Annotated in this window: 45 protein-coding genes and 2 pseudogenes (1 of these 47 cut by a window edge); 22 read left to right on the forward strand and 25 right to left on the reverse strand. The window is 66.5% G+C overall.

Annotation, left to right across the window (positions count from 1 at the left end; all coding sequences use genetic code 11):
• The 5 genes from OEJ36_RS10215 to OEJ36_RS10235 all read left to right on the forward strand — a co-directional run.
• A protein-coding gene (locus tag OEJ36_RS10215; RefSeq protein ID WP_263401430.1) for a paraquat-inducible protein A crosses the window boundary here: on the forward strand, positions 1 to 169 show its final stretch. It extends 479 nt beyond the left edge of the window; 169 of the gene's 648 nt are visible here — the last part of the coding sequence; its start codon lies off the left edge, out of view; it ends in the stop codon at positions 167 to 169.
• Positions 150 to 1,799, forward strand: coding sequence for an intermembrane transport protein PqiB (locus OEJ36_RS10220; protein WP_263401431.1), 1,650 nt, complete (start codon positions 150 to 152; stop codon positions 1,797 to 1,799). The genes OEJ36_RS10215 and OEJ36_RS10220 overlap by 20 nt, the downstream gene beginning before the upstream one ends.
• Positions 1,800 to 1,816: 17 nt before the next feature.
• A complete protein-coding gene (locus tag OEJ36_RS10225; protein ID WP_263401432.1) occupies positions 1,817 to 2,374 on the forward strand; it encodes a membrane integrity-associated transporter subunit PqiC in 558 nt (185 codons plus the stop codon).
• A gap of 139 nt (positions 2,375 to 2,513) precedes the next feature.
• Complete coding sequence (locus OEJ36_RS10230; protein WP_263401433.1) at positions 2,514 to 2,900, forward strand: DUF3302 domain-containing protein; 387 nt, start codon at positions 2,514 to 2,516, stop codon at positions 2,898 to 2,900.
• Between the two features lie 3 nt (positions 2,901 to 2,903).
• Positions 2,904 to 3,863 carry an HlyD family secretion protein gene (locus tag OEJ36_RS10235; RefSeq protein WP_263401434.1) on the forward strand — a complete coding sequence of 320 codons (960 nt, stop codon included), beginning with the start codon at positions 2,904 to 2,906 and terminating at the stop codon, positions 3,861 to 3,863.
• A gap of 33 nt (positions 3,864 to 3,896) precedes the next feature.
• Here OEJ36_RS10235 and OEJ36_RS10240 read toward each other — a convergent pair whose 3' ends face one another.
• The 14 genes from OEJ36_RS10240 to OEJ36_RS10310 form a co-directional block, all read right to left on the reverse strand.
• Positions 3,897 to 4,343, reverse strand: a complete 447-nt coding sequence (locus tag OEJ36_RS10240) for a GNAT family N-acetyltransferase (protein ID WP_263401435.1) — start codon at positions 4,341 to 4,343, stop codon at positions 3,897 to 3,899.
• Positions 4,344 to 4,354: 11 nt separating this feature from the next.
• On the reverse strand, positions 4,355 to 4,981 hold the full coding sequence (locus tag OEJ36_RS10245; RefSeq protein WP_263401436.1) for a LysE family translocator: 627 nt from the start codon (positions 4,979 to 4,981) through the stop codon (positions 4,355 to 4,357).
• Between the two features lie 186 nt (positions 4,982 to 5,167).
• Positions 5,168 to 6,313, reverse strand: coding sequence for a hypothetical protein (locus tag OEJ36_RS10250; RefSeq protein WP_263401437.1), 1,146 nt, complete (start codon positions 6,311 to 6,313; stop codon positions 5,168 to 5,170).
• A gap of 156 nt (positions 6,314 to 6,469) precedes the next feature.
• On the reverse strand, positions 6,470 to 6,988 hold the full coding sequence (locus OEJ36_RS10255; RefSeq protein ID WP_263401438.1) for a hypothetical protein: 519 nt from the start codon (positions 6,986 to 6,988) through the stop codon (positions 6,470 to 6,472).
• Positions 6,989 to 7,049: 61 nt separating this feature from the next.
• Complete coding sequence (locus OEJ36_RS30445) at positions 7,050 to 7,679, reverse strand: c-type cytochrome (protein WP_317891571.1); 630 nt, start codon at positions 7,677 to 7,679, stop codon at positions 7,050 to 7,052.
• A gap of 4 nt (positions 7,680 to 7,683) precedes the next feature.
• Positions 7,684 to 8,127, reverse strand: a complete 444-nt coding sequence (locus OEJ36_RS10270; RefSeq protein ID WP_263401439.1) for a c-type cytochrome — start codon at positions 8,125 to 8,127, stop codon at positions 7,684 to 7,686.
• 2 nt (positions 8,128 to 8,129) lie between these two features.
• Positions 8,130 to 8,648, reverse strand: a complete 519-nt coding sequence (locus OEJ36_RS10275; protein WP_411860990.1) for a methylamine dehydrogenase light chain — start codon at positions 8,646 to 8,648, stop codon at positions 8,130 to 8,132.
• A gap of 8 nt (positions 8,649 to 8,656) precedes the next feature.
• Positions 8,657 to 9,280 (reverse strand): methylamine dehydrogenase accessory protein MauD, encoded by a 624-nt coding sequence (gene mauD, locus OEJ36_RS10280; protein ID WP_263401441.1) that lies wholly within the window; start codon positions 9,278 to 9,280, stop codon positions 8,657 to 8,659.
• On the reverse strand, positions 9,280 to 9,831 hold the full coding sequence (locus tag OEJ36_RS10285; RefSeq protein WP_263401442.1) for a MauE/DoxX family redox-associated membrane protein: 552 nt from the start codon (positions 9,829 to 9,831) through the stop codon (positions 9,280 to 9,282). Before OEJ36_RS10285 ends, mauD begins: the two co-directional genes overlap by 1 nt.
• Positions 9,825 to 11,045 (reverse strand): amine dehydrogenase large subunit, encoded by a 1,221-nt coding sequence (locus OEJ36_RS10290; RefSeq protein WP_263401443.1) that lies wholly within the window; start codon positions 11,043 to 11,045, stop codon positions 9,825 to 9,827. Before OEJ36_RS10290 ends, OEJ36_RS10285 begins: the two co-directional genes overlap by 7 nt.
• A gap of 122 nt (positions 11,046 to 11,167) precedes the next feature.
• On the reverse strand, positions 11,168 to 12,127 hold the full coding sequence (locus OEJ36_RS10295; RefSeq protein ID WP_263401444.1) for a WD40/YVTN/BNR-like repeat-containing protein: 960 nt from the start codon (positions 12,125 to 12,127) through the stop codon (positions 11,168 to 11,170).
• Positions 12,128 to 12,141: 14 nt separating this feature from the next.
• Positions 12,142 to 14,502, reverse strand: coding sequence for an efflux RND transporter permease subunit (locus OEJ36_RS10300; protein ID WP_263401445.1), 2,361 nt, complete (start codon positions 14,500 to 14,502; stop codon positions 12,142 to 12,144).
• Between the two features lie 68 nt (positions 14,503 to 14,570).
• Entirely contained in the window at positions 14,571 to 16,415 is a 1,845-nt protein-coding gene (locus OEJ36_RS10305) for a DUF1302 domain-containing protein (RefSeq protein ID WP_263401446.1), read from the reverse strand.
• A 19-nt stretch (positions 16,416 to 16,434) separates the two neighbouring features.
• Positions 16,435 to 17,796, reverse strand: a complete 1,362-nt coding sequence (locus OEJ36_RS10310) for a DUF1329 domain-containing protein (RefSeq protein WP_263401447.1) — start codon at positions 17,794 to 17,796, stop codon at positions 16,435 to 16,437.
• A gap of 514 nt (positions 17,797 to 18,310) precedes the next feature.
• Between OEJ36_RS10310 and OEJ36_RS10315 the strand changes: the two genes are divergently transcribed.
• The 3 genes from OEJ36_RS10315 to OEJ36_RS10325 all read left to right on the forward strand — a co-directional run bounded on the left by OEJ36_RS10315 (position 18,311) and on the right by OEJ36_RS10325 (position 22,533).
• Positions 18,311 to 19,306 (forward strand): AraC family transcriptional regulator, encoded by a 996-nt coding sequence (locus tag OEJ36_RS10315; protein ID WP_263401448.1) that lies wholly within the window; start codon positions 18,311 to 18,313, stop codon positions 19,304 to 19,306.
• A 208-nt stretch (positions 19,307 to 19,514) separates the two neighbouring features.
• Positions 19,515 to 20,876 (forward strand): NAD(P)/FAD-dependent oxidoreductase, encoded by a 1,362-nt coding sequence (locus tag OEJ36_RS10320; RefSeq protein ID WP_263401449.1) that lies wholly within the window; start codon positions 19,515 to 19,517, stop codon positions 20,874 to 20,876.
• A gap of 142 nt (positions 20,877 to 21,018) precedes the next feature.
• Positions 21,019 to 22,533, forward strand: a complete 1,515-nt coding sequence (locus OEJ36_RS10325) for a GGDEF domain-containing protein (protein WP_263401450.1) — start codon at positions 21,019 to 21,021, stop codon at positions 22,531 to 22,533.
• A gap of 410 nt (positions 22,534 to 22,943) precedes the next feature.
• Here the strand turns inward: OEJ36_RS10325 and sfnG are convergent, their stop codons facing one another.
• From sfnG to OEJ36_RS10350, 5 genes are all read right to left on the reverse strand, one after another.
• A complete protein-coding gene (sfnG, locus tag OEJ36_RS10330; RefSeq protein WP_263401451.1) occupies positions 22,944 to 24,038 on the reverse strand; it encodes a dimethylsulfone monooxygenase SfnG in 1,095 nt (364 codons plus the stop codon).
• 27 nt (positions 24,039 to 24,065) lie between these two features.
• The gene (gene msuE, locus OEJ36_RS10335) at positions 24,066 to 24,620 is read right to left on the reverse strand and encodes an FMN reductase (protein WP_263401452.1); all 555 of its coding nucleotides are present in this window, start codon (positions 24,618 to 24,620) and stop codon (positions 24,066 to 24,068) included.
• Positions 24,621 to 25,061: 441 nt separating this feature from the next.
• Positions 25,062 to 28,220 carry a CusA/CzcA family heavy metal efflux RND transporter gene (locus OEJ36_RS10340; RefSeq protein WP_263401453.1) on the reverse strand — a complete coding sequence of 1,053 codons (3,159 nt, stop codon included), beginning with the start codon at positions 28,218 to 28,220 and terminating at the stop codon, positions 25,062 to 25,064.
• Between the two features lie 21 nt (positions 28,221 to 28,241).
• Entirely contained in the window at positions 28,242 to 29,732 is a 1,491-nt protein-coding gene (locus OEJ36_RS10345; protein WP_317891573.1) for an efflux RND transporter periplasmic adaptor subunit, read from the reverse strand.
• A gap of 91 nt (positions 29,733 to 29,823) precedes the next feature.
• The gene (locus tag OEJ36_RS10350) at positions 29,824 to 31,089 is read right to left on the reverse strand and encodes a TolC family protein (RefSeq protein WP_411860987.1); all 1,266 of its coding nucleotides are present in this window, start codon (positions 31,087 to 31,089) and stop codon (positions 29,824 to 29,826) included.
• Positions 31,090 to 31,539: 450 nt separating this feature from the next.
• Between OEJ36_RS10350 and OEJ36_RS10355 the strand changes: the two genes are divergently transcribed.
• Both OEJ36_RS10355 and OEJ36_RS10360 read left to right on the forward strand, forming a co-directional pair.
• Positions 31,540 to 32,214 carry a heavy metal response regulator transcription factor gene (locus tag OEJ36_RS10355; RefSeq protein WP_021220206.1) on the forward strand — a complete coding sequence of 225 codons (675 nt, stop codon included), beginning with the start codon at positions 31,540 to 31,542 and terminating at the stop codon, positions 32,212 to 32,214.
• Positions 32,211 to 33,599: a heavy metal sensor histidine kinase gene (locus tag OEJ36_RS10360; protein ID WP_263401454.1), complete on the forward strand. Its 1,389-nt coding sequence runs from the start codon at positions 32,211 to 32,213 to the stop codon at positions 33,597 to 33,599. Before OEJ36_RS10355 ends, OEJ36_RS10360 begins: the two co-directional genes overlap by 4 nt.
• Before the next feature lie 357 nt (positions 33,600 to 33,956).
• Here the strand turns inward: OEJ36_RS10360 and OEJ36_RS10365 are convergent, their stop codons facing one another.
• Positions 33,957 to 35,279, reverse strand: a complete 1,323-nt coding sequence (locus OEJ36_RS10365; protein WP_263401455.1) for an OprD family porin — start codon at positions 35,277 to 35,279, stop codon at positions 33,957 to 33,959.
• A gap of 300 nt (positions 35,280 to 35,579) precedes the next feature.
• Between OEJ36_RS10365 and OEJ36_RS10370 the strand changes: the two genes are divergently transcribed.
• The 4 genes from OEJ36_RS10370 (at position 35,580) to OEJ36_RS10385 (ending at position 39,969) form a co-directional block, all read left to right on the forward strand.
• A complete protein-coding gene (locus OEJ36_RS10370; RefSeq protein WP_263401456.1) occupies positions 35,580 to 35,810 on the forward strand; it encodes a hypothetical protein in 231 nt (76 codons plus the stop codon).
• Positions 35,811 to 35,938: 128 nt separating this feature from the next.
• On the forward strand, positions 35,939 to 36,457 hold the full coding sequence (locus OEJ36_RS10375; protein WP_263401457.1) for a sigma-70 family RNA polymerase sigma factor: 519 nt from the start codon (positions 35,939 to 35,941) through the stop codon (positions 36,455 to 36,457).
• Between the two features lie 6 nt (positions 36,458 to 36,463).
• Positions 36,464 to 37,441, forward strand: a complete 978-nt coding sequence (locus OEJ36_RS10380) for a FecR family protein (RefSeq protein ID WP_263401458.1) — start codon at positions 36,464 to 36,466, stop codon at positions 37,439 to 37,441.
• Between the two features lie 83 nt (positions 37,442 to 37,524).
• Positions 37,525 to 39,969 carry a TonB-dependent siderophore receptor gene (locus OEJ36_RS10385; protein ID WP_263401459.1) on the forward strand — a complete coding sequence of 815 codons (2,445 nt, stop codon included), beginning with the start codon at positions 37,525 to 37,527 and terminating at the stop codon, positions 39,967 to 39,969.
• Between the two features lie 34 nt (positions 39,970 to 40,003).
• Here the strand turns inward: OEJ36_RS10385 and OEJ36_RS10390 are convergent, their stop codons facing one another.
• On the reverse strand, positions 40,004 to 40,396 hold the full coding sequence (locus OEJ36_RS10390) for a GFA family protein (RefSeq protein ID WP_263401460.1): 393 nt from the start codon (positions 40,394 to 40,396) through the stop codon (positions 40,004 to 40,006).
• A gap of 34 nt (positions 40,397 to 40,430) precedes the next feature.
• A complete protein-coding gene (locus tag OEJ36_RS10395; protein ID WP_263401461.1) occupies positions 40,431 to 40,634 on the reverse strand; it encodes a hypothetical protein in 204 nt (67 codons plus the stop codon).
• A 150-nt stretch (positions 40,635 to 40,784) separates the two neighbouring features.
• Here OEJ36_RS10395 and OEJ36_RS10400 point away from each other — a divergent pair, with 150 nt between their 5' ends.
• On the forward strand, positions 40,785 to 41,246 hold the full coding sequence (locus tag OEJ36_RS10400) for a methyltransferase family protein (protein ID WP_184490017.1): 462 nt from the start codon (positions 40,785 to 40,787) through the stop codon (positions 41,244 to 41,246).
• 21 nt (positions 41,247 to 41,267) lie between these two features.
• Here OEJ36_RS10400 and OEJ36_RS10405 read toward each other — a convergent pair whose 3' ends face one another.
• Positions 41,268 to 42,485 (reverse strand): MFS transporter, encoded by a 1,218-nt coding sequence (locus OEJ36_RS10405; protein ID WP_263401462.1) that lies wholly within the window; start codon positions 42,483 to 42,485, stop codon positions 41,268 to 41,270.
• Between the two features lie 149 nt (positions 42,486 to 42,634).
• Between OEJ36_RS10405 and OEJ36_RS10410 the strand changes: the two genes are divergently transcribed.
• From OEJ36_RS10410 to OEJ36_RS10425, 4 genes and pseudogenes are all read left to right on the forward strand, one after another.
• Positions 42,635 to 43,408: an AraC family transcriptional regulator gene (locus OEJ36_RS10410; protein WP_263401463.1), complete on the forward strand. Its 774-nt coding sequence runs from the start codon at positions 42,635 to 42,637 to the stop codon at positions 43,406 to 43,408.
• A gap of 76 nt (positions 43,409 to 43,484) precedes the next feature.
• Positions 43,485 to 44,174 carry a GNAT family N-acetyltransferase gene (locus tag OEJ36_RS10415; protein WP_263401464.1) on the forward strand — a complete coding sequence of 230 codons (690 nt, stop codon included), beginning with the start codon at positions 43,485 to 43,487 and terminating at the stop codon, positions 44,172 to 44,174.
• 43 nt (positions 44,175 to 44,217) lie between these two features.
• A pseudogene (locus OEJ36_RS10420) lies at positions 44,218 to 44,667 on the forward strand (NUDIX hydrolase); the annotation flags it as partial.
• 54 nt (positions 44,668 to 44,721) lie between these two features.
• Entirely contained in the window at positions 44,722 to 45,168 is a 447-nt protein-coding gene (locus tag OEJ36_RS10425) for a GNAT family N-acetyltransferase (RefSeq protein ID WP_263401474.1), read from the forward strand.
• Between the two features lie 188 nt (positions 45,169 to 45,356).
• On the opposite strand, the gene OEJ36_RS10430 is transcribed toward OEJ36_RS10425, so the two are convergent.
• Positions 45,357 to 46,703 (reverse strand): MmgE/PrpD family protein, encoded by a 1,347-nt coding sequence (locus OEJ36_RS10430; RefSeq protein WP_263401465.1) that lies wholly within the window; start codon positions 46,701 to 46,703, stop codon positions 45,357 to 45,359.
• A gap of 73 nt (positions 46,704 to 46,776) precedes the next feature.
• Positions 46,777 to 47,109 (reverse strand): annotated as a pseudogene (locus OEJ36_RS10435) (glycine betaine ABC transporter substrate-binding protein); the annotation flags it as partial.
• 97 nt (positions 47,110 to 47,206) lie between these two features.
• On the opposite strand from OEJ36_RS10435, the gene OEJ36_RS10440 reads away from it, so the two are divergent.
• The 3 genes from OEJ36_RS10440 to OEJ36_RS10450 form a co-directional block, all read left to right on the forward strand.
• Positions 47,207 to 47,626, forward strand: a complete 420-nt coding sequence (locus OEJ36_RS10440) for a HEAT repeat domain-containing protein (protein ID WP_263401466.1) — start codon at positions 47,207 to 47,209, stop codon at positions 47,624 to 47,626.
• A 422-nt stretch (positions 47,627 to 48,048) separates the two neighbouring features.
• A complete protein-coding gene (locus tag OEJ36_RS10445; RefSeq protein ID WP_263401467.1) occupies positions 48,049 to 49,548 on the forward strand; it encodes a DUF6531 domain-containing protein in 1,500 nt (499 codons plus the stop codon).
• The coding region (locus OEJ36_RS10450) for a DUF6531 domain-containing protein (protein ID WP_263401468.1) at positions 49,545 to 51,179 on the forward strand (1,635 nt) is incomplete at its 3' end. The genes OEJ36_RS10445 and OEJ36_RS10450, both read left to right, overlap by 4 nt.

A 51,179-nucleotide genomic window follows, 5' to 3' on the forward strand; every position in this document is an offset into this window, starting at 1 on the left:
CCTGGTGAAGTTCCAGTCCCTGGGCGAGATCGAGCCACGCCCGGGGATTCTCTTCTTCGGCCTGGTGGTGGTGTTCACCATGCTCGCGGCGATGAGCTTCGACCCCCGGCTGATCTGGGACACGCCCACAACCGACAAGGAGGACAGGGATGAACCCGCAGAACGGTGAAACCGGCCCCGGCCGCCCCGTCGTCAGGACCCGCCGCTTCAGCGTCTCGCTGGTGTGGACCGTGCCCCTGGTCGCGGTGCTGGTGGGCCTGTCCCTGGTGGTGCACGGCTGGATGCAGCGCGGCCCCACCATCACCGTCACCTTCAAGACCGGCAGCGGCCTCACTGCCAACAAGACCGAGGTCAAGTACCGCAACGTGGTGATCGGTCACGTCTCCGAGGTGGCGCTGAGCAAGGACCAGAAGAGCGTCGACGCCACCATCGAGCTGGCCAAGGAGGCCGAGAGCTTCACCCGGGCGGATTCGCGCTTCTGGGTGGTGCGCCCACGCATCGGCGCCGGCGGCGTGTCGGGCATCGACACCCTGCTCTCCGGCGACTACATCGGCGCCGACATAGGCGAGGCCAACCAGCGCGCCCGTGCCTTCACCGGCCTGGAGAACCCGCCGCCCATCACCTACGGCGAGCCGGGCAAGCGCTTCACCCTGCACACCCAGGACCTGGGCTCCCTGGACATAGGTTCGCCGCTGTACTTCCGCAAGATCCCCGTCGGCCAGGTGGTGGCCTACGCCCTGGACGAGGACGGCCAGGGGGTCAACCTCGAAGTCTTCGTGCATGCGCCCAACGACAGGTTCGTCACCGAGAACACCCGCTTCTGGAACGCCAGCGGCATCGACGTCAACCTCGGCGCCAACGGCTTCGCGGTGAAGACCGAATCGCTGTCCTCGATCCTCGTCGGCGGCATCGCCTTCCGCGCCCCCGAGTACAGCCCCGGCGACCAGCCGGCGGAGGAGAACAAGGCCTTCGAGCTGTTCGACGACCAGCAGACCGCCCTCGCCCCGCCCACCGGCAAGGCCCAGTACCTGCGCCTGCGCTTCGACCAGGCATTGCGCGGGCTCAGGGTCGGCGCGCCGGTGGAGTTCCTCGGCATGGAGATCGGCAAGGTGGTGGCCATCAACCTGGATTTCGACGTGCAGAAACGCAGCTTCCCGGTGGACGTCGGCATCGTCATCTACCCGCAGCGCCTCGGCCAGGCCCACGTGAAGATGCTCAAGGCGCTGAACCATGAACCCAGCGACGAAGCCGCCGGCGCGCGCCTCATGGGCTCCTTCGTCGACAATGGCCTGCGGGCCCAGGCGCGCACCGGCAACCTGCTCACGGGGCAGCTGTACATCGCCCTCGACTTCTTCCCCAAGGCGGCCAAGGTGGCCTTCGACCCTGCCGCGCGGCCGGTGAGCATCCCCACCGTCCCCGGCAGCTTCGAGCAGGTGCAGGAACAGCTGCAGGCGGTGGTCGACAAGATCAGCAAGCTGCCGGTGGAGCGCATCGCCAACAACCTCGACGCCAACCTGGTGGAGATGCGCAAGGTGCTCGCCCAGGTCAACGCCAAGACCCTGCCCGGCGTGCAGGACACCCTCGGCGAGGTGACCCGGACCCTGCAATCGGCCAGCTCGACCCTGGCCGAGGACTCGCCCCAGCGCGAGCAGCTGAGCCAGACGCTGGACGAACTGGAGCGCATGTCGCGCTCGCTGCGCGAGCTCTCCGACTACCTCGGCCGCCACCCGGAATCGCTGATCCGCGGGCGCCCCGAGAACGCCGCGCCCAAGGGCCTGCTGGCACCGCCCGGCGAATGAACAGAGGAGCGACACCCATGGCCGTCCCGATGAAGATTCTGCTCAGTGCCAGCCTGCTGCTGCTCGCCGCCTGCCGCAGCGACCCGATCCACTTCCACACCCTGACTCCGCTCCAGGGCGGCACCGAGCCGGCAACGGGCGCGGACATCCAGATCGAAGGCATCAGCGTGCCGCCCCAGGTGGACCGGCCGCAGATGGTCATCCGCCAGGGCGACAGCGGCCTGGTGATCCTGGAGACCGAATGGTGGGGCGCCAGCCTGGTGGACGAGTTGAGCAGCGCCCTGGAAAACCGCCTGGCCGACAGCAGCCTGCCGCGCAAGGTCTCGGTGCGCCTGGACGTGCAGCGCTTCGACTCGCTGCCCGGGCAGTACGCGCTGCTGGACGTGCGCTGGCGGCTGCGCCACGGCGGCCAGGCCGAACAGCCCCTGGTGAGCTGCCGCAGCACCCTGAAGAGCCCTGCAGGCCCCGGCATCGATGCCCTGGTCATTGCCCACCAGCAGAACATCGAGCGCCTGGCCCAGGCCATCGTCAAGGCAGCCGGCGACAGCAACGGCGCCTGCCCGCCGTCGCCCTGAGAAAAGGCTCGCCGCGCGCCCGCGCAGGCTCCGTCGGGCGTGCTCTGGCGCGTGTTGCATACGGCCGCGCGGCAGCACATGGCGCCGCTTCGCTTCCACTGCTAGCGTCTTGATACACCTGCCTGCCAAGGAGTCTGGGATGCTCGACTACGTCGCCCTGGGAATGCTCGTCTTCGTCGGTATCGTGCTGTTCTACGGTGTCATCGCGATCCACGACATCCCCTATGAAATCGCCGTGCACCGCAAGCATCCGCAGCAGGATGCCATCCACGTCGCGGGCTGGATCAGCCTGTTCACCCTGCACGCCATCTGGCCCTTCCTGTGGATCTGGGCAACCCTCTACCGCGAGGACCGGGGCTGGGGCTTCGCCACCACCACGCCCACCGTCGCACCCGCCCTGGACGACCCCCGCCTGCAGGCGCTGGAGCAGGAGGTCGGCGAACTCAAGGCACGGCTGGCAGCCCTGGAGGCGCCCCCCGCGCCGCCGCTGGAAACGCCGGCCGAACTGCCCCGGCAGGAGGGCTGAGCCATGGACCTGTTGCTGATCCTCACCTACACCGCCATCTGCGTGGCCATCTTCAAGCTGTTCCGCATCCCGCTGAACAAATGGACCGTGCCGACGGCGGTGCTGGGCGGCATCGTCCTGATCGGCTCGCTGATCTTCCTGATGAACTACAACCACCCCTATTCCGAGGTGACCCGCAGCTACTTCGTCAGCACGCCGATCGTGCCGGCGGTGAGCGGCCAGGTGATCGAGGTGCCGGTGCAGGGCAACCGCATCCTGGAAAAAGGCGACGTGCTGTTCCGCATCGACCCGACGCCCTTCGAGAACCGCGTCAAATCACTCAAGGCCCAGCTGGTCTCGGCCAAGGCCGACCGGTTCCGTGCCAGCGAACTGGCCCGGCGCAACGTCGGCAACCTGCGCGACGTGGACACCGCCACCGCTCGCCTCGACGACCTCCAGGGCCAGCTCAACATCGCCCAGTTCGAGCTGGACAACACCACGGTGCGCGCCCCGGGCAAGGGCTACGTCACCCAGGTGTCGCTGCGCCCCGGCATCCAGGCGGTGAAGATGCCACTGCGCCCCGCCATGGTCTTCGTGCCCCTGGAAGATCACTCCTACGTGGCCTGGATGCGGCAGAACAGCCAGCTACGCCTGACCCTGGGCGACGAGGCGGAAATCGCCTTCGACGGCATCCCCGGCCAGGTGTTCGCGGCCCGGGTGAAGATGGTCATGCCGGTGATCGCCGAGGGCCAGGTGCAGCCCAGCGGCCACCTGATCGGTTTCACCGGCTCGCCACCGCCGGGCCGGGTGCCGGTGGTGCTGGAGGTGACCGACCCCGCCTTCGAGCAATACCGCGGCCTGATGCCGGGCGGCGCCTATGGCCAGGCGGCGCTCTACTCCGAGCACTTCCACCATGTGGCCGTCATGCGCAAGATCCTCCTGCGCATGTCCGCGTGGATGAACTACATCTTCCCCTTCCACTGACCCTGGGGGCGATGATTCGCCCTCGGCGGCGGCTCAGCCCAGCGGCTTCTCGAAGAACACCCGGGCGAAGCCGTCCTCGACCCGCCGCGCCACTTCCCGATAGCCGAGCCGAGGGTAGATCGCCAGGTTCTCGCTCATCTTCTCGTTGGTGTAGAGGCGCACGGCGTGCAGCCCCAGGCGCCGGGCCTGGTCCTCGCAGAAGCGGATCAGCGCCCCGCCGACGCCACGCCCGGCAGCGGCCGGCTGCACCGCCACGTTCTCCAGCAGCATGTGCCCGGCTTCCGCGCGGAAGACGATGAAGCCCAGCAACGCGCCGTCCCCGGCCAGGCTCACATGCACCTGGCCGGCGGCGATCAGCGCGCGGTAGTCGGCGGCCATCGGCGCCGGTGGCCGGCCGATCGCCGCGATATAGGGGCTGTAGGCACGCTCGGCGCAGGCGCGCACCGCCGCCTCGTCGGCCGCCTCGGCCAGTCGGATCACCCCGCCCCACGTCAACGCGCAAACACCCGCTGCAGCCCCAGCGCCACCAGTGCCGCGCCGGCGCAGCCGTTGATGCCCCGCTCGATGCGCAGGTAACGCGAACGCAGCGCGGCGGAACCGAAGACCTGGGCCAGGCCGATGTGCCAGCCCAGGGACAGCACGCCGATCAGCAGCACGGTGACCGGGTAGAACCACAGCGGCGCCCCCACGGGGAAGATGGCGGCGAAGGCGCTGGTCCAGAAGGCTGCGCCCTTGGGGTTGGTCACACAGGTGAGCAGGCCGGTGCGGTAGGCGGCCAGGCGCGAGCCATCGAGTTCGGGCTGCTCCACCGCCCGTCGCGGCGAAGGCCGAAAAGCCGACCACAGCAGCCGCCCGCCGTACCACACCAGGTAGGCGGCACCCACCAGGCGCACGCCGGACTCCAGCCAGGGGTGTTGCGCCAGCAGGGTCGCCAGCCCGGCGATGGACACCACCACCCAGAACACCGAGCCGGTGGTGATGCCGAAGGCGACGTAGCGCGCATCCCGGTGCCGTTGGCTCAGGGCCATCTGGCTGAGGATGAAGAAGTTCGGCCCGGGGCTGGCGAGCACCGCCAGGTAGATGCCGCTGATCAGCAGCAGGGAATAGGCGTAGGTCATGGTCAGGGCTTCCGGGGGGGATGGGGCGTTTTCGAACCCTACCAACGGCCCCCCAGGGCCGATAGATACAGACGGCCCCGATTTTCGACATACAGGCTGGCGGGCCTGCGTAGGATGGCGTAGAGCGAAGCGAAACCCATGGGATGGTGGTACCAGGAATCCCGAGGTGCCCCGCGCCAACTCCTGCTACGCAGCAGACTCCACCTGCCGATCGAGGTAGCACTCGAACCCCTTGCCCCATACCTTGAAGCGCACACGGATGCCGTCGTGCAGCCAGTACAGCGTGTACACGTTGGGGTGATCGTCCCTGTAGGTGGCGACCACATCGAGCGTATTCAGGTGCTGGCGCGCGGCCTCGAGGTCGACCGTCGCGTCACCCACGGTGTAGATCTCGAAGGCCTCGCGACTGCCGTCCGAGAGCGACACGTAGTGGCCGAAGCCGTCGAAGGAATAAGCGTCGAGATTCTTCAGCAAACCGAACAGTTCGCTGAACCCCAGGTCCAGCAACGAGGCGGCGCCCAGGCGTTGGATAAAGGCATCGGGCTTGCCTTCCAGCTCTTGCAGGTAGCGGCTGATGAGGGGCGCGAACGGCCCCTCCATAAAGGCCTTGTTGCGGCCGCTGAACTTGACCTTGCGGGCCTTGACGGGGCTGATGCTGCCGAGTTGGAGCTTGGTGGGCCGGCGGGCGAACGCCACTGTCTCGCCGTCGTACTCGCCCAGCTCGAAGGTGGCGGAGAAGGTGCAGGTCTTCTCGTGATCGTCGGCAGTCATTGCCGTCAGCCCGGACGCACCCTTGTAGAGGAACAGGCGGCCGTCCTCGGCCTGCATGCGCATCACGCAGAAGCGCTCGAACAGCGACTCCTTCCACTCGTGGCTCAGCAAGGTCGCCTTGACCGTCACCCGGCCCTCGGGAAGGAACAGCTTGGCGCTCGCCTCCAGTGGCGGCTTGGGCATAAGCGCGGCGCTGGCCTCGAAGGCCTTCTGCGACACCCGCTTCAGGCCGATGAAATGATGCCGCTGGCCGCCTTCGTCCCGCGACTCACTCAACACCGTGCGGGTCGCGCCCAGGTGCACCAGGCCCGGGATCAGCCACAGCGGCGGGTCGATGCGCCCGGCATAGCCCGCCACGATCAGCGTCGAATCCTGGCGCTCCAGGCGCTCGATATCGATGCCCTGCTCCGCGCCATGGGCACCGACCGGCGCCAATGAAGCGAGGCTGGCGGTCAGCTCGTGGCCGTGGGCCTCGGTGGCAGCGCTCAAGGCCTGCAGAACCTGCTGCGCCTGCGCCTCATCGCTGAACTGCACACGCAGGGTGATGGCGGTTTCGGACATGGGTGGCAGTGCCTCCTTGCGGCTGCGGGCGGGGTTACCCGGGAAGGCACTCACGATACCGCGCAGCTGGATCACCTGACTCGGCTGCAATAGCACATTGCCAACCCCGGCACAGAAACTGCCGCCCGAGCCTTCAGCGGGCCCGGGCGGCAGGACTCAACCGGTCTGCCGCAGCTCGGCGCTCCCAGCGCTGATGGGCATCACGCCGTTGTAGCGGAGGAAGAAGTCGTCGGCGCGGGCGACGATCTGCGTGTACTGGCCGCGTAGCGCCAGCCGCATCATCTCCACCTGCAACTCCTCCTGCGCCACCATGTATTCGAGAAACGCCCGCGCGTCCGCCGGGCCCTGGCGCTGCAGGTCACGCAGCCAGGCCAGGTACTTCACCGTCTCGCGGTACACCAGCTTCAGCAGGGTCTGCTGCATCGCCAGTGGTAGCGACGACAGCACCCAGGCCTTGAGCCGGGTCAGCGGCCCCGGTGGCCGGTGCAAACCCCAGCGGATGGCGGCGGCCTGGTAACGCGGGCTGTTGAAGTGTTCCAGGTCCAGGTAGGTCCTCCAGAACACCCCTCGCCCCTCGTCGCCCAGGCGCTCGGCCATGCGCCCCACGGCCAGCAGGGCGAAGGCCCGGTTGGCCAGTTCATGGCGGAACCCCTTGATGAATACCTTGGATGGCATGCTGCTTTTCACCCTCATGGAAAGAACCTCGAAACCGTTGGAAAGCCCGACACCGCGCCCCTCATGAGCCGTCGCTCTGGGCGTTCAGGCTGCTGATGTAGTCGACGATGGCCTGGCGCTCGGCGTCGGTGCCGATCTGCAGCGAGATGCCGCGCATCCACATGCCCAGCTCGCTGGCGTGGGCCTCGGCGCCACGCAGCCCCTGGATGTAGTGCGTCAGCTGGCGTTCCAGGTAGGCCGCATCCAGCAACCTCAGGTCGGGCGTGCGGAGATGGGCGAAGCCGCTGGCATCGGGCCCGTGGCAGACCGCGCAGGTGCCCTGGTAGAGCGCTGCGCCCCGTGCGGTTTCGCCCGTTGCGGGCACCTCGCCCGGCGGCAGTTCCAGGCTGGAGAAATAGTGGGCCAGCGGCTCGAAGTCGCGCTCCTCCATGCTGGCGACCACCCCGCGCATCTGCGCGCCGTGCAGGTCGCGGGCGTCATAGCCACGGCGCCCCGCCTTGAAGTTGCGCAGTTGGTCGAGCAGGTACTCGGCCTGTTGCCCCGCCAGGCGCGGTGCCCCGAGCAGCGCATTGCCCTGGCCCTGCCCGCCGTGGCAGGCCGTGCAGTTGAAGACCTGGGTGGGTATCGCCTCGGCCTGGGCGTGGAGCGTCGCGGCGAGCAGCAGCGCGCCGGTAAAGAAGCTGACCTTCATGGCTTCAGGTTCCCTGTGGTTTTTCTTGCGCGGCGATCCGCTGCAGCAGTTCGCTGCGGACCCGTTGGACATCGGCCGGCACCGCCCGCCGCCACCCGCTCAGCTCGGCCCCGGTGTAGGGCTTGAAGCCCGCTGGCACCCCGGCCGCATCGAAGGTCGCCAGCATCCAGTTGAGGACGCCGGCCAGCGCCTCGTCGGACAGCCCCGACAGCGCCGAGCCCGGCACCTGCACCAGGTACTCGCGCCCGCCCGGCACGCCGAGGAACTTGCCCAGTTGCCCGGGGAACGCCGGCACCTGCCGCTGCGGGTTGCCGCTGCCGTCGGGCAGGTGGCAGCCTTGGCAATTGAGCATGTAGTCGAACTGCCGGGGCTCGGTGGCCCGGGCCGCCAGCGAGCCCGCCAGCAGCAGCACGGCCAGGGCGAGGTGGAACAGCGACCGCCCCGGCATGGCTATTCCTTCACCCCGATCACCACCGACAGCGAGCAGTGATAGGGCATGTCGGCATGGCTGCCGGAGCACCAGTTGAGGTCGTTGGAGCTCTGCGGGCGGTACAGCGGCGTATCACCTTGATCGCGCTGGCAGACGCAGCGCCCGCAATTGCTCTTGCCGCAGCAGTCGTTGTACGAGATCACGTAGTCCTTGCCGTCGGACGGGTTGCGGCAGGTGCCGATCCAGGTGATGTCCGAGCGCACAGTGCCCGGCGGGCAGCTGTTCACCGTGCCGCCACAACAGCCGCAGAGAAAGCCGTCGATGGCGCAGTGGCGCCAGTAGTCGCAGCTGTCAGGGTCGCCGCTCTCCACCAGGGAGCGGCTGGTCTGGGCGAAGGCGCCGCTGCGGAACACCGGCAACAGGGTGGTCGCTCCGGCGCCGATCATCAGCGTGCCCAGACCACCGAGGAACCCGCGCCGCGAGGTGCCGCGCGCCACCCGGCGGGAGAGCATCTCCACGGCTTCGTCGAACCATTTGATCGTCATGTTCAGTGCACCTGCTCGAAAAGGGCGGGCTGTGCGGCGCGGTAGGCCTGGATGGAGGCGAAGCCCAGATCCTGGGCTTCCAGCAGGCTCTCCAGGTGCTCACGGCTGTTGATCAGCCCGTGGGTGACCACGGTGCCGCTGGCGTCGATCAGCACGCCGTAGGGCAGCTTGCTGATCTGGTAGGCCAGCCCGACCTCCCGCGACAGCACATAGGGGAAAGCCTGCAGGCGCTGCGCCGCGATGAACGCCTGGTGCGCTTCCGCGTCGCCGTCGCTGGCCAGTACCACCCGCAGCCGTGCCCGCTCCTGCTTGCGCAGGGAGGCCAGCACCGGCAGCAGCGTCTTGCACACCGGGCAGCTTTCGGAGAGGAAGAACAGCAGGGTCGACTGCCCCTGGGCATTGGCGCCACCCAGGCTGACCGAACCACCGGTCAGGCTCGGCAGAGTGAAGCGTGGCGCCGTCTCACCGGCCTGGATGGCCTTGCCCAGGGACAGTGCGCCCACGGGGCGGAGGCGCTCGTGCAGCAGGCCGACCTGGCGGGCCAGTGCCCATACGGCGAGGATCAACCCCAGGTTCATCAGCCAGGAAAGCAGCCCGGAAACGATCAGGGCATGGGTCATGGTCATCACGGTTCCCTCAGGGATAGGCGGTTGGAAATCAGCAGGTTCGCCAGCAGGTAGAGCGCCACGCCGCAGCCGAGGGCGAACCCCAGGACGGGCGCGTCGAACCCGGTCAACGGGCGCGCCGCCACCGGTGCCAGCAGGTTGAGCGCCAGCACCACCAACAGCAGGTTGCGCCAGGCCAGCACGGTGCTCGGGGGTTGGCGCGTGCCACCGAAATGGCAACCGCAATCCCCGATCACCGCGCCACGGCGCGCACCGAGAGCCAGCACGGCGGCATACAGGGCCAGCAGCAGCGCCGCCGGCCAGGCAGCCAAGGGTGACCAGAAGCTCGCAAGCACACCCACGGCGGCCAGCAGCTCCAGCAGCGGCAGCGCCCAGGCCAAAGCGGCCACGGGCAGGCGGCCGCCAAAGGCTTGGTCATAGCGCGCCAGCACCCTGGCGAAGCCCGGCCGATCGCGCAGCTTGTGCAGCGCCGAGGCACCCAGCAGCAGTGCCAGGCCGGCGGCGCTGGTGAGGTGCACCAGGGGGTCGTGCAGGTAGGCGGCGATCACCATGGCGCCACCACGTTCATGAAGCCCAGGGGGATGTCGCCGATGCTGCGCAGGTGCTCGCCGCTGTCCGCGTCATAGAGGTTGATGCCCTGGCGCAGCAACGGCATCAGCCCCGCCTCGCCTTCGGTCAGGTAGACCCACAGGGTGAAGGCGCTCGGCATCGGTACCACCCAGTCCAGGCTGTAGAGGCGTGGCTGCTCGCCCTGGCTGACGCCGATGGCGGTGCTTTGCTCGTCCAGCTCGATGCGTGCCAGGCGCTTCTGGCTGCGCACGTCGAAGACCCACACCTCGGTGCCCGGCTTCTGGTAGTTCTCCGGCTTGTCCTGGTGCATGAGCACGAATAGCCGGCCGCTGTTCACATGCAACGCGGTACCGTGGTTGCCGGCGATGCCCCAGCCATCGGCGCGCTCGGCATCGCTGACCAGCGACCAGTGTGCCGCCGCCTCGATGCCCTCGGCGCCCATGCGCAGGCCATAGGCGTTGTTCTGCTGGGAGACGAAGTACCAGGTGTCACCCATGCGCGAGCCGGTGGTCAGCAGCAGGTCCTGCAGCGGGTCGAACAGCGGCTGGGTGCGTTCCTGGGCAGCGACCTGGCCCTGGTCGTCCAGGCGCAGGTGGAAGAAGCCGCCGTTGCCGCAGATGGCGTAGAAATCACGCGGGCCCGCCGGGTAGAGGGAAGCGCACCCGGGGATCGCCACCTCGCCGACGAAGCGCCGCTGCTCCAGGTCGACGATGGAGACCGACTGCGCCGGGGTGAAGTTGAGCACCAGCAGGAAGCGCTCGTCATCCGACAGCACGCTCAGGCCGGTGGAGATCAGCGCGGTCATGCGCTTGGGCGGGATTTCAATCTCGTACTTGGGGCTCAGGGTACGGGCGTCGTAGACGGTGACCACATCGCTGCGGGTACCGCGCACGCCCCGGCTGAAGTAGATCTCGCTGGCGTACAGCTCGTCGCGGCGGTGCGACATGACCAGGCCGTTGCTCCACATGCCGGTGCTCAGCAATCCACGGCTACGGCCGCTGTCATCGAACAGGTAGGCGCGGCCGTCGACCATGTTCGGCGCGTTGCTGCCCCAGATCCAGAACCAGTTCTGCCCACGGTGATCGCCCAGCACCTCGACCCCGGCCTGCTCCGGTACGAAGGCGGCCAGGGTGGGCTGCGCCACGGCGCCGAGGGAAAGGCCACAAAGCAGGTATCGCAACGAACGCATCAGCATGGGGAGGAGACTCCGGGATGTCTGGAGGGCCCGTGGGGCGGGCGCCCCGCCTGGTTGGAAGTCTATCGACGGGGTTGCCCGGGCGACTTGCCCCGAGGTGACAGCTGGCTTGGCATCCGGCGTCATTTCCCTTCACCGCCCTCTTGGGTGACCACGCCGGCGGCGCCGAACAGCAGCAGTTGTCCGCCCGCGCCCTGGGCCAGCGCCGCGAGGTTGAGGCGGTCTTCCCGCTGCAGCGCCGTGAAGCGCGCGACGCTGGCATCGGAGAGCGCCACCAGGCCGCCGTTACCCACCAGCGCCACGCGGCCATCGCGCAGCTGGGTGAGCGCGGTGATGGCCTCGCCGCTGCCGCTGTCCAGCACCCGCCAGTGCCGCCCCTGGGGGTCACCCAGCAGCACCCGCCCGCTCATGCCGGCCAGCAGCACGCGGCCATCGCGCAGCGCCGCCCCGCTCCACAGCGAGCCACTGGCGCCGGTGTCCAGTGCCTGCCAGCTGGCGCCACCATCCCCGGAGCGATAGGCGTTGCCCGCCTCGGCGGCGATGAACAGGCTGCCGTCGCGGCTGGCGAACACCTGGTTGAGGTGGAAGTCGTCGCCGCCCTCCCCGACCGCCAGGCGCTGCCAGGTCTGCCCGCCGTCACGGGTCTGCGCGGCATAGCCGTAGGCACCGACGACGATGCCGTGGCGCGCATCGTCGAACCACACCGAGAGCAGCACCGGCTGCCCGTCCAGGCGCTGTTGCAAGGTCCAGTTCTCGCCACCGTCCTTGGTGTTCAGCAACACCCCGCCGTGGCCCACGGCCCAGCCCTGGCGAGGGTCGCTGAAGCTCAGCGCGGTGAGCAGGCCATCCACCGGCACGCCCTGGGCCTGGCGCCAGGTGCGGCCGTCGTCGGAGAGCAGGATCACGCCGTGGTCGCCCACCGCCACCAGGCGCGGCCCGGCCTGGGCCACCGCCACCAGCGGCGCCCGTTGCGGGGCGTCGAGGGCGATGGCCGGAACCACCGCCTCGGCGGCGCAAAGAGGGCTGGCAACGGCCAGCAGCAGCGCCGCCAGGGGCAGGCGCGGAAAACGCATCGCAGGCATCGGCATCGTCCTCGTCAGTGCGCGACCAGGGGCGCACGAACCGGCCCCCGACGCGGAATCAGGGTTTCCAGCACCACGGCCAGAGCCGGTAGCAGGGTGATCGCCATGACCATGTTGGCCATGAACATGAAGGTGAGCAGCAGGCCCATGTCGGCCTGGAACTTCAGCGCCGAGAAGGCCCAGGTGGCGACACCGACCGACAGCGTCAGTGCGGTGAACACCGTGGCCACGCCCACCTCGCGCAGGGCCTGCTGGAAGGCGCTGACGATGTCGCGCCCCTCGGCGAGGTGCATCTGCAGGCGGTTGTAGATGTAGAAGGCGTAATCCACGCCTATGCCCACCGCGAGCACCATCACCGGCAGCGTCGCCACGGTCAGGCCGATGTCCAGGGCCTTCATGAACCAATAGCCGAGGAAGGTCGCCAGGGTCAGCGGCAGGCAGCAGGCGACCATCGCCCGCCAGTCGCGGTAGACCAGGAACACCAGCAGCACGATGGTCAGGTAGACGTAGAGCATCATCGGCAGCTCGGAGGCCTCCACCACCTCATTGGTGGCGGCCTGCACGCCGGCGTTGCCGCTGGCCAGGCGCACCGTCACACCCGCCATGGCGTGGGCATCGCGGTACGCCTCCACCGCCTGCACCACGCCTTTCAGGGTGCTGGCCTTGTGATCGGCCAGGTACAGGTTGACCGGCAGCAGGGTGCAGTCGGCGTTGTACAGGCGCAGCGCCTCGGGCACCTGGCGCACCGCCTCGCCGAGGGAGAGTTCGTCCCGAGGCAGCGCCGCCCATTTCGGGTTGCCCTCGTTGACCCCGGAGGCCGCGAGCTTGGTCAGCGCCGGCAACGACTGCGTCGAGAGCACGCCGGGCACGTTGCCCAGTTGCCAGGTGAGGCGGTCGACGTAGGCCATCACGTCGTGGCGGTAGCAGCCGCCGGCCGGGGTCTCCACGGCGACGGTGAACAGGTCCAGGCCCAGGGCGAAGTGGCTGACCACGCTCTGCACGTCGAGGTTGTAGCGCGAGTCCGCGTGCAACTCGGGCGCCCCCGGCAGCACGTGCCCCACATGGCGCCCCTGGCTCTGCCACACCGCCAGCACCATCAGCGCCAGGCCGAGCACCGTGCACAGCGACGCATTGCGCGGCTCGGCGATGCGCCCGAGGCGCGCCATCAGCGCGTCACGTCGCGCCCGCAGGCGCTCCACGCGGGCGACGTAGGCCGGGGTGAAGCTGAAGTAGCTGGCCAGCACCGGCAGCATGATCAGGTTGGTGACGATCTTGTAGGCCACGCCCACCGAGGCGGTGATGGCCAGCTCGCGGATCATCGGGATGGGCACCAGCACCAGGGTGGCGAAACCGACGAAGGCGGTGATCAGCGCCAGGCTGCCGGGGATCAACAGGCCGACGAAGCTGCGCCGCGCGGCGGTCAGGCCATCGGCACCGGCACACACCTCCTTGGCGATGAAGTTGACCTGCTGCACGCCGTGGGACACGCCGATGGCAAACACCAGGAACGGCACCAGGATCGCCAGCGGGTCCAGCCCGAAGCCCAGCAGCGTGAGGGTGCCGAACTGCCAGACCACCGACACCAGCGAGCAGAACAGCGGCAGGAAGGTGAGCACCCGCGAGCGCGTGTAGCCGTACACCGCCAGCGCGGTGAGCACCAGGGCCAGGGCGAAGAACTCCACCACGCTGCGCGCGCCCGCGCCGATATCGCCCATCTGCTTGGCGAAGCCGATCACCTGCACGTCGTAGTCGGCATCGGCGTACTTCGCCCGCACCTCATCCTCCAGGCGCTGGCTGAACTCCAGGTAATTCAGGGGCTGGCCGGTCTGCGGATCGGGGTCGGCCAGCTCGGCGACGACCATGGCACCGGAGTGATCGTTGGCCACCAGGCTGCCGACGAAACCGCCCACCAGGGTGCGCTCGCGGATGCCGGCGATGGCGCGCGCGTCCAGGGTGCCCACCGTGACGTCGCCGCCGACCACGTCCTCGGCCTTCATGCCCTCCTCGGTGATCTGCACCGCGCGGGTGTTGGGCGTCCACAGCGAGGTGACGCTGCGGCGGTCCACCCCCGGCATGAAGAACAGCGTCTGGGTCAGCGCGTACAGGCGGGTCATCGCCTGCTTGTTCCAGATGTCGCCGTGGCGGGCGTGCAGCACGACGATGATGCGGTTGGCGCCGAACAGCACGTCGCGGTACTGGTTGAAGGTCTTGATGAAGGCGTGCTGCTGCGGCAGCTGCTTGTCGAAGCCGGCCGACATCTCCAGGCGCGAGGCGAAAACGCCCATGACCAGGGTGATGGCGGCCAGCAGGCCGAGGGTCGCCAGGCGATGGCGGAACAACAGGCGCTCGAGCGCCGTGACCAGGAAAGCCAACATGGAATGCCTCGATACAACGGGTGCGCGGTTGGCGGGCCAGGTGCGGCCCGCCAACCGCGAACGGGGCTTCAGAACGAGTAGGAAATGTTGCCGCTGAGGAAGTCGCGATCGGCCATCAGGTTGTTGTCGCCGCCGCCCCAGTACTGCACCCACTGCAGGCCGCCCTTCCAGCGGTCGCGGTAGTTGAACAGCAGGGAGGCGGTCAGCGACTTGCGCCCCTCGACGAAGGGCATGGCGTTGGGCGTGGTGCCCTTGACGTCATGGCTGAAATCCAGCTGCGGGGTGAGCACCACCCCGGTGCCGAACAGGTCCGGGTAGTTGATGCCGATCTCGGTGACGTAGCCCCAGGAGGTGCGGTCCGGCAGCGAGTAGTCCGGCAGCGCGTAGGGCACCTTGCCGGAGGTATCCAGCCCCGGGTAGCGGGTGACCACCGCCTCGGCGAGGATGAAGGCGTCGGAGGCGCCCAGCGCGCTGGGGATGAAGCCCAGGGGATCGCTGGCGGAGAAGTTGTAGATGGCGTTGACGTCGGCCTGCCATTTGCGCGCTTCGACGAAGCCCTTGTTCACCCCGGTGTCGAACAGGCTGTAGCGGTTGTAGCTGCCGGTGATGCCCTGGCCGAAGGGCACCGTGGGGTCGATGCCGACGCTGTCGCGCGGGCGGTAGGACAGCTCGCCGGCCACCGCCACCGGCCCCAGCATGGTGCTGGCGGAGAGGCCGAACAGGTCCTTGTCCTCGCCGTAGTTGAGGAAGTAGTTGTCCACCACCAGGGCGTCCGGGTTGCTCAGCGCGGTGTAGCCGACGAAGGGCAGCTTGTCGTGGTAGCGCTGGTAGAACAGGCCGAATTCGGTCTCGATGCTCGAAGCCGTCCAGCGCAGCGCCACGCCGTACTGGCCGCTGTTCTTCGCCTTGCGCTCGCCGCCGTAGGGCACGGCCAGGCCCAGCGCCACCAGTTCCTCGTCGCTCAGCCCGCTGATGTTGGGCGCACCGCAATGCCCGGTGGGTGTGCCGGCGCAGACGCCCGGCATCAGGCCCTCGATGTAGCCCGTCGGGTAGTAGATCGGCCTGCGCCCTTCCCCCGCCACGTCGGCGACGGAGAAGTAGGTGCCCACCGGGTCCAGCGAATAGGCGTTCCAGCGGAACTGGTAGTAGGCCTCCAGGCTCAGGGTGTCGCTCAGGCCGAGGCTGAAGGAGGCCATGGGCGCGGGGATGAACACCTCCTTCAGCTGGGTGCCCGGCGTGTGGTACTTGGGCAGGCTGAGGGCGTTGATCTGGTTGATGCCGCCGGGCACGAAGATCTCCGCGCCCCAGCTGATCACCTGGTTGCCCAGCTTGACCTTGGCCGGCATCGCGCCGATGTCGAAGCGCTTGGCCAGCCACAGGTCGAGCAGGTCGAAGCGTTCGGTGGCGTCGCGCTCGGCCTGGTCGTCCAGCGCGGTGGTGCGCACGTTGTCCATCTTGAAGTCCTTGGCCCAGGCCACCCGGCCCAGGGCGCTCCAGCCATCGCCGAAGCGCAGGCTCAGCTCATGGGTGCCCTTGAGCACCTGGGAGAAGACGTCGTGCTTGCGGTAGTTGAGGTTGCCATCGTCGGCGTTGCTGTAGTTGATATCGGCATTGGCGTAGCCGTTGCCCCGTGCGGGGTTGTAGTAGCGGCCCAGGTCATTGTCGGTGCCGGTGTTGCAGCCGCCGCTATCGCCGCCGAGCAGGTGGCAGTCGGGCGATTGCAGGCGGCTGGCGAAGCCGTAGGACAGGGTCGAGTCGAAGCTGCCCGAGAGGCCGTCGTCACTGCCGAACAGAACGGCATGGCTGGGCGGCGCGATCAGGCCGGAGGCGACGGCCACGGCCAGCGCCAGGGCATGGCGCGGGCGAGCCGGGGCCTGCAGCGCCGGAGCGCCGCACGGAAGGTGCTTGTGCATGGTGGGTTCTCCGGGGCGATCAGCGTTCGCCGCGACGGCGCAGCTCGTTGGAATTGAACATCTTGTCGGTCACCCGGCCCTGCTGACCGGCGGTGAGGTCGAGCGACAGCCCTTCCTGGGTGAAGCCGTCGGCCAGGTAGCGCCGGGCGATCAGGTCATAGCTGACGTACTCGAAGCTGGTGCAGGCCTGGATTTCCGGGTCGGCCCACAGGCTGCCTTCCTGCACCCGCCAGAGGTTGCCCTTGGCGTCGTACATGTCCACGTGCAGCAGGCTCCAGCTGTCCTCGTCGAAATAGAACATGCGCTTGGCGAAGGAGTGGCGCTTGTCGGCCTTGACCGTGGCCTCCACCACCCAGACGCGGTGCTTCTCGTAGCGCTGCACATCGCGGTTCAGGTAGTCCTGGCCGATCAGTTGCTCGTACTTGTTGGCCTTGTCCACCAGGCGGAAGGAGTTGTACGGCACCAGCATTTCCTTCTTGCCGAGCAGCTTGAAGTCATAGCGGTCCAGGGCGCCGGTGAACATGTTGATCTGGTCGACGAAGTAGAGATTGTCGGAGCCGGCGATGGGGTTGTCGTAGGCGAAGGACGGCGCCAGGCGCACGCGACGCTGGCCGGGGAAGTAGATCCACGAGCTTTGCGCCTTATCGAGGAACGCGTGCACCAGGTACATCTCGCCGGCGCGGGACGAGGGCGAGAGCACGTCGTAGAGCAGCTTGGCCTCCATGCCATCGGTATCGCCCGAATCCTTCACCGCCGCGTCGTTGTAGGGGTAGTACTCGTGGGCCCACTGGCGCACCTCGGTGAGCGCGCCGCCCTTCTCCCGTACCAGCAGTGAGATCTGCGCGCGCCGCCCCTTGGCCATGTAGCGCAGCTTGTAGTTCCACAGCACCTCGATGCCGCTCTGCGGCACCGGGAACGGCACCGCCGCCCCCACCGCCTGCTCCAGGCGCCAGCCATCAGCACCGATGCGGGCCTGCCCGGCGAAGGCTTTCGAGCGCTCGGCCACCTCGGTGGGGATCGCGCAGCTGCGGTGGGTCGGGTAGACGTCCAGGCGGTAGCCCGGGTAGGCCTTGATCAGCGCCGCCTGGCCTTCCGGCAGCAGTTGCTGGTACTGGGCCAGGTTGCGGGCGTCGACGGAGTACAGCGGCTTGTCGGCGGCGAAGGGGTCGCCATGGCCCGGCGACCAGCCGGCCGGCGCCTGGGTCAGGCCACCGGTCCAGGCCGGAATGCTGCCATCGGCGTTGCCGGCCTTCTGGGCACCGATAGGCGTCAACTCGTTGCCCAGCCTGGCGAGGTCGGCCGAGGTGGCGGCGTAAATGGGAGCATTGCCGAGGAGCGCCAACAGCGCACCACCCAACAGCGAACGCGGGAGGTTTTTCATGAACTTCTCCTGGTGGAGCTTTTTGTGGTTATCGGGAAACAGTTCGAAGTCGTCCGGTGCAACCGGGCGAAGGGAGATCTGCACGTGGCAGAGGGGATCGTTGCGAGTACCGCGAGATGACGCAGACGTACGTGTTGCTCGCGGCCATGTACCGCCCTCCGGTGTTTTCTTGTTGTTCGGATGGGTGGCCCGGTCGCTCGGAAAAGAGCGGGCTGATGGCAACCATGCAGCCCTGAAACATCAGGCTCACCTGGCAGGGAAAACTATGCAAAGCCACGACGGGCGGCTTGCCAGGAGGTGACAGGGTGATTGACATCCGGTGCCAATCGGCGGGAAACGAGCCCTGTCGCCGGGGCAGAAAAAACCATCGCGCAGCGGGGCTTACCAGCCGTGGCCGGATGCGATTATCGTAAATACGGCGATCACGCCCGCCATGGCCCCACGGCCTTCACCCAGCGCGCACAGCCCCGGAAACGGAGGCTTACATGACAAGAACAACAAGGCTTTGGCACAGATGAAATCCGTACGCACGGTGTTGTCCGAGAACTTCTTCCGTCGCTTCAGCGAGGTCTTCGCCCCTCACCTCGCCCCGCTCGGCATCGACCCGCGCGTGCTGGAGCGGGCGGACATCGAGATACCCGGCGAGCAGTACGTGGCGCTGTGGGAGGCGGCGGCGCAACCCAACCCCAATGTCGGCCTGGAGCTCGGCATCCAGACCGAGGTCGACGACTTCGGCGCCCTCGGCCATGCCCTGGGCTGCGCCGCGAGCATCGAGGCAGCGTTGCGCACCTTGCACCGCTTCATCGTCATCTTCGCCCAGGAGTCGCTGTTCGATTTCGCGATCGATGCGCGCACGGTGATGGTGGAATACCGGGTCGTCGCCCCGACCATCCTGCAGCGCCGCCAGGACGCGGAGTTCGCCATCGCCTCCGTGCTGCGCATGCTCAACCTGCTGACCGGCAGCAGCCTGCGCCCGCTACGCATGGACTTCGAACACCCGCGCCCCGCCGACACCACCGTGCACAAGCGCCTTTTCCAGTGCCCCCTGTACTTCAACCAGCCCAGCAATCGCATCCACCTGCCGGCCGATATCCTCCAGCTGCCGGTGGCCCGGGGCAACGAGCGGCTGTACCGGGCCCTGGAGCCCTACCTGGAGCGGGAGCGCCAGGAGCGCTCGGTGTCCGACGAGCTGCTGGCGCAGATCACCCGCATGATCGCCGCCGACATGAGCAGCGGCGCGCCGTCGCTGATGGATATCTGCGAGCAGCTGGGCCTGAGCCGGCGCACCCTGCAGCGGCGCCTCAAGGACCATGGCATCGAGTACTCGGCACTGGTAGAGGACGTGCGCCGCGAGCTGGCGCTGGCCTACATCAAGGACTCGGACTATTCGATGACCGAGATCTCCCTGCTGGTGGGCTACGCCGAATCCGGCTCCTTCACCCGTGCCTTCCGCCGCTGGACCGGCCAATCACCCCAGCAGTACCGCAGCGCCAACCCGCCCCGCACCTGAGCCCGCTCCCAATCGGGTGCGCGCCGCCGATCACTGGCGCGCACTGCTCAAAACCTGGCACCTGCGGACAATCCAGCGCCGCGCCCCGTCGCTAACCTGCCCCTGCCACGCCGTCCCCTTCGCCAGCCACCCCATCGAGGCCTGGCACCTGGGGCACGCGCCACCGCTGCCTTCCCAATCACACGACCTACAACAAGAGATTGAGAGCATGACCCACGCAGACCCACGCCTGGACAGCCTGTCCTTCTGGCAGCACGATTTCGGGCCCTACCAGCCCAACCCCGCCCTGAACCAGGACCTGAAGGTGGACGTGGCCATCATCGGCGGCGGCTTCACCGGCCTCAACAGCGCCTGGCAGTTCAAGCAGGACAACCCCAACGCCCGCGTGGTGGTGCTGGAGGCGGCGGTGGTCGGCTTCGGTGCCAGCGGCCGCAACGCCGGTTTCAGCACCAAGCTGTTCGGCCTGGAACCCGAGCTGGTCCTCCTGCGCTGGGGCCGGCAGAAGCTGATCGACGCCCGCCACTACCTGGAGAAGGCCGTGGCCCATACCCGCGACCTGATCGAGGCGCACGGCATCCAGTCCGACTACCGCCATAGCGGCCTGGTGAGCATCAGCTATTCCGACCCACAGCAGCGCCGCCTGGAGAAGACCTACGCGCTGCTGCAGGACCTGGGCATCGCCGGCGACCTGACCTGGCAGGACCGATCGAGGGTGCAGCAGGACTTCCACTCCGAGCGCTTCAATGGCGGCATCTACGAGACCAACACCGGGAACCTCAACCCCTGCAAGCAAGTGCGCGGCCTCAAGGGCCTGGCCGAGTCGGCGGGTGTCGTCGTCTACGAAACCACCCCGGTAACGGCCATCGAACGCCAGGCCACGGCCATCGTCATCGACACCCCAGGCGGCCGCATCACCGCGGACAAGCTGGTGGTGGCGACCAACGCCTACTCGCGGCAGGTGCCCGACACCCGCCGCCTGCAGACCCGCCAGTACCCGCTCTGGACCTATCAGGTGGTGACCGAGCGGCTCAGCGAAAAACAGTGGGAAAGCATCGGCTGGAAAGACCGCCAGTGCTTCGGCGACAACCGCCAGATGCTCCACTACTTCCGCCCCACGGTGGACGGGCGGATCGTCATGGGTGGCGGCGACGCGCTGGCCTACCGCACGGCGCCCATGGCCGAGACGCCCTCCCCCGCGAGCTGGCAGCACTGCGAGGCCCACCTGAAATGGATCTACCCGCAGCTCAAGGATGTGCGAATCGACTACCGCTGGGGCGGCCCCGTTTCGGTGAACATCGACATGGTGCCGGAGATCAGCTTCATCGACGACGAACGCATCATCTACTCGGGGGGCTGCTTCGGCCACGGCGTCGCCCTCACCCACCTCAACGGCCGCACCATCGCCGACCTGCTCAATGGCAGGAAGACCGAGCTGACGGACTTCTGGATCGTCAACCGGCACTCCATCTCCATGTCCAGCGACACCTTGTCGTACCTCAGCGGCCGCGCCGCCCGGGGCGCGCTCAAGGCCTGGGACTGGTGGGAGGAGCGCAGGCTCCAGCACCATTGAGCCGACGCCGCAGCGGCACCCGCTGCGGCCACTTCCCCCGCTACGCCACCCGCTCCCTTTCCCGCCTGGGCTACGCTTCAAGCAGCCGCGCCCGTCGGGCTCCCCCAGCCATCCACGCGCCGGCCAGCCCGGAGCCCGCAGTATGAATGCCCTGTATTTCTCGCCCCTGCTATTGAGCATCAACCTGATGGTGGCCAGCGCCCTGGGTTGCACCGCACTCTGGTACTACTCGCGGCCCTACCGGGGGCCCGGTGTGTGGACCTGCGGGGTGCTGATCCTGGTGACGGGGCTGTTCCTGCTGCTGCTCGACACCCCCTCGCTGCGCATCCTCGGCAGCGCCCTGCAAACCGCCGGGGAGGCGACGCTGGTGGTGGGCGTGTTCCGCTACCTGGGCCTGACGGAGCCCTGGTGGATAGTGCCCACCAGCGCCGGCCTGATTGGCGTAGCCATGGGCTGGCACAGCTGGGTCGCGTCCTACAACGGCGAACTGCTGATCGCCCTCTCCTCCGGCCTCAGCGCTGTGATCGCAGCCTTGGCCAGCCGCGTGCTCTGGGCCGGCCCCGGCGAGCCCGAGCTGCGGGGCGTGCGCCGCTTCGTGGCGCTGACCTTCGCCGGCTATTCGCTGGTCAGCGTCACCAGCGGGCTGATCGCCCTGGCCAACAGCCTGCAGGGCATCGAATTCACCCTGGAGACCCGCTCGGTCTCCTACCTGCTGCCGATCAACTTCGGCATCCCGCTGTGGGCCCTGTGCCTTATCTGCCTGGCGCTGCTGACCATGCGCCGCATCCTCCTCGACAGCCAGCACAACGCCAAGGCGGCCAAGGCCAGCGCCCATCGCTTCGAACGGCTCATGGGGGTGACCAATGGCGGCGTCATGCTGCTCAAGGACGGCCGCCTGCTGGATGCCAACCCGATGCTGGAAACGCTCTTCGCCCAGCCGCTGGCCGAGCTGCTGGGCAAGCCCCTGGCGCACCTGTTCGAGACCTGTGACGACCTCGCCACGCAGATGGCCGACGCCGACAGCCGCCCCCACGACCACCAGGCGATCCGGGGTGACGGCAGCCGCTTCGCCGCCGAACTCAGCGTGGCCGCCCTCGACGACGGCAGCCTGGTGGCGGAGGTCCGCGATGTCAGCCAACGCAAGGCACTGGAGGAAGAGCTGCGCCAACTGGCCTTCCGCGACCCGCTGACCGGCGCGCTGAACCGCCGGGCCTTCGCCGAGCGGGCCGAGCAGGAACGGCTGCGCTGCGCTCGTCAACACCGACCGCTGTGCCTGGCGCTTTTCGACCTGGACCACTTCAAGCAGGTCAACGACACCTACGGCCACGCCGTCGGCGACCTGGTGCTGCAGCGCTTCGCCGGGCTGTGCCGGGGTGGCATCCGCCGCACCGATCATTTCGCCCGCTTTGGCGGCGAGGAGTTCGTCCTGCTGCTGCCCGACACCAACCAGAGCCAGGCCAGTGTCCTGCTTGAACGCTTGCGCCAGCACTGGGCCGATGAGCGCCTGGATACCCCGCTGGGCATGCTGCAATCCACTGTGAGCATCGGCCTGGTGCAGATCGACGACGACGCGTCCCTGGAGGCCTGGCTGGAGCGCGCGGATGTGGGGCTTTACAAGGCCAAGAGCGAGGGGAGGAATCGACTGGTGGTTGGTTAAGCAAGGGCGGCCTATGGTGCTGCCGGTGACTTTCGTGCCCAGCTGATTGCTGAGTTCTGGTGATACTTTTGGTTTCGCCCACCCGGGCGAGTCCCTTTTCCAATCGTTGAAAAGGAACCAAAAAACTTGCCCCTCCATACGGGTCTGGCTGAAGCCAGACTTCCCTCGCTCCATCATCGTTCCAGGGGCACGCGCTGACGGGCCATCCCTGGCCCGACATCGCTCTCGCGACATCCATGTCGCTCAACCCCCTACACGACGATTCGCTCGGCCTCCTGGGAAGGGGCGTTTGGCGGCTGCTCCAACTCTCTTCGTTCGACCTCTCACATCGGCGTGCGCACAGCTTGCCGTAGGATGGCGTAGAGCGGAGCGAAACCCATGCGGTGGAGCGTTGATTAGTGGAGCTTCGATCAGGCCACCGCCCTCTCCGCGCGCTTCTCTTCCTCCAGCTCGCGCACCAGCGGCAGCACATGCTGGCCGAAGTACTCCACCTCTTCGTGGAAGTGCAGGAAGCCGGAGAGGATCAGGTCCACGCCCACGGCCTTGAGGGCGACGATGCGTTCGGCGATCTGCCGGGGCGTGCCGATGAGGTTGGTCTTGAAGCCGTCGTTGTATTGCACCAGGTCCTCGAAGCTGGACTTGGCCCAGTTGCCTTCGCCCTCGGGGCTGGCGGCGCCGGCGTTCTTCACTTCGGCGCCGAAGGCGTTGACCGCGTCCGGGTTGGCCTTGTCGATGATTTCCTGCAGCACCGCGCGGGCTTCTGCTTCGGTGTCGCGGGCGATGATGAAGGCGTTGACCCCGACCTTCACCGAATGGCCGTTGGCCGCAGCCTTGGCGCGGATGTCGTCGACCTGCGCCTTGATGCCTTCCACGCTGTTGCCGTTGGTGAAGTACCAGTCCGACACGCGCGAGGCCATGTCGCGGGCGGCCCGCGAGCTGCCGCCCTGGAAGATTTCCGGGTGCGGCTGCTGCAGCGGCTTGGGCTTGAGGCTGTAGTTGCGCAAGCGGTAGAAGTCGCCGTTGAAGGTGAAGTCGTCCTGGGTCCAGATGCCCTTGAGGGCGCGGATGAATTCCTCCGAGCGGCGGTAGCGCTCGTCATGGTCCAGCCAGGGTTCGCCGATGGCGTGGAACTCGCCCCGGAACCAGCCGGACACCACGTTGATGGCGATGCGGCCGTTGCTGAGGTGGTCGATGGTGGCCAGCTGCTTGGCCGCCAGCACCGGGTTCCATGGGCCGGGCAGGATGGCGGCGATGACCTTGAGCCGCTCGGTAACGGCCAGCAGCGCGTGGCTGATGGCCACCGATTCGTGCTGGTTCTCGGCGCCGTAGCCGGCGGTGAAGCGGATCTGCGACAGGGCGTAGTCGAAGCCCGCGCGCTCGGCGATCTGCGCCAGCTTGCGGTTGTAGTCGGCGTCCCAACTGGTGCGCTGCTCGATGTTGCTGACCACCAGGCCGCCACTGACATTGGGCACCCAGTAGGCGAAGCGGATCGGTTGCTGGCTCATGGCATTGACTCCTCGGGGCTTGGGAATTCAGGCGGCGCGATCGGCCGCGTGGTGGAAGAAGGCGAGCACCGGCTCCAGCGCCCGCTCGATGCGCTCGAGCTGGGCGGGGTCGGTGAGTTGGTGATCGGTGAAGGCCTCGGTGGTGGCGTAGAGGCCATAGGGCAAGGTGTGCGCCTGGAAGAAGGCGAACAGCGGGCGCAGCTGGTGGTCGATCACCAGGGCATGGCGCTCGCCCCCGCCGGTGGCGGCCAACAGTACCGGCACGCCCTTGAGGGCCTGGTAGTCCACCAGGTCGAACAGGTGCTTGAACAAGCCGGTGTAGGAGGCGCGATAGACGGGGCTGCCGGCGATGATCAGCTCGGCGTTCTCGATGGCCTGCAGGTGCGGCAGCAGCGCCGGTGAGGCCGTGTCGCGCTCCAGCGAGCCGGCCAGTCCCCCGGCGATATCGGCGACGCGGATCCAGTGCACCTCGATGGCCAGGCGCGCCTGCAAACGCTCCACCAGCGCCTGCAGCAAACCATGGGTGCGCGACGGGTTGCGCAGGCTGCCCGAGACCACCACCACTCTTATCGTTCGACTCATTCCAACCTCTCGTCACGGCGACGTGCATGTAGGGAGGTCAGAGCAGTAGTCGTGCCAATGCAGAAAACACAGCGGGATCAAGCAGATAGGAAAAACCGCCAACAGCTGCGCTGTTGGGTGCCTAGCAGGATGCTGAACAGCTGTTGCCCCAGCAACAGCCGTTCCCGCCAATACCGACGCATCCCGGGTGGAGGTCGCTCTTTACTTCCACCAGCGGTGCCGCAGGTGATCACTATGGTTGAGCGACATGTAGGTCGGGTGAAACCCGGCGCGCGGTGCCCTCTCAATCGCGAATGAATTCGCTCCTACAAAAAGCGGCGGCGCTGCGCGTCGCTTGGCGAGTGAAGTCGCCCCTACACAGCACCTGCCAGGGCATGACTGCGGTGCCGCACCGGGCTGCGAATGGTGGACGGGTGGAGCGTCGTCCACCCTACCGAACGGTCATGGCGTGGCAGTGGGCTCGGGGTCTTCATCGCGGCGGTATATCCAGCGGTACAGCGCCGGCAGCACCAGCAGGGTGAGCACGGTGGAGGAGAGAATCCCACCGATCACCACCGTCGCCAGGGGGCGCTGCACTTCGGCGCCGGTGCCGGTGGCCAGGGCCATGGGCACGAAGCCGAGGGAGGCCACCAGCGCCGTCATCAGTACCGGACGCAGGCGCGTCAGGGCGCCTTCGATAACGGCCTCGTGCAGGGGACGACCCTCCTCGCGCAGGTTGCGGATGAAGGCGATCATCACCAGGCCGTTGAGCACCGCCACACCGGACAGGGCGATGAAACCCACCCCCGCCGAGATCGACAGCGGGATGTCCCGCAGCCACAACGCCAGAACACCGCCGGTGAGGGCGAAGGGAATGCCGGTGAACACCAGCAGCCCGTCGCGGATGTTGTTGAACATCATGAACAGCAGCACGAAGACCAGCAGCAGCGCCACCGGCACCACCACCTGCAAGCGCTTGGCCGCCGATTGCAGTTGCTCGAACTGCCCGCCCCAGGTGGTCCAGTAGCCGGCGGGCACCTTCACTTCGCGCTCCAGGCGGCTGGCCGCCTCCTCCACGAAGGAGCCGATATCACGCCCGCGCACGTTGGCGCTGACCACCACCAGGCGCTTGCCGTTCTCGCGGCTGACCTGGTTGGGGCCGAGTACCAGGTCGAGGCTGGCCACCTCCGCCAAGCTGATGAAGGCGATGCGCTCCGAGCCGCTGCCCGGCAGCGGCGGCACCGGGATGAGCAGGCGCGAGAGGCCGTCGATATCAGTGCGCAGCGGGTCGGCCAGGCGCACCACCATGTCGAAGCGGCGGTCGCCCTCGAACAGAGTGCCCGCCTTCTGCCCACCCACCGCCACGGCGATGGTGTCCTGCACGTCGCCGGCATTGAGGCCGTAGCGCGCGGCCTTGTCGCGGTCGATGTTAATGGTCAGCACCGGCAGGCCCGAGGTCTGCTCGATCTTGACCTCCGAGGCGCCGGCAACGCCCTCCAGGGCCTGGGCTATCTCGCCGGCGGTGCGGTTGAGTACGGCCATGTCGTCGCCGAAGACCTTCACCGCCACGTCGCTGCGCACGCCGGAGATCAGTTCGTTGAAGCGCAGCTGGATGGGCTGCGACAGCTCATGGTTGCTGCCCGGCACCGAGGCGGCGACGCGCTGCAGGTCGGCGATGATCGCCTCGCGGGGCTTGCCCGGGTCGGGCCATTGGTCCTTGGGCTTGAGCATCACGTAGGCGTCGGAAATGTTCGGCGGCATCGGGTCGGAGGCGATCTCCGCGGTGCCGGTGCGGGCGAACACCCGCTCGATTTCCGGCACCTGGGCGATCAGCGCCTTTTCCAGGCGCGCCTGCATGTCCACCGACTGGGTGAGGCTGGTGCCGGGTACCCGCAGCGCCTGCAGGGCGAAGTCCCCCTCGCTGAGGCTGGGCACGAACTCGCTGCCCATGCGGCTGGCCAGCACGCCGGACATCAGCACCAGCAGCAAGGCGCCGCCGAACACCGGCATGCGGTGACCCATTACCCAGCCCAGCACCGGCTCATAGCCACGGCGCGCCAGGCGCATCACGGCGTTCTCCTCCTCCTTGACCTTGCCGGTGACGAACAGCGCGATGGCCGCCGGCACGAAGGTCACCGAGAGGATCATCGCCCCCAGCAGCGCCGTGACCACGGTGAAGGCCATGGGGTGGAACATTTTCCCCTCCACCCCGGTGAGAGCGAAGATCGGCAGGTACACGACCATGATGATCAGCTGGCCGAAGATCAGCGCGCGGCGCGCTTCCTTCGAGGCGGCGAACACCTCGTGCAGGCGCTCGGAGCGGGTCAACATGCGGCCGTGGTGCTGCTGCGCATGGGCCAGGCGGCGGATGGCGTTCTCCACGATCACCACCGCGCCGTCGACGATGATGCCGAAATCCAGCGCCCCGAGGCTCATGAGGTTGGCGCTGACCTTGTTGCCGAACATGCCGGTGAAGGTGAACAGCATCGACAGCGGGATCACCATCGCGGTGATCAGTGCCGCGCGGATGTTGCCGAGGAACAGGAAGAGCACCGCCACCACCAGGATGGCGCCCTCGATGAGGTTCTTCTTCACCGTGGCGATGGCCTTGTCCACCAGCTGGGTGCGGTCGTAGACCGGTACCGCGACCACGCCCTCGGGCAGCGAGCGGTTGATTTCGTCGAGGCGCGCCGCCACCGCCTGGGAAACGGCACGGCTGTTCTCGCCGATGAGCATGAACACCGTACCCAGCACCACCTCGCGGCCGTTCTCGGTGGCCGCCCCGGTGCGCAGCTCGCGGCCGATCTGCACCTCGGCCACCTGGCTGACGCGGATCGGCGTGCCCGCCACATTGGCGATGACGATGTTGGCGATGTCGGCCAGGTCCTTCACCTGCCCCGGCGCGCGCACCAGCAGCTGCTCGCCGTTGCGCTCGATGAAACCGGCGCCGACGTTGGCGTTGTTGCGCTCCAGGGCCGTGAGCAGGTCCACCAGGGTCAGGCCGTAGGCGGCCAGGCGCTTGGGATCGGGGGCGACCTGGAATTCCTTGGCATAGCCGCCGATGGTGTTGATCTCCGCCACGCCGGGCACGTTGCGCAGCTGCGGCTTGATGATCCAGTCCTGGATCACCCGCAGGTCGGTGGGCGTGTAGGCCGTGCCGTCCTCCTTCAGCGCGCCGTCCTCGGCTTCCACCGTCCACAGGAAGATCTCGCCGAGGCCGGTGGAAATCGGCCCCATCACCGCCTCGGCGCCTTCGGGCAACTGCTCCCGGGCCACCTGCAGGCGCTCGTTGATCAGCTGCCGGGCGAAGTACAGGTCGGTGCCGTCCTCGAAGATCACCGTGACCTGGGAGAAGCCCGAGCGCGACAGCGAGCGGGTCTGCTTCAGGTGCGGCAGGCCGGCCATGGCCGTCTCGATGGGAAAGGTGATGCGCTGTTCGGTTTCCAGCGGCGAGAAGCCGGCGGCGGCGGTGTTGATCTGCACCTGCACGTTGGTGATATCGGGTACGGCGTCGATGGGCAGCTTCTGGTAGCTGGCGACGCCAAGCCCGGCCATGGCCAACACCAGCAGCAACACGATGATGCGCTGCTCGATGGCGAACTGGATGATGCGTTCGAACATGTCGTGGTCTCGTGGTGGCGGTCAGTGGGCGTGGTCGGCCGAGCCCTTGCCCAGCTCCGACTTGAGGATGAAGCTGCCCTCGGCGGCCACGGCGGTGCCGGCGGCCAGGCCTTCGGTCACCTCGACGAAGCCGTCGCTGCGGGTGCCGAGGCTGACGGGCTGCGCGACGAAGCCTTCCGCCACCTGCACGAACACGCTGGGGCGCTCCTCGATGCTCTGTACCGCCTGCTCCGGCACGGTGACGCCGGCCTGGCTGGAAGCGGTCGCCAGCTCGATGCTGACGAACAGCCCCGGGCGCCAGGCGCCTTCCGGGTTCTTCAGCACCGCCCGCGCCGTGGCGGTGCGGGTCTGCTCGCCCAGCAGGTCGCCGATATAGGCCACCTGCCCGAGCACCTCGCTGCCCAGCTCCGGCGAGATGACCTTCACCGCGCGGCCCACCCGGGCCTCGCCCAGGTCCTTGGGCGAGAGGCTGAAGGTGGCCCACACCTGGCTGAGGTCGGACAGGGTGAACGCGTTGCTCGCCTCGCTCACCACCTCGCCGGGCACCAGGTGCTTTTCCACCACCGTGCCGGCGAAGGGCGCACGCAGCTCGTAGCGGTTGCCCTGGGCCTGTTGCCCGGCGCCGCCCACCGCGGCCAGCTTCTGCCGGGCGTTGGCGACGGCGATCTCGGCTTCCTGCAGGGCCTGCCGCGCCTGGAGGAAGTCCTGCTCGGCGGAGATGCCCTCCTTCCACAGCTGCTGCTCGCGCTGGTGGGTGGTACGAGCCAGCTCGGCGCGGCGCTCGGCGGCGGCCAGTTCGCTGCGCTGCTCGGACAGCTGCGGGCTGGCGATCACCGCCAGCAGTTGGCCCTTCTCCACCTGCTGCCCGAGGTTCACCGCCACGCTCTCCACCACCCCCGCCGTGCGCGGCACCAGGTGGGCGGTGCGGTCCTCGTCGAAGCGGATCTCCCCCGGCAGCTTCACCCGCGTATCCAGGCTGCGGGCCTGGGCGGTGGCCAGGCGGATGCCGGCAGCGGTCATCTGCTCGGCGCTCAGGGCCAGCAAGCCCTCCTCCTTGGCGTACTCGAAGCGCGCGGTGCGGCCCTCGCGCTCCACCTCCAGGGTGGCGCTGAAGAAATGCGGCTCGGCGATGCCCGTCGGGCTGACGAAGGCGCCGTCACGGGGAGAGAACGCCAGTACCTGGGTCTCCCCCGAGGCACGCCGCACGCTCATCGACACCCGGCTTTGCCCGTCGGCGACGATGCGGCGACCGGCACGGGACAGGTAGACGGACATGGGCACACGGCCGTCGGCGCTTTCCGGCGCCACCAGCTCGACATCGAGGTCGTCGGCGCGGAACAGCTCGCCGCCGTTGGGGCCGCGCGCGACGGGTTTCGCTTCGCCGTGGCCGTCCTCATCGTCGTGCCCAGCCTCGTCGTGGCCGGCATGCGCCTTGGCGCCCTCCCCGGCCGCACCACCGGGCATGAATGCAACCGCGCCGGCAACCACGCCGATCCCCGTTGCGAAGGCGATCGCCAGGGCCAATTTCCTGCTCATAGGTACTCCCGAAATTCAAAAGACAGGGCCCGCGCCGAGGGGCGCGGGTGATGGATGGGCCGGGCCCTCAGGCGCCGGGGCCGCCAAGGGCGGTGACGTCGCCATAGATGCGCTCCAGGCGCACCCAGGCTTCGGTGGCCGAGGCCAGTGCCTGCACATAGCCGCTGCGCGCCTGGATCAGCGTGCGCTGGGCGTCCAGCACATCGAGGAAGGCCAACTTGCCCATCTCGAAGCCACGGCTGGTGCTGTCCACCGCGCTGCTGGCGGCGGGCAGGATCGTGGCGCTGAAGGCTTCCACCTCGGCGCTCGCCGCCTGCCATTGCTCCAGGGCTTCGCGCACCTCGCCACGCAGGCGCCATTCGATGGCGCGACGCTGGTCCCGCGCCTGGTCGGCACGGCGGGCCGCCGCCAGGACGTTGCCCTGGTTGCGGTTGAACAAGGGGATGGGCATGGACAGCCCCACCACATTCACCCGCTCGCGGTCCTCGGCGCTGTACTGGCTGCCGAGGCTGACGCTGAGGTCGGGGATGCGCTGGGCCTTCTCCAGCTCGAAGGCGGCGTCCTGCTGGTCGATGCCCATCTGCGCCAGGCGCAGCTCGGCACTCTCGGCCAGCGCGCCCAGCAGGCGGGCGCCAGGCGGGATGCCCGGCAGCGCGGCGGCGTCGCCGGCCAGGGCCACCGGCGCGGCGACGTCAGCGCCCAGCACCCGCTGCAACTGGGTGGTGGCACGGGCCTGCTCCTGCAGGGCACGGCGCAGCTCCAGGGCGATCTCGGCGCGCTGCACCTGGGCCCGGGTGAGTTCGATGGGCGACACCTTGCCGGCCTTGACCCGGCCCTCGGCGATGACCACGCCGCGCCCCGCCAGCGCCTGGGATTGCTCGGCCAACCCGACCCGCACCTGCGCCTGCAGCAGGCCCTGGAAGGCCTGAATGACCTCCGCCCGCAGCGCATTGCGGCTGCGCTCCAGCTCGAGCCCGGCGGCATGGATGCCCCGCTCGGCGAGCGTGGTCCTCGCGCCACGCTTGCCGCCCAGCTCGATGGGCTGGGTGATCTGCACGGTGGTGGTACGGGTGGCGCTGCGGGTGTCTTCCTGCTCCCAGGAAAGCTCCGGGTTGGGCAGCAGCGCCGCCTGCTGGCGCTCGCCCTCGGCGATGCCCAGGGCCCAGCCCGCCGCGGCGAGATCGGGGTTGTTGCGCTGCGCCTGCTCCAGCGCATCGGCCAGGGTCAAGGCGGTGGGGGCGGCGAGCGCCTGCCCCAGGGAAAGGCCCAGGCCGAGGGTGCACGCCAGGGCGCACCGCCGGAAACCGGCCGGTAATTGATCGATGACAGACACAGGTCGCTCCACTCCAAAGACCCAGAACAGGCACCGGCCACCCGAGGGGTGGATGAACGCCGGATACGCAATGGAGGGGCAATCTAGTGGGCAGGCCTTATCGTCAAGGTGACTGCAAAATTACAAATATGTAATCAACCGGCATTTAACAAAGTGCCTGTATTAACATGCACCGGCCGAGTGATTGACCGTTGAACTTCGTCATGACTCGTAACAAATAACCGCGCAACTTTTCGGCCACCGCGACTGACGATCCAGCGCCACCCAGCCGACAAGTGCGACAGCTTGCCGCACCCGTGCCAGCCGCATCAGGCGGGGCTTGACCCTGCAGCAACTACAGCCTTTAGCCTCCGCTTAACAACAACGAAGCGGCCTCTATCCGCTCGCGATGAATTCATACAAGCCGCGCGCTTGAATCAATTGAACCTCGAACTTCCAGGTAACTTGAATATGCGAATCCTGATTATCGAGGACGAGCCTAAAACTGCCGATTACTTGCACCAGGGCCTCAGTGAAAGTGGTTATGTAACCGACCGTGCCGCCACCGGTATCGATGGCCTTCACCTGGTCCGCCAGCACGCCTATGACCTGGTGATACTGGATGTGAACCTGCCCGAGATCGACGGCTGGGGTGTGCTGGAAAGCATCCGCCGCACCAGCAACACACGGGTGATGATGCTCACCGCCCGGGGCCGCCTGGCGGACAAGGTGCGGGGCCTGGACCTGGGCGCCGACGACTACCTGGTCAAGCCCTTCGAATTCCCCGAGCTGCTGGCGCGGGTGCGCTCGCTGCTGCGCCGCACCGAGCAGGTGCCCATCCCCGACGTGCTCAAGGTCTCCGACCTGGAGCTGGACCCGGGCCGCCATCGGGCCTTCCGCGGCGAGCAGCGCATCGACCTGACCACCAAGGAGTTCGCCCTGCTGCACCTGCTGATGCGCCGCTCGGGCGAGGTGCTGTCGCGCACCCAGATCATCTCGCTGGTGTGGGACATGAACTTCGACTGCGACACCAATGTTGTGGAGGTCTCCATCCGCCGCCTGCGGGCGAAGATCGACGACCCCTTCGACAACAAGCTGATCCACACCCTGCGTGGCGTCGGCTACGTGCTGGAGGACCGCCCATGAAGCCCGCCAGCCTGTCGCTGCGCCTGGGGGTTTCGGTGGCACTCATGGGCGCCGCGCTGGTGGTGCTGCTGGCGGTGGCGGCCTATTTCGCGCTGCTCCACGAACTCTCGTCCCTGGCCCGCGACGGCCTGCGGGACAAGATCGAGCAGATCGAACACCGCCTGGAGGAAGACCGCCTCACCCCCACCGGCCTGCTCGGCAAGCCCCACGGCCTGCTCGACCTGGTGCTCGGCCACGACAACCTGCAACTGGCCATCTACCAGGCCGGCGCCAACGGCCGCCTATTGCTGGACGTGAGCGACCGCGCCCTGGCCAGCGGCCCGTTGCCGGCGGTGACGGAGGTGATCCGCTACCACGAGGCCCGCGACGACTTCGGCCACGCCACCCTCACCGCCGCCACCAAGGTGCGCCTGGATGACGGCACGCCGGTGATCATCCAGCTGACCATGGACCGCACCGTCGACCAGACGCTGCTCAACGCCTACCTGCGCTCGACGCTCTATGCCCTGCCCCTGCTGCTGCTGGTGATCGGCATGGGCGCCTGGTGGATCGTCCAGCGCGGGCTGCGGCCGTTGCGCCAGTTCCGCAAGGTGGCCTCGCTGGTGTCCACCCAGGACCTGACCCACCGCATCCCCGTGGAGCGCCTGCCCCAGGAACTGGCGGACCTCGCCCAGGGCATCAACTTCATGCTCCACCGCCTGGACGGCGGCGTGCAGCAGCTTTCGCAGTTCTCCGACGACCTTGCCCACGAGCTGCGCTCGCCCATCACCAACCTGATGGGCAAGGCCCAGGTGACCCTTTCCCGCGAGCGGCCGCCGGAGGCCTACAAGGAGGTGCTGGAGTGCTGCACCGAGGAGCTGGGGCGGGTCACCCGCATCGTCACCGACATGCTGTTTCTCGCCCACGTCAGCCACCCCGCCTCCCTGGTGCCCTTCGAGAGCATCACGCTGGAAGACGAGGCACGGCGCGTGGCCGACCTGTTCAGCATCTCGGCGGAGGAGCGACGCATCGACATCGCCGTCGCCGGCAGCGGCACCACCCGGGGCGACCGGCTGATGATCCAACGCGCCCTGTCCAACCTGCTGTCCAACGCCATCCGCCACAGCCCGGCCGGCAGCCAGATCTCCATCGTCATCGAACGGCACACGGACAAGGTCTCCATCGCCGTGGGCAACCCCGGCATCGGCATTCCCGCCCAGCACCTGCCGCACCTCTTCGAGCGTTTCTACCGGGTGGACAGCGGCCGCTCCCGCGCCGAGGGCGGCACCGGCCTGGGGCTGGCCATCGTGCGTTCGATCATGAGCCTGCACCAGGGCAGCGTCGAAGCCAGCAGCCTGCCGGGCAGCTTCACCCTGTTCCGCCTGGTGTTTCCCGCACGGGGGTGATCAGAGGGTACGTGCCCCGGCACACCTCCGATTGGTGGGGTCCGTAGGATGGCGTAGAGCGCAGCGAAACCCATCAATCCAAGGCCCCCGTCCGCACCGTGCCCATTGGCAACACCGGCAGCATGGGTTTCGCTTCGCTCTACCCATCCTACGGGGCTACGCACGAATCAACCCCGCGCCCGCTCGGGCGGATGCTCCGCGCATAAAAAAGGCGCCCACCAGGGCGCCCAAGGATTCACCTCTTCCAAAGGAGCATCACTGCTTCAAAGGTGAATGAGTGGAAGTATGCGAAAGCGAAAATGACGGGACCGTGGTCGGCGAATTACAAATCCGTCATCTTCGCCAAGGCCCGCCGCGCTAGAGCACGCTGAGCGGGTATTCGACGATGAGGCGGAACTCGTCCAGGTCCGATTCGAACTGGGTGGCGCGGGTGTTGGCCTGGCGGATGCGGAACAACATGTCCTTCAGCGAACCGCTCTGCACCACGTACTTCGCCTCGATGTCACGCTCCCAGCGCTTCTGGTCGGTGAGCGGATTGCCATCCGCGTCGCGGCGCATGTAGGTGGCGTTGGCGTTGCTGTAATCGGCGTCGGTGCCCTTGCCGTAGCGGGTCATGAACGACAGCCCCGGGACGCCAAAGGCCGCCATGTCCAGGTCATAGCGCACCATCCACGAGCGCTCCTTCGGCGAGTTGAAGTCCGAATACTGGATGGAGTTGTCGAGGTAGATGGAATCCGACTGGCGCAGGTAGTCGAAGTCGTCGTCGCCGTTGTTGCGCTGGTGGGTCAGGGCCAGGGTATGGGCGCCGAAACGCACGCCGACCTTGCCGCTCCAGATGGTGTTGTTGAACTCGCCGAGCTGCTGGCTGCCCTCGTCCACCGCCCTGTAGAGGTTGAAGCCGCCGATCAGCGACACCTGGTCGTTCAACGGGTAGCTCAGGGAGGTGCCGACGTAGTACTGGTCCCAGACATCCTTCAGGCGAGCGCTGTAGGCGCTGAGGCTGACATGGTCGTTCAGCACATAGTCGCCGCCGAAGTAACCGACCCAGGGCGAATCGACGCCGCCGGCATAGAAGGTGGCGAAGTTGTCGCGCATGTTGCTCGACACCGGCTGGCTCATGGCGTGCAGGCGACCGCCCTGCAGGGTCAGCCCATCGATGCTGTTGTTGGCCAGGGTGATGCCGCGGAAGGATTCGGGCAGCAGCCGCGAGTCGCCGTACTGCACCACCGGAGTGACCGGGAAGACGTCACCCACCTTGATCACGGTGTCGAAAGCGCGGACCTTGGCCGCCCCGCCGACCTTGGTGTATTCGTCCCGCGCATCGCCCGCGCTGTCCACGGGCAGCACGTCGAAGGAGCTGCGCGCGCCGTTGCGGCCGCCGCCGGTGTCCAGCTTCAGGCCGAGCATGGCGAAGGCATCCACGCCGAAGCCGACGGTGCCCTGGGTGAAGCCGGATTCGAATTTGCCGATCACCGCGTGTGCCCAGGTTTCGGAGTAACCCGCACCGCCGGCACCCTCCTCGCCATTGCGGTTATCGCGGTTGAAGTAGAAGTTGCGGTTGAGGACGCTCAGGCTGCTGCCTTCGATAAAGCCTTCCTTCTGCTCTTCGGCATGAACGAGCGGGCTGACCCCGAGAATGGCGGAAACGACGGCAAGCGACAGCTTGGCTTTTCTGTTCATCTATTGCTCCTGGCGAATGGCAGTTCTTATTGATCTGGGCGGGCCGTTATGGATTGTTCGAATGAATGCGACCGCGCCTTATCGTCACTGCCGGGAGCTAACGCCAGGATGATTGGAAGATTACAATTCTGAAAGGCAACACCCCGCCCAGGCCTTGAACGCCGGGGCCTTCACCGCGCACCGGCAAGATTGCAGCAATGTAATGTCCGGCTCATGCCCCTGTTAGTTTCACCTCCGTAGCATCAGGCCCACTTCGCATCGCAACTCCCATCCGACATGCGAACTTCAAGAGGCCTGCCCATGAAAAAGATCCATTACGCCCTCATCGCCCTGCTCGCTCTCGGCAGCGCGCCCGCCTTCGCCAAGGGCGACGGCTTCGACCGTTCCTACCAGTTCAACCAGAAGGTGCGCGAAGACCAGCAGCGCCTGTGGGGCAAGAAGAACGCCGAAGTGGCGGACGCCGGCCAGCAACCGGCCAAGCGCAGCGAGCCGCCAGCCACCGTGGCAGACCGCAAGCACGACGGCGAGTGATGCCTCAGCCGCCCTGGTGACCACCGGGCGGCGATCGTTCGCGGTTATTGCAGTGCGCAGGGGCAGATCGCTATCATGAGAATAATTCTCACTCATGAGCCTGGGTCTTCTCCCTGCGACACTGCCCCATGCCAGCGGCCGAACCTCCCTTCCAGCAAGCCATCCATACGCTCTACAGCGACCATCACGGTTGGCTGTTCGCCTGGCTGCGCAAGAAGCTCGGCTGTTCGCACAATGCCGCCGACCTGGCCCAGGACACCTTCGCGCGCATCCTCTCGTCCCGCGAAATCATCGGCAGCGTCCGCGAGCCCCGCGCCTTCCTCACCACCACCGCACGGCGCCTGGTGATCGACCGGGCGCGGCGCAAGCAGATCGAAGACGCCTACCTGCGCGAACTGGCGCTGACCGCCGAGACACTGGCGGGCTTCCAGTCGCCGGAGCAGATCCTCACCACCCTCGAAGCGCTGGAACAGATCGCCTTCGTGCTCGAAGAGCTCAGCGCCAAGCAGCGCCAGGCCTTCCTGCTGTATTTTCTCGACGGCCACACCCAGCCCGAGATCGCCACGCAGATGGCCATTTCCGAGCGCATGGTGCGCAAGCACTTGATGCAGGCGCTGCTGCATTGCAGCAATGCGCTGGACCTCTGAGCCACCATGCCCAGCCCCGAATCGATCAACGAACAAGCCGCCAACTGGCTGATCCAGCTCAACGAGCCGGGGGCCGATGCACGGCTACGCGAAGAATTCGACCGCTGGAAGCGCCTCGACCCGCGCCACGCCACCGCGGCGGACCGGCTGCAGGGTTTCATCGGCCAGATGTCCGCCTTGCGCCCGCAGAAGGCCTCGGTGCATGCCGCGCTGGACGCCGCCTTCACCAGCCGCAAGAAGCCCTACCGCAACAAACGCAGCGCTGCCGCCCTGCTCCTGCTCTTCGCCTTGCTGCTGCCCGGCTGGGCGCTGTGGCGCAGCGAATTGCCGGACTACCTGCTGGCCGACCTGCGCACCCGCCCGGCGCAGTGGCTCAGCCAGCGCCTGCCGGACCAGTCGCAACTCACCCTCAACGGCAACAGCGCGGTGGACCTGCACTTCGATGGCACGCAACGGCGCATCGAGTTGCTGCGCGGCGAAGTGCTGGTGGAGGTGGCCCACGACCCGTCGCGGCCCTTTATCGTCGAGACCGAACAGGGCCGGATGCGCGCCCTGGGCACGCGCTTCGTGGTCACCCGGGAGAACGGCGTCACCCTGCTGACGATGCTCGAATCCCGCGTAGCGGCCACTGCCGGCGACAACCCGGCAGCGGTGGAAGTCGGCGCCGGCGAGCGGGCGCGCATCACCCGTGCGGCCGTGCAGCGGCTGGCACCGGTGGACACCCGCAGCGTCGAAGATGCCTGGCGCCACCACCAGTTGGTGGTGAAGGACCAGCCGCTGCCGGACGTGCTCGACCAGTTGGCGCGGCAGTTCCCCGGCCATGTGCAGTTCGACCGCGAGGCCCTCGCGGACCTGCGCGTCTCTGCCGTGCTGCCGTTGGATGACAGCACCCGCGCGCTGAACCTCATCGCCGAGGCGCTGCCGGTGAAGGTCCGTGAATTCACGCCCTGGCTGGTACTGGTCACACGTAAAACCGAACACTGAAAAAAATGCGCGGAGGGTGTTCCGGGTTTTCCGTCTCGCCCGTCAAGGACGGTAGAAACCAACAATCAGGGGCCCTACCGACCATGCGCACCACCCTCTCGCGCGCTGCCAGCGCGCCGCTCGCCCATACCGTCACCCCGCTCGCCCTGGCCATCCAGCTGACCTTCGCCGCCCTGCTCGGCGTCACCGTCGCCGGCCCGGCACTGGCGCAGAACGCCGAACAGGCCCAGCGCCGCTTCGACGTCGACGCAGGCCCGCTGGCCGATGCGCTGAACCGCTTCGCCCAGCAGGCGGGCGTGGCCATCCTCTTCGAAACGCAAAGCGTGGCCGGCCGCAACAGCGCGGGCCTGCACGGCTCGTACAGCATTGCGGAGGGGTTCGCCACCTTGCTGCAGGGCAGCGGGTTCGCCGCCAGCCAGGGCAGCAACGGCTATGTGCTGGTGCCCCTGGGCAACGGCGGCAGCCTGGAACTGGGCGCCACCACCATCAACGGAGCCAGCGACGAGAGCGCCACCGCCCATGTGGTCGGCTACGTGGCCAAGCGCAACCTGAGCGCCACCAAGACCGACACGCCCATCATCGAAACACCGCAGTCGCTGTCGGTGGCCACCAGCGATGAAATCCGTGATCGCCAGGCGGAAACCCTGTCCCAGGCGCTCAATCTGACGCCCGGTTTCACCAGCCAGCCCACCAGTTTCAACCGCACTTCGGACCGCTTCCGCATCCGTGGTTTCGATGTGGAATCCGCCACCGGCGGCTCCCTGCGGGACGGGCTGCGCCTGCAGAACAACTCCTACGATGGCGTACAGGAGCCTTACGGCCTGGAGCGCGCGGAGGTGATACGCGGCGCCGCCTCGGTGCTCTATGGCCAGCTCTCGCCGGGCGGCCTGATCAACGCCGTGAGCAAGCGCCCCACCCGCACGCCCTACCACGAAGTGAACCTGCAGCTGGGCCAGGACGACCGTCGCCAGGTATCGGCCGACCTCAGCGGCCCCCTGGGCGACAGCGAGACCCTGAGCTATCGCCTCACGGTGCTGGACCGCGACAGCTCCACCCCGCAGGACCACATCGACAACGACAAGCTCTACATCGCTCCTGCGCTTACCTGGCAGCCCGACGAAGACACCTCGCTGACCCTGCTGTCGTTCTACCAGAAGACCCGCACCGGGTTCTCCGCCCCGCTCGCCTACCAACTGGTGCAAGGCGTCGGCAACAGCCCTTACCAGATCGGCCGGCACGACTTCATCGGTGAGCCCGACTACGACAAGATGGACGGCGAGATGTCGACCATCGGCTATGAGTTCGAGCACCGCTTCGACGAGCACACGCGCATCGCCCACAAGCTGCGCTACTACGAGTCGGAGGTCGAATGGGACTACCTGCAGATCAGCACCAATGCCGCCACCCTGCCCCAGGTGCAAAGCACCGGCGTGCTGCGCCGCCAGTACAGCGACCGCACCGAGCGCTCGCGCGGCATCGCCAGCGACACCAACGTCGAATCCACCTGGCAGTTCGGTGACTGGCGCCACGTGCTGCTGGTCGGCTTCGACGGCTACGACACCTCCTACGACTCGCACAACTTCCGTGGCAACGCACCGTCGCTGGACCTGACCCGCTACAACTACGGCCAGCCGGTGGTGGTGGACGACCGCCAGGCACTGGACCGTGGCTCGCAGGTCGACACCCTGCAGAAAGGCGTGTACCTGCAGGACCAGATCACCTTCGACGAACGCTGGGTCGCCGTGCTCGGCGGCCGTCACGACTGGGCCGGCCAGGACCTGGAAGCCCACCGCGACGGCACCTCGTACAGCGCCGACAACGAAGCCACCACCTGGCGTGCCGGCCTCGTCTACAAGGCCGACAACGGCCTGGCGCCCTACATCAGCTACAGCGAATCCTTCTTCCCGGTCGCCGTGGCGGATGCGCCGGGCCAAAGCTTTGCGCCCACCGAAGGCAAGCAGTACGAGATCGGCCTGCGCTACCAGCCCCAGGACAGCAACCTGCTGCTCAGCGCGGCGGTGTACGAGCTGACCCAGCGCAACGTGCTCAAGCAGAACCCGCTGACCAGCACCTACACCCAGACCGGCGAGGTGCGCTCGCGCGGGCTCGAGCTCGAAGCCCGTGCCGACCTCACCCGCAACACCAGCCTGATCACCTCCTACGCCTACGTCGACGCGCGGATCACCGACAGCACGATCGCCACGGAAGTCGGCCAGCGCAGCGAAGACACCCCCTACCACCAGGCCGCACTCTGGGCCGACTACCGCTTCGCCGATTTCGGCCTGCCGCAGCTGCGCATCGGCGGCGGTGCGCGCTACAAGGGCAGCACCCAGGCCTCCGGCATCGACTCGGGACTGCCGCCCTACACCCTGTTCGATGCCATGGCCAGCTACAGCATCGGCGACAACTGGGAAGTGACGGTCAATGCCAACAACCTGGCCAACAAGAAGTACACCTACTGCGAGTTCGCCATCTGCCGCTACGGCGACGAACGCCAGGTGGTCAGCGCGGTCAGCTACCGCTGGTAGCCGGCCGCTGCAGGCGCGCCCGGCCCGGCGCCGGTCAGTCCTCTGAGCGGCCCGTGCCTTCGCGGTCGTGGGGGTAGTGGTGGGCCAGCGGGAATGGCGGCAGCCAGGCTTCGCGGCGGCTGACCCAGCTCTCGTAGGTGGGCAGCAACTGGTCGGGGGCGTCGAGGCAACCGAGGTTCACCTCGATTTCATCACCCGTGCGCGAGTACACCGACGAGCCGCAGCGCGGGCAGAAACAGCGCCCGGCGTAGTCATGGGTTTCGCCCTCGATGGCCACGGCGGCCTCGGGGAATATCGCCGAGGCGTGGAACAGCGCGCCGTGGTGCTTGCGGCAATCCAGGCAGTGGCAGAGGCCGACCCGGTAGGGCCGACCGCTCGCCACCAGCCTTACGCGGCCGCACAGGCAGCCGCCGCTGAATCGCTCCATGTGCCGTCCCTCCGCTGCAGGGCCCTGGGTGGTTTCAGATGCGCAGGCCGGGCCGGCGCCGGGTCAGCTCCTGGATCATCGCGCTGGCGATCACCGCCGTGGGCAGCAAGGTTTGCGGGGCGCCCGGCCCCTTGAGGCGATAGCCACGGATTTCCGTCGAACCGTCCTGCCGCACCGCCAACCACTGCACCACGCTGAACTCTCCCTTGGTGAAAACCGTCGCGCCTGAATGTTCCATCACTCGTCCTGATCACTGAAAAGCAGAACGGTCGAGCGTAGACGCTGAGCCCCGGAGCGCAAGTTAGAGCGGGTGTGGGCCGACCGCAGGCTTGACCCTGGAGTAGCTACAGCCTTCATGCTGCGCAGAAACCCCCCAGGAGAAACGACGATGGATTGGCTGGAGAAACGCGTTCCCCCCTTGATGGTCGCAGGTGCGTTCGCCCTGCTGATGGCACTGCTGGCGCAACCGGTTCCGCCCATCGGGGTGGCACAGGCCTGGCGCCTGGTGATGGCGCTGGTGTTGTTGCTGGTGGGGCTGGGCATCTGCCTGGCGGGGGTGGCGAGCTTCCGGCTCGCGCAGACCACGGTCAACCCGCTGGCGCCGGAACAGGCCACGGCCCTGGTGCAGAGCGGCATCTACCGCTACACACGCAACCCCATGTACCTGGGGTTCGCCCTGGTGCTGCTGGCCTGGGCGGCGCTGCTGGCCGCGCCACTGAGCCTGCTCGGCGTGGCCGGCTTCGTGCTGTACCTCGACCGCTTGCAGATCGCCCCGGAGGAACGCGCCCTGGCCGAGTTGTTCGGCGCCGAGTACGCGGGCTACTGCAAACGGGTGCGGCGCTGGCTCTGAACCCGCGCCGCACGCCCTGCCCTACACCCCCTTGGTGGAGGGCAGCAGCACGGTGAGGATGCCCAGCAGCGGCAGGAAGGAGCAGAGGAAGAACACGTGCTCGATGCCGTGGATGTCGGCCAGGTGGCCGAGCAGCGCGCCACCGATGCCGCCGAAGCCGAACATCAGGCCGAAGAACACGCCGGCGATCATGCCCACGTTGCCCGGCACCAGTTCCTGGGCGAAGACCACGATGGCCGAGAACGCCGAGGCCAGGATGAAGCCGATGATCATGCTCAGCACGCCGGTCCAGAACAGGTCGACGTGGGGCAGCGCCAGGGTGAAGGGCGCCACGCCGAGGATGGAAAACCAGATCACCTTCTTGCGCCCGATGCGGTCGCCGATGGGGCCACCGAAGAAGGTGCCGGCCGCCACCGCGCCGAGGAACAGGAAGAGGTACAGCTGCGAGCTGGCCACCGAGAGATCGAACTTCTCGATCAGGTAGAAGGTGAAGTAGCTGGTGAGGCTGGCCATGTAGAAGTACTTGGAGAACACCAGCAGCGCCAGGATCACCAGGGCGAAGGTCACCCGGCGCTTGGACAGCCCGTGGGTGGCAACGCCGCCCTGCTTGAGGCGGAACAGGTTGAGGTGGTTGCGGTACCAGCGGCTCAGCCCGTAAAGCACGAGGATGGAGAAGGCCGCGAACAGCCCGAACCAGGCCACGTGGCCCTGGCCGTAGGGGATGATGATGGCGGCGGCCAGCAAGGGGCCGAAGGCACTGCCGGCGTTACCGCCCACCTGGAAGGTGGACTGCGCCAGGCCGAAGCGCCCGCCCGAGGCCAGCCGTGCGATGCGCGAGGCCTCCGGGTGGAAGGTGGATGAGCCGATGCCCACCAGCGCCGAGGCCATGAGGATGGCCGGGAAGGAGCCGACCACGGCCAGCAGCAGGATGCCCACCAGGGTGCACAGCGAGCCGACCGGCAGCAGCCAGGGCTTGGGGTGGCGGTCGGTGTAGTAGCCCACCCAGGGTTGCAGCAGCGAGGCGGTGAGCTGGAAGGTCAGGGTGATCAGCCCCACCTGGGTGAAGCTCAGCCCGTAGCTGGCCTTGAGCATCGGGTAGATCGACGGCAGCACCGCCTGGATCAGGTCGTTGATCAGGTGCGCCAGCGCGCAGGCGCCGATCACACGCATGACCAGCGGGCTGGCTTGGCTCGCGACCGAAGGGGCCGCCAGGGGGGAGGCGGTGGAACTGACGGACATGGCACGCTTCCAGGCAAAGGCAGCGCCGCTCCACAGCCGCCGGGGCCGTGAAATCACGCTGCTGGTTCTCAGGATTCGGCGCTATCCTAAGGCCCGCCCAACCGCCTGTCTCGCGCAATCCGGTCAACAACCATCGCGAAAAAGACATCATGATCAAGCCCCTCGACACTTTCCTGAGCGAGATCGACGCCGCGCCCTGGCCCCTGCGCAGCAGCGCCACCGACTACCCGGCGGACTGGTTCATCCAGCCCCACTCGCACAACAAGCACCAGCTGATCTACGCCATCCAGGGCGTGATGGTGGTGCACTCGGCGATGAACCAATGGACGGTGCCCCCCAGCCGCGGCATCTGGATGCCCTGCGGGCAGGTGCACTCCATCCGCTGCGTGGGCGCGCTGAAGATGCGCAGCGTGTTCGTGCGCCCGGACATCGCCCTGGACCTGCCCCTCGAATCGAAGGCGGTGAGCATCTCGGCGCTGCTCAGCGAACTGATCCAGGCCTCCATCGGCATCACCGAGTCCTATGCGCCGGACTCCCGCGAAGGGCGGGTGATGAGCCTCATCCTCGATGAGCTGAAGATCCTCCCCACCCTCCCCCTGCACCTGCCGCAACCGGCGGACCGACGCATCCAGGGCATCTGCGCGGCGCTGCAACAGGACCCCGGCGACGGCTCCACCCTGGCAGACTGGAGCGCCCGGCTGGGCCTGGACGAGAAGACCATCCAGCGCCTGTTCCAGAAAGGCACCGGGATGACCTTCGGCCAATGGCGCCAGCAGGCCCGCCTGCTGCTCGCCCTGGAGCGCATCGCCCTGGGCGAGAAGATCATCGACGTGGCCGGCCAGCTCGGCTACGAAAGCCCCAGCGCCTTCACCACCATGTTCAAGAAGCAGTTCGGCATCACGCCCAGCAACTTCTTCAAATGAGCCGCCCGCTGCGGGCGACGCTACAATGGCGCCCGCGCCGATTCCCCCGATCGGGCACGCCCGGAGTCAGCTGCACATGTTCACCCTCGTAACCCTGGATAACCCGCCGCCCGAGTCCCTGAAGAGCCAGGTGCTGCAGATGGTGGTGGACTACTTCAGCGACATCAGCCCGGTTCCGCTGACGCCCAGCAACCCGCTCTACCAGCTGTACCAGTACGTGATCGGCTACGAGGTGCACCTGTACCTGCAGGCCATGGACAGCGCCCAGGCCAGCGGCGCGCGGCTGGTGCTCGCCCTGGCGGACGAAGACCCCTCCCAGGTGCTGGGTTTCGCCCTGTACCTGCCCAGCCAGGACGATGCCGAGGCCTGCACCCTGGCCTACCTGGCCGTGGCCGCCAGCCACCGCCGCCACGGCATCGCCCGCGCCCTGGTGCAACGCATGCTCGAACACCGCCCCCACGCCGAACTGGCCTGCGCGGCGGGCAAGGTGCCCACCTTCGAGGCCCTCGGCTTCCGCGTGCTGGCCGCGCAGGGGCCGCACGTACTGCTCAACACCCGCGCCCAGCGCTCCAACGGCATGGTGGCGGTGCAGGACCTGGCGCCGATCTTCCAATCCAAGGAGGTGCGGCAGATCCACACCTACCTGGTGAAGCAGAACGGCCAGAAGGCCCTGAGCGAGGCCGAAAGCAAGCGCGACCGCCTGCTCGACCAGATGGCCTTCCACGCCCAGGCGCTGGTGAAAGAGCGCTTCCCGACCATTCACTGATCCACCGCTCGACACTGCCAAGGCTCCAGGGAGAGGACGTTCCATGCGTGAAAGACAATCGGCACGGTTGCTGGTGATCAGCCCGGCCGGCGAGGTGCTGCTTTTCCGTTTCGACCACCCCGACGGCCCGCTGGCCGGCGCCTGCTACTGGGCCACCCCGGGTGGCGCCCTGGAGGACGGGGAAAGCTTCGAGGCCGCGGCCATCCGCGAACTGCGGGAGGAAACCGGCATCCGCGTCGACACGCTCGCCGCCCCCGTGGGGCACCGGCAATTCCCCATGCGCCTGCCCAGTGGCGAAGAGGTGCTCGCCGTGGAGCAATACTTCCTGGTCCAGGTCCCCAGCCCGGTGATCTCCAGCGCCGAATGGACGACGCACGAGCGGCAGGTCATGACCGCTCACCGCTGGTGGTCCGAACAGGCACTGCGCGCTACGCAGGAGACGGTATGGCCCGAAGGCTTGATCGAGATGCTTGGCGATGCCGGGGTGTTCCAGAAGCCGGCATCGGCGACCGCCCCCACACAGGACAACCCGCAAAGGAATGACAGCATGACCCGCACCCTGCGCCTGGCCACCACCGAGGATATCGAGGCGCTCTTCGCCATCCGCACCAGCGTCGTGCAGAACCACCTCTCCCGCGAGCAGATGGCCGAGCTGGGCATCACCCCGGCCGTGCTGGCCGACGCCATCACCGCCGGCCCCTGCTGCTGGATCGCCGAAGTGGACGGCGTGCCCGCCGGCTTCGCCATGATCGACCTGGATGAGGGTGAACTCTTCGCCCTGTTCATCCGCCCAGAGTTCGAAGGCGTGGGGCTGGGGCGCATGCTGCTGCAGTCGGCGGAAGCGGCGTTGTTCCAGGCCCATGAGCGCATCTGGCTGGTGACCGATGGCCACGAGCACATCCGCGCCAACGGCTTCTACCAGCGCCATGGCTGGGCCCTGGCCGGGGTCGTGGATGAGCGGGATGTGCGTTATGAGAAGCGCCGGGGGTGGTAGCCGTTATCTGTTGGGGCGAATTCACTCGCCCATGGGCAACGGCGTTGCCCTGAAGACGCGCGTGGCAACCCTGCGGGTTGCTTGGCGACTGAAGTCGCCCCTACAGGTGTGGTGCAACAGGGAGCATTTGTGGGAGCGGTTTCAACCGCGAATGGCACGGTGCCTGGCCATCGCGAATGAATTCGCCCCTACAAGGCTTCGGGGGCGTTGAGGATCAGTGCGAACAGGTGCTCGCAGCTGGCGGCCCGTGGCAACTCGGTGATGGCGGCGTCGATCTCGTCGCGCAATGCCTGGCCCAGGGAAACCCCGGCGAGCAGGTCGAACTTGGCGCGGAATTCCTCGCGGCTCATGGCGGTGGCCGGGTCGCCCTTGGCCTGGGTGATCGGGCTGGTGAAGCGGCGGCCGTCCTTCAATAGCACCGTCACGCGGGAGAGGATTTCCTCGGGGAAGCGCGCGGAGAGCTCGTCGCTTTCGACGATCTCCACCCGTTCGCTGACGGCGAGGATATCCGCCGCGTGCACGGCATCGCCTGTCACCTCCAGCGGCCCCACCTGCCCGCGCACCGCCAGCGCCGCCAGGGGGAAGGCCAGCGCGTACTGCGCCTCGTCGGCATTGGCCGGGCAGTGGCCCTGCAGGCGCACTGATTCGTGGAAGGTTTCGACGCGCAGTTGCTCGATGTGCTCGCCACGGATGTCGGGCTGCTCGGCCATCAGCGCGGTCAGGGCAGTGAGCGCCGGCTGCGCCCAGCGGCACACGGGGCAGGGCTTGAAGTACTGGGCGTCGATCTCCCAGCGCGAGCCCAGGTCGTCCCAGAAGGCAGCGACGCGAGGGAACTCCACCGTCTCCGCCGGTGCACCGGTGACTCCCGCCTCGGCCAGCAGCAGCGCGTTGAGGCCGGCGTGGGCACCGGCGCCGTGGGCGTCGCGCAGCATGGAGGGGTGGTCGACCAGGCGCATCATCGGGCAGCGCGGGCCGAAGTATTCGGCGATGCCCAGGGCATGGCGCAAGCGTTGCTCATCGAAGCCCAGCAGGCGCGCGCCGCCACAGACCACGCCGACGCCGGAGAAGGCCCCCGAGGCGTGGTATTCCGGCGCGGTGGCCATCAGCGCGGTGCCGGCGCGCAGGGCGGTTTCGTAGCCGATGGTCAGGGCGCTGAGCAGCTCTTCGCCGCTGATGCTGCGCTCCTGCTGGCGGCAGGCATCGGCCAGGGCCAGCAGCGCGGGCACCACGGTGGCGCCGGCATGGCCCTTGGAGGTGAAGTGGCCTTCGTGGGCATCCAGGCTGTCGACGCAGAAGCCGCCGGCCCAGGCCGCGCCCAGGGGGTGCACGGTGCGGCCATCGAACAGCAGGCGGCTGGCGAGCACGCCGGCCGGGTGATGATTCAGCGCGTAGCGTTTCAGCGCCTGGCTGGTGGCATTGTCACGGGCACCGGCGGCGACGCCGAGGATGTCCAGCAGGCAGGTCTGCATCAGCGCGCGGGTGTGGGCCGGCGCCTGCTCGAAACGGAAATCGCGGACGAACGAATAGAGCGACATGCGGGGCTCCACAGGCGGTTTCGGGAATCCGGAATGAACGGGTGCCCGGAGCCGGGCACCCAGGGCGCAGCCGTCAGGGCTGGGCGACGGCGCGGGAGGCCTGCAGCCAGGCGTCCCACTGCTGGCGGTGGGCGGCGATCCACTCGTCCGCATGGCGGCGCACGTCGGCGGGCTTGCTCTCGCCGTTCTGCATGCGCAGGTTCTGCTGGCTTTCGTCTTCGGTGGTGATCTGCAGCTGGGAGAGGAACTTCAGCGCCACCGGGTTCTTCTCGGCGAATTCCTTGTTCACCAGCGCTTCGACCTTGTCCACGGCGAAGCCGAGGTTCTTGCCCTTGTACGCGGTGTCGACATCGTTCTTGCCATCGGGCAGGTCGGTGTAGGGCACCTCCAGCCAGACCACGTCGCGCGGAGGTGAGCTGTTTAAATGGGTCCGCCGTAAATAACGCTACGCGTGCACTGCGAACCCTGCGCATGCCCAAATCTCCCCATCAAAGCCCCCACTCATGACCGCCCCACTCGACCTCTTCCACTCCGCCTTCCACGCCAAAGATATCGACGCCGCCCTGAAGGCACTCGCCAGCCTCGACGATCAGGCCACCGCCCCACTGCTTGCAAAGCTACTGCTGGAGTACTGGCATGAGGCTCATGAAGAAATCGTTTTCGAACTGGGGTTGATCGGCGAGCCCAGTACCACGGCAGCCATCGCCAAAGCTGCGGAGATGAGGTTCGAATACCTGATCGACTGGGATAACCTCCACGCCTTTCAGCGCAAGTGCGCTTATGCACTGGCACGCATCGGCACGACCGAGTCGAAGGTGGCGTTGGAGTTGATGGCGAAGCATTCCGACCCGATGCTGCGTGAGTACGGCAAGGAGGGTCTGGACCACTGGCCCATCCCGTACAAGGGCGGCAGGTCCCGCTAGCTCAAGGATGAGATAAGACCTGCTGCGAGGCAGGCTTTTTGCTCCGGATATGTGAAATGGAGAGGCCCGATAAGACTTCAGCTTTCTGCCGGTTCACGCTATTTTATGAAGCCAAGAAACGCTTAAGGAACGAGCGATGAACGGGCAAAGGAATGTGCCATATCCGATACACGTAGTATCAGAAAGCTTTCTCTCCACAATCAAATCTAACGTCTGCCGGACTCTTCTGTCTCAATGGCAGTGTTCCCTGTTGACCCCGCCCCCTATCTATCTCGATAGATCCGTTGCTAACAGCCATCGCTGGCGAACTGACAGGTCGCAAATATCGTCATAGTGCGACGACCTACTACAACCGACCAGCATTTATTGCCGTGTTTTAGCACGGCATGACTTCTCAAAAATTCACTCAGGCAACATTCGCCATGCCAAAACGCCTTGACCATAAGATCCGAGCGCTTATTTTATTATCAACCCTGCCCTGCTCCTATACCGCGCTAGCACAAGAGCCAATCTGGGTAATCAATGCATACAGACAGACAGGTACTGGAAGTACACCCGAGGCAGCATGCAGGGACTATGCAAGCAAGTGGCATGTTTATTTTTATCGCCTGGGCAGGAGCACAGGATGGAACTATGTACCCCCCCGTTACCAATGCTGGATATACTCGCACCCTGAAAATATACCGGATAGCATCTTCTACCAAGGAGAGATCTTCTTAAGTGATGGCGCCTGCCCATCGGCAAAGACCTTCGATCCAATCCTTGGAGAATGCATCTCACCGGCAGGAGCTCCACGAGAGAATAAGATTTGTAACGCCACACAAAATACATCAGCCAACCTTGCCCAAGTTCTCGCCGACGTAGATACCGGAAATAATTTCCAACCAGAAACAGACATAACAACAAGCGACTTTTCATTTAAGCGCTTTTACAACAGTTCGACAGGCACATGGAGACACGGATACTCGTCGCACCTCAAGATTGAAGACTGGAGAATCACACTCACTGAATTCGACGGGAAAATAATCAATTTCGAGAGAGATGGCGATTCAGCAAAAAACTCCATTGAACTTGCAGCACGTCTAGTCAAACAACAAGACAGCTGGATCTACACATCCGCCAACAATACCAAGCAAGTCTTTGACATGTTAGGCCGACTCACCCTGCAGCAGAGTCCAGACCAGACTACTCTTCATTTCTCATACACGGAAAACAGCACAATTATAGAGACGGAACGCGCGGGCAGATTCACACTAAAGTCAGATGCAAATCATCAACCCCTACAGCTTGAAAGCTCTGGACTCTCGATAGCGTATGAGTACATGGACGGAAAACTCATCAGGGTCAGACGCAGCGATGCACCGGACACTCCGCGTATTTACCACTATGAGGATCAACGCGATACAAACCTCCTTACAGGCATCACCGATGAGCGCGGCATCCGATATGCCACCTGGACCTATGACAACCACGGCCGAGCCATCTCCAGTGAATACGCCGGGGGAGGCAATCGTTCCTCAGTGAGTTTCAACACAGATGGGTCTACAACCACGACAAACGCCCTTGGCAAGCGCACGACCTATCGCTTTCAGACCATCCAGGGAATGCGCCGTATCAGCGCTATCGAAGGCGAGCCCTCGGCCAATTGCCCCAACAGCAACTCCACCTTCACCTACGACGACCGTGCCCTGATGAAGACCCGCACCGACAACAAGGGCAACGTCACCACCTTCGACTACAACGACCGTGGCCTCGAAGTATCCCGCACCGAAGCCTTTGGCACGCCACAGGCCCGCACCGTCACCACCACCTGGCACCCAACCTTGAACTTGCCACTGACGGTGACCGAGGCCGATCGCATCACCACATACACCTACGATAACCACGGTCGCCAACTGACAAAGCATGTTGACACTCAATGACTATTAAAAACCGCCTCGATATTTTCATAAGAAATGGCCAGAAGCTCCTTTTCCTGTTCGTGGCCTTATTGCCTTTAGCTTCGTTGGCATCACCTACACCTCCCACACTATTCTATCGTTCTGACCACTTCCCTCCATCCATGAGATTCAGTAGTTACACCGAGCCAGTCCAAAAATATAATGCAGAGTCCCAATCCCGTTATGACGCCTGTGTTGCCAGAGCTATCTCGGTAAGCGGAGGCAGTTGCATCAATCATCAAGGCATTGAAATAGTCCCATTCCGCTCAGAAAACAAGATAAATGGATTGCATACTGAATACTTAGTCAAGACCTCTTGGACAGAGTTCTCTATTTCCGGCGGAAAAGCCTACTTAACAACTAAATACGACATCAACAACTTCAGGATAAGCATGCTAGCAGAATGCCCATCAGGCTCAGAAATGAGAGGACCGCCAAGCAAACGATACTGTGAATGCCCTGAGTACTCCCCCCTGTGCCCTGCCGAAAATGAAGGTGGACCACCCCCCATGTGCGGCACTGGCGGAACCAACCCGATCAACATTACCAACGGCAACAAATACCAAATCGAAACTGACTATGTGGGTGATCAAGCCGGAGGACTTAAATTCTTCCGCATCTATAACAGCCGAGACGGCCTCTGGCGGCACAATTACTCCGCACACCTGAGGCTTGCGGGCACCACCGCCTCACTGGTCTTTGAGCACGGCCGCGAATCCTTTTTCTGGATCGATACCCCTACTGCCGGATCAATGCCAACGGAACTGGGTAAATTGATTGCCACCCCAAACGGATGGACCTATTACGGCCACGGCAACGAGCGCTATGAGTTCGATCAGCAAGGGCGCCTTGTAGGCCAAATAAGTCGAGATGGTAAACGTCAACAGTTGAGCTACAACCAAGCAATAGTCACAGTGAGCGATGAGCTCGGCCATAGTCTGACCTTTACCGAAGACGCCAATCACCAACCCCTAAGCCTGCAGGCGGAAGAGTCTCAAATCACCTATCAGTACAATGCAGGTCAGCGACTTACACAACTCACCCGCACTCAAACTGGGCAAGCCAAGCAGCGCATCTATCACTATGAAGTTGCCGGCAATGATCGCCTGTTAACCGGCATCACTGATGAACGTGGCGTTCGCTTTGCCACATGGACTTATGACGATAAAGGTCGTGCAGTATCCAGCGAGCATGCTGACGGTGCTGAACGCACCTTGGTGAATTACAACGCAAATGGAACCACCACTGTTACCAACCCGCTAGGAAAGCGCGCCGACTATCACTTTCAAGTGCTGGACGGAAGCAAGCGCGTGAGCATGATCGTTGGTCAGCCTTCTGCGAACTGCAAATACTCAAACTCTCGTTTCACTTATGACCAACGCGGCTTGCTATCGAGCCACATAGATAGGAACAATCACATCACCAATTACACCTACAACGACCGTGGTCTTGAGACTTCACGTACCGAAGCCTACGGCACGCCCCAGGCCCGCACCATCACCACCACCTGGCACCCAACCTTGAACTTGCCCTTGACGGTGACCGAGCCCGATCGCATCACCACCTACAGCTACGACGACCAAGGACGACCACTCAGCCAGAGCGTAAGCCAG

Origin of the sequence: Pseudomonas sp. PDM13 (assembly GCF_025685765.1) — a bacterium.
GTDB classification, from domain to species: domain Bacteria; phylum Pseudomonadota; class Gammaproteobacteria; order Pseudomonadales; family Pseudomonadaceae; genus Metapseudomonas; species Metapseudomonas solani.

What these genes read in the sequence shown, in the direction of transcription:
- OEJ36_RS10380 (WP_263401458.1), top strand. Translation starts at nt 36,464, where the DNA reads ATGCCCAGCCCCGAATCGATCAACGAACAAGCCGCCAACTGGCTGATC.
- OEJ36_RS10400 (WP_184490017.1), top strand. Translation starts at nt 40,785, where the DNA reads ATGGATTGGCTGGAGAAACGCGTTCCCCCCTTGATGGTCGCAGGTGCG.
- OEJ36_RS10445 (WP_263401467.1), top strand. Translation starts at nt 48,049, where the DNA reads ATGCCAAAACGCCTTGACCATAAGATCCGAGCGCTTATTTTATTATCA.
- OEJ36_RS10320 (WP_263401449.1), top strand. Translation starts at nt 19,515, where the DNA reads ATGACCCACGCAGACCCACGCCTGGACAGCCTGTCCTTCTGGCAGCAC.
- OEJ36_RS10415 (WP_263401464.1), top strand. Translation starts at nt 43,485, where the DNA reads ATGTTCACCCTCGTAACCCTGGATAACCCGCCGCCCGAGTCCCTGAAG.
- msuE (WP_263401452.1), bottom strand. Translation starts at nt 24,620, where the DNA reads ATGAGTCGAACGATAAGAGTGGTGGTGGTCTCGGGCAGCCTGCGCAAC.
- OEJ36_RS10285 (WP_263401442.1), bottom strand. Translation starts at nt 9,831, where the DNA reads ATGGTGATCGCCGCCTACCTGCACGACCCCCTGGTGCACCTCACCAGC.
- OEJ36_RS10425 (WP_263401474.1), top strand. Translation starts at nt 44,722, where the DNA reads ATGACCCGCACCCTGCGCCTGGCCACCACCGAGGATATCGAGGCGCTC.
- OEJ36_RS10290 (WP_263401443.1), bottom strand. Translation starts at nt 11,045, where the DNA reads ATGCTGATGCGTTCGTTGCGATACCTGCTTTGTGGCCTTTCCCTCGGC.
- OEJ36_RS10230 (WP_263401433.1), top strand. Translation starts at nt 2,514, where the DNA reads ATGCTCGACTACGTCGCCCTGGGAATGCTCGTCTTCGTCGGTATCGTG.
- OEJ36_RS10235 (WP_263401434.1), top strand. Translation starts at nt 2,904, where the DNA reads ATGGACCTGTTGCTGATCCTCACCTACACCGCCATCTGCGTGGCCATC.
- OEJ36_RS10250 (WP_263401437.1), bottom strand. Translation starts at nt 6,313, where the DNA reads ATGTCCGAAACCGCCATCACCCTGCGTGTGCAGTTCAGCGATGAGGCG.
- OEJ36_RS10325 (WP_263401450.1), top strand. Translation starts at nt 21,019, where the DNA reads ATGAATGCCCTGTATTTCTCGCCCCTGCTATTGAGCATCAACCTGATG.
- sfnG (WP_263401451.1), bottom strand. Translation starts at nt 24,038, where the DNA reads ATGAGCCAGCAACCGATCCGCTTCGCCTACTGGGTGCCCAATGTCAGT.
- OEJ36_RS10365 (WP_263401455.1), bottom strand. Translation starts at nt 35,279, where the DNA reads ATGAACAGAAAAGCCAAGCTGTCGCTTGCCGTCGTTTCCGCCATTCTC.
- OEJ36_RS10440 (WP_263401466.1), top strand. Translation starts at nt 47,207, where the DNA reads ATGACCGCCCCACTCGACCTCTTCCACTCCGCCTTCCACGCCAAAGAT.
- OEJ36_RS10405 (WP_263401462.1), bottom strand. Translation starts at nt 42,485, where the DNA reads ATGTCCGTCAGTTCCACCGCCTCCCCCCTGGCGGCCCCTTCGGTCGCG.
- OEJ36_RS10370 (WP_263401456.1), top strand. Translation starts at nt 35,580, where the DNA reads ATGAAAAAGATCCATTACGCCCTCATCGCCCTGCTCGCTCTCGGCAGC.
- OEJ36_RS10375 (WP_263401457.1), top strand. Translation starts at nt 35,939, where the DNA reads ATGCCAGCGGCCGAACCTCCCTTCCAGCAAGCCATCCATACGCTCTAC.
- OEJ36_RS10255 (WP_263401438.1), bottom strand. Translation starts at nt 6,988, where the DNA reads ATGCCATCCAAGGTATTCATCAAGGGGTTCCGCCATGAACTGGCCAAC.
- OEJ36_RS10310 (WP_263401447.1), bottom strand. Translation starts at nt 17,796, where the DNA reads ATGAAAAACCTCCCGCGTTCGCTGTTGGGTGGTGCGCTGTTGGCGCTC.
- OEJ36_RS10395 (WP_263401461.1), bottom strand. Translation starts at nt 40,634, where the DNA reads ATGGAACATTCAGGCGCGACGGTTTTCACCAAGGGAGAGTTCAGCGTG.
- OEJ36_RS10360 (WP_263401454.1), top strand. Translation starts at nt 32,211, where the DNA reads ATGAAGCCCGCCAGCCTGTCGCTGCGCCTGGGGGTTTCGGTGGCACTC.
- OEJ36_RS10295 (WP_263401444.1), bottom strand. Translation starts at nt 12,127, where the DNA reads ATGCCTGCGATGCGTTTTCCGCGCCTGCCCCTGGCGGCGCTGCTGCTG.
- OEJ36_RS10300 (WP_263401445.1), bottom strand. Translation starts at nt 14,502, where the DNA reads ATGTTGGCTTTCCTGGTCACGGCGCTCGAGCGCCTGTTGTTCCGCCAT.
- mauD (WP_263401441.1), bottom strand. Translation starts at nt 9,280, where the DNA reads ATGACCATGACCCATGCCCTGATCGTTTCCGGGCTGCTTTCCTGGCTG.
- OEJ36_RS10270 (WP_263401439.1), bottom strand. Translation starts at nt 8,127, where the DNA reads ATGCCGGGGCGGTCGCTGTTCCACCTCGCCCTGGCCGTGCTGCTGCTG.
- OEJ36_RS10305 (WP_263401446.1), bottom strand. Translation starts at nt 16,415, where the DNA reads ATGCACAAGCACCTTCCGTGCGGCGCTCCGGCGCTGCAGGCCCCGGCT.
- OEJ36_RS10385 (WP_263401459.1), top strand. Translation starts at nt 37,525, where the DNA reads ATGCGCACCACCCTCTCGCGCGCTGCCAGCGCGCCGCTCGCCCATACC.
- OEJ36_RS10390 (WP_263401460.1), bottom strand. Translation starts at nt 40,396, where the DNA reads ATGGAGCGATTCAGCGGCGGCTGCCTGTGCGGCCGCGTAAGGCTGGTG.
- OEJ36_RS10355 (WP_021220206.1), top strand. Translation starts at nt 31,540, where the DNA reads ATGCGAATCCTGATTATCGAGGACGAGCCTAAAACTGCCGATTACTTG.
- OEJ36_RS30445 (WP_317891571.1), bottom strand. Translation starts at nt 7,679, where the DNA reads ATGAAGGTCAGCTTCTTTACCGGCGCGCTGCTGCTCGCCGCGACGCTC.
- OEJ36_RS10220 (WP_263401431.1), top strand. Translation starts at nt 150, where the DNA reads ATGAACCCGCAGAACGGTGAAACCGGCCCCGGCCGCCCCGTCGTCAGG.
- OEJ36_RS10340 (WP_263401453.1), bottom strand. Translation starts at nt 28,220, where the DNA reads ATGTTCGAACGCATCATCCAGTTCGCCATCGAGCAGCGCATCATCGTG.
- OEJ36_RS10245 (WP_263401436.1), bottom strand. Translation starts at nt 4,981, where the DNA reads ATGACCTACGCCTATTCCCTGCTGCTGATCAGCGGCATCTACCTGGCG.
- OEJ36_RS10225 (WP_263401432.1), top strand. Translation starts at nt 1,817, where the DNA reads ATGGCCGTCCCGATGAAGATTCTGCTCAGTGCCAGCCTGCTGCTGCTC.
- OEJ36_RS10315 (WP_263401448.1), top strand. Translation starts at nt 18,311, where the DNA reads ATGAAATCCGTACGCACGGTGTTGTCCGAGAACTTCTTCCGTCGCTTC.
- OEJ36_RS10430 (WP_263401465.1), bottom strand. Translation starts at nt 46,703, where the DNA reads ATGTCGCTCTATTCGTTCGTCCGCGATTTCCGTTTCGAGCAGGCGCCG.
- OEJ36_RS10410 (WP_263401463.1), top strand. Translation starts at nt 42,635, where the DNA reads ATGATCAAGCCCCTCGACACTTTCCTGAGCGAGATCGACGCCGCGCCC.